Raw genomic sequence first — 57,671 nt, forward strand, 5'->3', positions numbered from 1 at the left:
GCTGCCATGAAGATTTACCTCCTTTCTTTAGGACTGTATTAGTCGATAATCTCTCCGGATCTCTTAGCTACCCGAACCTTTTTACCGTTATCGAGCACTTTGTAACCGATACGAGTAACTTTACCGCTCTTCGGATCAATGTGCATTACATTGGACACATGGATCGAAGCTTCCTGCTCGATGATTCCGCCTTGCGGATTCAACTGGTTCGGCTTCTGGTGTTTCTTCACCATGTTCACGCCTTCTACCAGGACGCGGTTTTCACGAGGATAAGCAGCGATGACACGGCCTTTTTTACCTTTGTCTTTCCCGCTGATCACAAGTACCACATCATCTTTTTTAACGTGCAGTTTATTGTTATGGGATTCCAGAACTTTTTTCACTCTAGGCATTTATTACACCTCCTATGACTAGCCTTCTCAGAACTTCACGTTACTTCATAAGTAACTTATTAGATTACTTCCGGTGCCAAGGAAACGATCTTCATGTAGTCTTTATCGCGAAGTTCGCGAGCAACTGGTCCGAAGATACGTGTTCCGCGTGGGCTTCTGTCGTCTTTAACAACAACAGCTGCGTTTTCGTCGAAAGAGATGTAAGAACCGTCTTTACGGCGAACAGAACGTTTAGTACGAACAACCACCGCTTTAACAACATCACCCTTTTTGACAACGCCGCCTGGTGTTGCTTGTTTAACGGAACAAACGATCAGATCACCGATTGCTGCTGTACGGCGTCCAGTACCACCCAGTACGCGGATACACATCAGTTCCTTCGCACCAGAGTTGTCAGCCACATGCAAACGTGTAAATGGTTGAATCATTATTAATTTCCTCCTTCCGGAAAAACTTCCTGATTATCTTAGATGATAACCGCTGCTTCTACCACTTCAACAAGTCTCCAGCGTTTGTCCTTGGACAACGGACGAGTTTCCATGATTTTAACAACATCACCGATTTTCGCAACGTTTTCCTCATCATGTGCCTTGAATTTCTTCGTGGACTTGATGCGTTTGTGATACAAGTTGTGCTTTTTATAGGTTTCAACAGCAATTACGATGGTTTTATCCATTTTATCGCTGACTACTTTACCGATCAGCACTTTACGTGCATTACGTTCTTCGCTCATAGTTAGCCTCCTTCCTGATTACGGATCTGTTGATCCGCCCTCACTTAACTAATCCCAAGTACTCTTTGATGGATAACGGTTTTAGCACGAGCTATTTCCTTACGCACATCACGAATCCGAGTCGGGTTATCCAGTTGGCCAGTAGCCAATTGGAAACGGAGATTGAAGAGTTCTTCTTTGAATCCAGCGATCTTCTGTTCAATCTCGGCAGTGGTTAAGTTGCGAAGTTCATTAGCTTTCATTTGCTTCACCACCCAATTCTTCACGTTTCACAAACTTAGTCTTTACAGGCAGCTTGTGAGCGGCAAGACGCATCGCTTCACGAGCGATTTCTTCCGACACGCCTCCGAGTTCGAACATAATCTTGCCCGGTTTAACTACGGCTACCCATTTCTCAACGTTACCTTTACCACTACCCATACGAACCTCAAGAGGCTTTTGAGTAATAGGCTTATCTGGGAAAATCTTGATCCAAACCTGACCACCACGTTTGATGTAACGTGTCATTGCAATACGGGCAGCTTCGATCTGACGGTTAGTGATCCAAGATGGTTCCAATGCCTGCAGGCCGAATTCGCCGAAGTTCAGCTCAGTACCGCCTTTTGCCATACCCTTCATGTGACCGCGTTGTTGCTTGCGGTGTTTAACGCGTTTTGGTACCAACATGATTAGTTGCCTCCTTCCTGAGCAGCTTGTTTCTTAGCTGGGGGAAGAACTTCTCCACGGTAGATCCATACTTTTACGCCGATACGGCCATAAGTAGTATGTGCTTCAGCCGTTCCGTAATCGATATCGGCACGAAGCGTATGAAGTGGAACTGTTCCTTCGCTATAACCTTCTGAACGGGCAATCTCAGCGCCGCCAAGACGTCCGCCAACTTGAGTTTTGATTCCCTTTGCGCCGGAACGCATAGTTCTTTGAATCGCTTGTTTCAGAGCACGACGGAACGATACACGACGTTCCAATTGTTGTGCAATGCTTTCAGCAACAAGAATTGCATCCAATTCAGGGTGCTTAATTTCGTTGATGTTGATGTGGACTTTTTTGCCACCGGCAATTGCTGTAACTGCGCTGCGAAGTACTTCTACTTCTGCTCCGCCTTTACCAATTACCATACCTGGTTTAGCAGTGTGAATAGTAACATTCACTCGGCTTGCCGCTCTTTCAATCTCGATGCGGGAAACAGAGGAATCTTTCAACTTGCCTTTAAGGTATTCACGGATTTTGACGTCTTCCATTAAAAGAGTACCGAAATCTTTACCTGCATACCATTTCGATTCCCAATCGCGAATAATACCGATTCGGAGTCCGATTGGATTTACCTTTTGACCCACGTGTTATCCCTCCCTTATTTCTCAGATACCACCAAAGTAATGTGGCTGGTACGTTTATTGATCCGGCTTGCACGACCCATGGCGCGCGGACGGAAACGTTTCATAGTAGGACCCTGGTTAACGAAAACTTCGCTAACGAACAAACTGTTCACGTCCATGGAGTAGTTGTGCTCAGCATTGGCAATCGCCGAGTTAAGCAGTTTTTCAACTACCGGAGAAGCGGATTTTGGAGTGTGGCGAAGAATTGCAATAGCTTCCCCCACTTGCTTGCCGCGAATCAAGTCAACAACCAGTTTCGCTTTACGAGCAGAAATCCGCACCGATCTAGCATGTGCTTTTGCTTCCATTTATTTTCCCTCCTCTCGAACGAAGACCTTTTTAATTATCTTCTTGTTTTCTTATCGTCACCCGCGTGGCCTTTGTAAGTACGTGTTGGCGCGAACTCGCCCAACTTGTGACCTACCATATCTTCCGTTACGTATACTGGCACGTGTTTGCGGCCGTCATATACACCAAACGTATGTCCGATAAACTGAGGGAAAATTGTTGAGCGACGGGACCAGGTTTTAACTACGACTTTCTTTTCTGCCGCGTTCAATTCCTCAACTTTTTTCAGCAGGTAGCCATCGATGAACGGCCCCTTCTTTAAACTGCGACCCATGTGTGAATCCTCCCTTCATCCGGTTCTTCAAACCGCGAATCGACGCTTCGCGCTTGTTAACATGCCTGAAGCGTCTTATTTTGTGCGGCGGCGAACGATATATTTATCAGATGCCTTGTTTTTCTTACGCGTTTTGTAGCCGAGGGTTGGTTTACCCCAAGGAGACATAGGCGATTTCCGTCCGATTGGAGCGCGGCCTTCACCACCACCGTGTGGGTGGTCGTTAGGGTTCATTACTACCCCGCGAACTTCAGGACGTTGGCCAAGCCAGCGACTGCGTCCGGCTTTACCGATTTTGATCAATTCGTGATCTTCATTACCTACGGAACCGATTGTTGCACGGCAAACGCTCAAGATTCTGCGAACTTCACCGGAGTTCAAACGAACGGATACGTATTTTTCTTCTTTACCAAGCAATTGAGCTTCTGTACCAGCAGCACGAACCAACTGTCCGCCTTTACCTGGTTTCAACTCGATGTTGTGGATAACTGTACCTACCGGGATGTTCTCCAGTGGAAGGCTGTTACCAACTTTGATGTCGGCTGCAGGGCCGGACTCTACTTTATCCCCAACTTTAAGTCCTTTAGGAGCGATGATGTAACGTTTCTCTCCATCGGCATAGTGGATCAAAGCAATATTGGATGTGCGGTTCGGGTCATACTCGATTGTAGCAACGCTACCTGGTATGCCGTCTTTAGTCCGCTTGAAGTCAATAATACGGTATTTACGTTTGTGTCCGCCGCCGTGGTGACGAACCGTAATTTTACCTTGGTTGTTACGGCCCGCTTTTTTGCTCAGCGGCGCAAGCAACGATTTCTCAGGCTGGTTTGTTGTAATTTCTTCAAACGTAGACACGGACATACCGCGTCTTGCCGGAGAGGTCGGTTTGTACTTTTTGATTGGCACTATAGTTCCCTCCTTACTTTAAGAGTATTATTCTACCGCTTCAAAGAACTCGAGCGGTTTGCTGTCCGGGCTAAGTTTCACGATGGCTTTTTTCCACTCTGGAGTGTATCCGGAGTATTTGCCATAACGTTTCAGTTTACCAGGTACGCGCATTGTGTTCACACTAACTACTTTAACTTTAAAAATAGCCTCGACAGCTTTTTTGATTTCGGTCTTGTTAGCACGGATATCCACTTCAAAAGCGTATTTCAATTCGCTCATGTATTCGGATGTGCGTTCCGTAATCACCGGACGTTTGATAATATCACGAGGATCTTTCATTACGCGAACACCTCCTCTACCTTCAGAACTGCTTCTTTAGTGATGATCAGTTTGTCGTACGTCAGTACGTCAAGAACATTGATGCCGTCAGCCGCTACGAATTTCACCCCAGGGATGTTACGAGCGGAAAGTGCTACATTGTCGTCATAGCTAGGAGCTACGATCAAAGCTTTAGTACCAACCTTCAGGTTGTTCAGAATAGCTGCGAATTCTTTCGTTTTCGGAGCATTCATTGTCAGGCTATCCAATACGATGATGTCGTTCTCGAGTACTTTCGAGGACAGCGCGGATTTGATGGCCAAACGACGAACCTTCTTAGGCAGTTTCCAGGAATAGCTGCGTGGTGTTGGTCCGAAGACTACGCCGCCGCCTTTCCATTGTGGAGAACGAATGGAGCCTTGACGAGCACGACCTGTACCTTTTTGTTTCCAAGGCTTACGTCCGCCGCCACGTACTTCAGAACGTCCTTTTACTTTGTGTGTACCACGACGAAGGGAAGCTCTTTGCATAAGTGCAGCTTCGTGCAGGACATGCACGTTCGGTTCAATACCGAATACTGAATCACTCAGTTCAACTTCGCCAACTTCGTTACCACTGATATTAAAAAGTGTTACTTTTGGCATTTCATGTTCCTCCTTTCTTGGGTAATTATTTTTTAACGGTTTCTTTAACTTTCACGAAGCTGTTCTTAGGACCTGGGATAGCGCCTTTAACCAGCAATACGTTACGTTCAACATCAACTTTGATGATTTCAAGCTTCTGAACCGTTACGGTCGTGTGACCCATGTGTCCTGGAAGGCGTTTGCCCTTAGGAACGCGGTTAGCTTGAATGGAACCCATGGAACCCGGTCTTCTGTGATAACGCGATCCGTGAGCCATTGGTCCGCGGCTTTGTCCCCAACGTTTGATGTTACCTTGGAAACCTTTACCTTTGCTTGTGCCAGTTACGTCAACAAATTCGCCTTCAGCGAAGATATCAGCCTTCAGCTCTTGTCCAACCTCGAGTGCCCCGAGGTCAACACCGCGAATTTCACGAACGTAGCGCTTAGGTGTTGCATTTGCCTTTTTGGCGTGACCTTGTTCAGGCTTGTTGGAGCGACTTTCTTTCTTATCAGAAAAGCCCAACTGCACTGCTTCATATCCGTCGATATTCAGGTCTTTCTTTTGCAGTACTACACAAGGGCCTGCTTCGATAACCGATACTGCGATCACGTTACCTTCTGGAGTAAACACTTGAGTCATACCGAGTTTTTTTCCTAAGATACCTTTCAATGTTGACACCTCTTTTCTTTTCCTAGTTGCTTAATGGTAGAATTACAATTTGATTTCGATATCTACACCGGACGGTAGATCCAAGCGCATCAAGGCATCCACAGTTTGTGGTGTAGGATTCACAATATCGATCAAACGTTTGTGAGTCCGTTGTTCAAACTGTTCACGGGAATCCTTGTACTTGTGTACCGCACGGAGAATAGTAATGATTTGCTTCTCAGTTGGCAGCGGGATCGGCCCGGATACACCAGCACCCGAACGTTTTGCTGTTTCAACGATTTTCTCTGCGGATTGATCAAGAATTCTGTGGTCGTATGCTTTCAAGCGAATACGAATTTTTTGCTTTGCCATTTTAGTCCCTCCTTCTATCGCCCAATTTATTATCGGACATACTCCGTGAAAATTTTCTGACGTCGACCTCATGGCAAAGGGGCCGGGTGTGTCAGTAACCTCTCACATCATCGCAACGTCTCAGAACAACATTTATTATTATATATAATAGGCGGATACTTTGCAAGCGAAAATGAAAAACAACGCATATTTTTTTTATACGTTGTTCTCATCTATTACAATTATCCATTTTTAGCTTAAAGATTATCCGTTGCAGACTTGAAAAACTCAGCCGAAGCCGCAGTTTGTGCCGTTGTAGCACCAATTCCTTCAATAGTATGAATTAATACTCTGATCTCTTCCTCAACAGTTACTATTTCCTGTGTACTAGTCTGCATCGAGTCCACGATATCGCTGAAGATTCTGCTCGTCTCTACGGACTGCTCTTTTCCGCTTTTCGTCAGTTCCTGCACCTTACGGATTTCCTTGACTACCTGGCTAGTCAGCGCTGCCGATTTTTGGGTTAAGTCTCCGATACGTACTACAGTGCTCTTGGTGTCTTCTGCAAGCCGGCTGACCTCACTGGCAACGACACTGAAGCCTCTGCCATATTCACCTGCACGGGCGGCCTCTATTGTAGCATTTAATGAAAGAATTTTGGTCTGATCGGCTATATCCTGTACAGCAGCCACAATCTTCTGGATTTGCAAAGAAGAACTGCTTAACTCTTTTACCGACCGTTCCATTTCATTCGTACTCTCATATATAAGATTAATCTGACCGCTAAGGCTGCCAAGTTGTCCCTGTCCATCCTTAGCCATCTCCTGCGACCCAAGAGCGGTGGAGGCAGTGCGGCGGAATGAATTGTTCACTTCATTACTACTCGCCACCAGCTGCTCTACAGCCGCGTTAGTGTCCATGCTCAGATCTATCAGCTCTCCGCTAAACTCAGCGATTTTCTGTTTCAGTTCATTTTTAACAACCAGGTATTGTTCTTCCTTCTCCCGGATGTTCTCTTTCTCATAGGCTTCGAGCACCAGTTGCTGTTCAAGATTCAGAAGTTTGGTTACGGTTTGTACTACCTTTAACCGCTCATTGTCTTTATACGTTTCATTGTATATTACCGTAATAAATACATTCTGCAGATTCTGAAATGCCGATAAGTACCATTTGGGTTCGAGGCCGACTTTTTTGTGAATTTTAGCTATTGTCAAACGTTTGGCTATGTATTGCTCATCCACTTTGCCGTCAAAGATTTCAATAATATGTTGTTTCAAGGTTCCTTTGAGGCGTTCAATGCTGCTGTGCTCTAGAATGATGCTCTCCAGTTTATTTACACCAAGGACCGTATTGTAGAATTGATCAGTGATGTAGTTAATCTCACGTTCGACAATAGGTTTCATCATCCGTAAAAGATCCAGATCCTCTTCAGTCAAGTCGATCATCCGCATTTGTTCGTTCAACTCTTCATGCCCGTGGAGCGAATGAAGGGTTGCCGTGGTGGCAGGTGTATGATTCTCGCTGTCCTTGGAGCGCTTGTCGGGAGTTGCCCCATTATTGTTACGTGACTGAATACCATGCATAAAAGAAAAAGGACATTTCCCCACACTTCCACTCTCCCTAAACTCCTAAATATTAACAATGATAATATAGAATCATTCTAACCTAGGAAAGTGTAAATTGTAAAGAATTTTAAGTAGTTTTTTGTTGGATTTTGTAGAATTGAAAGGTTTATATGAAGTTTAATGTCGTAAATTGTCGAAATCACAGAGGGCATATATGATTTTCCATTCTATATTTCTGCAATCTGATAGAGTGCCTTGATATTTAATATAACAACGGTCCTGTTCTTAACTTCTATAATCTTCATGGCTTCAAGCTTATTCAGCTTTCGGCTGAGTGTTTCAGGTGTTGTTCCTATCATGGCTGCGAAGTCCTTTTTGGCTGCTGGCAGATGAATCTTAGACCATGCCGGTTCGATTCCATAATCCTGCTGGTTTTTGGAGGATATATGAAGCAGGAGTCTTGCTAATCTCTTCTCCGCTTCTAAAATGTGCAGTGACCCTGCAAGTTCATCGGCCTGTTGTAACTGTTCGCTCATTGACATCAGAAAGCTGAAGGCAAGGGCCGTATTCTTTTCTATTAAGGGTAGAAAATCTTTACGATGCATCCGGCACACGAGTCCGCTCTCCACCACCTCTGCAGTTGCATAATGCCTCTTATTATGTAGCAAGGCAAATTGCCCAAAGTAATCCCCCGGGAAAAGAAAGCGAAGAACATGCTGCTTCCCTTCCTTATTGTTCTGCGTCAGTTTAATCAGGCCGTTATTTACTATAAACAGTGATTCGGACTGCTCTCCCTCTCTAAATACCAGATTCCCCTTTGTATAATAATTCGACTCTATAATAGACTCAACTATATGCAGATCATGATCAGACAAGCCTTGAAATACAGGTACCTGCCGTACACACGGATTGTTATGGCATGTGTTACAATTCATATTCATAATGACACTTTCCTTCCTATTGACCTGATGACAACATATCAAGGATCTGGAAGCAGCCTAGTGATAACACTCACAATAATTTTAATAAACTTGATCTGTATCAAGGATTCTAGGTTCATTTTCCTTCAAAATACTCTTAAAGAGAATTTACAGGAGAGGATGTGTCTATACTGCAATATACATTTGAAGACATGCAAAAGATGGACAGAGCAATACTAGGTAATATGGTTCCACTAGAGTTATTCCGAACCATACGGCTCATTGGATTAAACCAGGGTCTACCGATGGGCGGTAAAGGAACTACATTGACTGTAGGCCGAAAAATAGGTGAAAGCCTGCCGGTAAACAGTGTGGATGAGTTACTGCAGCTATTTGAAGAACTGAAGATTGGAATTCCGCGTATTATTTTTTCAGATGAGTCCAGGATCAATATTGCTGTGGATGACTGTTTTTGCAAAGGCTTGCCTACACTAGAGGAAGAGAAAATGATCTGCGATTTAGAAGGAGCAATTCTGGAGGGAGCACTAACTAAAATCATGGGTCACAGAGTTAGTGTTAAAGAAGTAAAATGTAATGCTACCGGCCATGAACATTGCGAATATGAAGTAAAACTCTAATCCCGTATGAGGATATTTAATGAAAGAAGGTATATAGTTATGGAAAAGAAAATGATAACAGAGGCCATACATTATCAAGAAGATCGGTTCACCAAAAAAATACTGTTTCAAAAAGGGGATAGCGTTGTCTTTGTCCTCAATTTTATGCCTGGCCAGCAGTTGCCCGTGCATAAGCACCCCGGTGCAGACGTATATATCTATGCTCTAAAAGGGAGCGGCACCATTACAGTAAATGATGTAACGCAGGAATTCAGCGAAGAGGAAGTTATCCATATTGCTGAGGATGATTCCTTCGCCTACCATAACAGCAGCAATTCCCCTGCAAGTCTTCATGTCGTAATCTCCAAGCTGCCCAGCCCAGCCTATGCCAAAGAAATCTAATAAGGTCTATCTATTAAAACTCTATCCACAGAGGATATCCTCTGCGGATAGAGTTTTTGTATACAAAAAAACAGGAGCTCCTCCGAAGAAGAACCCCTGTTTATGATCCGATACTATCCTAACGGATAGAACCGAATTATTTTTGGATAGAAGCTACGGAACCTGCACCAACTGTACGTCCGCCTTCACGAATGGAGAATTTAGTACCTTCTTCAATCGCGATTGGGGAGATCAGTTGTACGGTTACAGTGATGTTATCACCAGGCATAACCATTTCAGTACCTTCTGGCAGGTTGATGATACCTGTAACGTCAGTTGTACGGAAGTAGAACTGTGGACGGTAACCAGTGAAGAATGGTTTGTGACGTCCGCCTTCTTCTTTAGTCAGAACGTAGATCTGAGCAGTGAACTCAGTGTGTGGGTTAACGGAGTTCGGCTTAGCCAATACTTGGCCACGCTCGATCATGTTACGGTCTACACCACGCAGCAATGCGCCGATGTTGTCGCCCGCTTGTGCGGAATCGAGCAATTTACGGAACATTTCAACGCCTGTAACAACGGATTTTTTCTTTTCTTCGTGAATACCAACGATTTCGATTTCTTCTCCGACTTTAACTGTTCCGCGTTCTACGCGACCAGTTGCCACAGTACCGCGGCCAGTGATGGAGAATACGTCTTCGACAGGCATCAAGAATGGTTTGTCAGTTTGACGTTCTGGAAGCGGGATGTACGTGTCAATCGTTTCAAACATTTCAACGATTTTTTGTGCATAGTCGCCTTCAGGGTTTTGCAGAGCTTCACGAGCAGATCCACGGATGATTGGAGTATCATCGCCTGGGAAGTCGTATTCGCTCAGCAAGTCGCGAACTTCCATTTCAACCAGTTCAAGCAACTCTTCGTCTTCAACCATATCGCATTTGTTCAGGAATACGACGATGTAAGGAACACCTACTTGACGGGACAGCAGGATGTGTTCGCGAGTCTGTGGCATAGGGCCGTCAGCTGCGGATACAACCAGGATAGCTCCGTCCATTTGCGCTGCGCCAGTGATCATGTTTTTAACATAGTCGGCGTGTCCAGGGCAGTCTACGTGAGCGTAGTGACGGTTAGGAGTTTCATATTCAACGTGAGCTGTGGAAATAGTGATACCACGTTCGCGTTCTTCAGGAGCTTTGTCGATTTGGTCGAAAGCTACAGCGGCACCACCGTATTTTTTGGACAATACAGTTGTGATTGCAGCAGTCAGAGTCGTTTTACCATGGTCGACGTGACCGATAGTACCGATGTTAACGTGTGGTTTGTTACGTTCAAACTTTGCCTTTGCCATTTGAACAGTTCCTCCTTATTGTGGGGTTCCTTATATTTGAGCCGCCCGTCTACATGCAATTCTTAGATGACTGAGTGATTAATATCCGAACGGCGAGTTAAAAACGGTGACTATTCTCCACCTTTGTTCTTAGAAACGATTTCTTCTGCAATGGATTTAGGTACTTCTTCATAGTGAGAAAGCTCCATTGAGAATACACCGCGTCCTTGAGTACCGGAACGGAGAGTTGTGGAGTATCCGAACATTTCGGAAAGAGGCACCTTAGCACGGATAATCTGCGCACCACCACGGGAATCCATACCTTCGATTCTACCGCGACGGGAGTTCAGCATACCCATAACATCGCCCATATATTCCTCAGGAACAGTTACTTCCACTTTCATGATTGGCTCAAGCAGGACAGGCTTACACTTGTCTTTAGCTGCTTTGAGTGCCATCGAGCCGGCAATTTTGAACGCCATTTCGTTGGAGTCAACATCATGATAAGAACCATCAACGATGGTTGCCTTAACGTCTACAAGCGGGAAGCCTGCAATTACGCCGTTTTTCATTTGCTCTTCAATACCGGCAAGTGCAGGAGCGATGTATTCTCTAGGTACAGAACCACCGACAACTTTACTTTCGAATTGGCTGCCAGTACCTGGCTCGAGAGGTTCGAATTCAACCCATACGTGACCGTACTGACCGCGACCGCCGGATTGGCGAACGAATTTACCTTCAACACGTGCTGGTGCTTTGAATGTTTCGCGGTAAGCAACCTGTGGTTTACCCACATTGGTTTCTACTTTGAATTCGCGGCGCATACGGTCGATGATAATATCAAGGTGAAGCTCACCCATACCTGCCAGGATGGTTTGGCCAGTTTCTTCATCAGTATGCGCACGAAGAGTTGGATCTTCTTCAGTCAGCTTACCGAGAGCAACGCCCAATTTATCTTGGTCGGCTTTGGTTTTTGGTTCAACTGCGATTTCGATAACCGGATCAGGGAAGTTCATCGACTCCAGGATTACCGGATGTTTCTCATCGCAAAGTGTATCGCCTGTACTTGTATCTTTCAAACCAACAGCTGCTGCGATATCACCAGCGTAAACGATGGAGATTTCTTGACGGCTGTTAGCGTGCATCTGCAGAATACGGCCGATACGCTCACGTTTGTTCTTAGTAGCATTAACTACATAAGAACCGGATTCCAGAACACCGGAATACACGCGGAAGAACGTAAGTTTACCAACATAAGGGTCAGTCATGATTTTAAATGCCAATGCTGAGAATGGTTCTTCGTCCGAAGAGTGACGAACCGCTTCAGTACCGTCATCCAGATGACCTTGAATAGCCGGTACATCCAGTGGGGATGGCAAGTAATCAACGACAGCGTCCATCATAAGCTGAACACCTTTGTTGCGGTAGGAGGATCCAACGATTACAGGGAAGATCTTAACTTCTACTACGCCTTTGCGCAGAGCAGCTTTGATCTCATCAACTGTAATTTCTTCACCTTCCAGGTACTTCATAGTCAGGTCTTCGTCAAGTTCTGCAACTTTCTCGATCAGTTCAAGACGCAGAGTCTCAACTTGTTCCAGATATTCAGCCGGAATGTCCGTTACTTCAATGTTTTGACCCAGATCATCTTTAAAGATGTGAGCTTTTTGCTCAACCAGGTCAATAATACCCACGAAGTCGTTTTCGGCGCCAATTGGCAGTTGAATTGCAACTGCATTGGCTTGCAGGCGATCACGCATGCTTTCTACAACGTTAAGGAAGTCCGCGCCGATGATATCCATTTTGTTTACATATGCGATGCGGGGAACGCCATACCGGTCAGCCTGTCTCCATACAGTTTCAGACTGAGGCTCAACGCCTTCTTTCGCACTGAAAACACCAACTGCTCCATCCAATACACGCAGGGAACGTTCAACTTCAACAGTGAAGTCAACGTGTCCAGGGGTATCAATGATATTGATGCGGTGACCCTTCCAAGCAGCGGTTGTAGCGGCGGAAGTAATGGTAATTCCGCGCTCTTGCTCTTGTTCCATCCAGTCCATTGTAGCTGCACCCTCGTGAACTTCACCGATTTTGTGCGTACGGCCTGTGTAGAATAGAATCCGCTCAGTGGTAGTAGTCTTACCAGCATCAATATGTGCCATGATCCCGATATTGCGTGTATTTTTTAAGGAGAACTCTCTTGCCATGAAATGGGTCTCCCTTCAAAATATAAGTTATTTGAACGGCTTAAAATCCTACCAGCGGTAGTGAGCAAACGCTTTGTTCGCTTCAGCCATTTTGTGCGTGTCTTCACGTTTCTTAACAGAAGCGCCTGTGTTGTTGGAAGCGTCGATGATTTCAGCCGCCAAACGTTCTTCCATAGTCTTCTCGCCGCGGTTACGTGAGTAGTTCACGAGCCAACGTAATCCCAGAGCAGTACGTCTCTCAGGTTTAACCTCGATAGGCACTTGGTAGTTAGCACCGCCGACACGGCGAGCCTTAACTTCCAATACCGGCATGATATTCTTGATGGCAGCTTCGAAAACTTCCATCGGATCTTTGCCCGTACGTTCTTGGATCAATTTAAACGAATTGTACAGAATGCTTTGAGCGACACCTCTTTTACCACCCAGCATAATACGGTTGATCAAACGGGTAACCAACTTGCTATTATACAATGGATCTGGCAATACATCTCTCTTAGTAACTGGACCTTTGCGTGGCATGGATATCCCCCTTTCTTAAATGTTTATTATTCAGGTATTGTAATCTTATTTCTTAGCCTTAGGACGTTTCGCACCATACTTGGAACGAGCTTGCATCCGGTTAGCTACGCCTGCAGTATCCAGAGCGCCACGCACGATGTGGTAACGAACTCCTGCAAGGTCCTTAACTTTACCTCCGCGCAGCAATACTACACTGTGCTCTTGAAGGTTGTGTCCGATACCCGGAATGTAAGCAGTCACCTCAAGACGGTTCGTCAAACGAACACGGGCATACTTACGAAGCGCTGAGTTTGGTTTACGTGGAGTCATTGTGCCTACACGAGTGCACACACCGCGTTTTTGCGGGGCGCTCAAATTTGTTGCCTCACGCTTCAGGGCGTTGAACCCTTTTTGAAGAGCAGGAGACTTGGATTTCTCGATTTTGGCTTGACGGCCTTTACGAACCAGTTGATTAATAGTTGGCATTGTTGTGCCACCCCCTTCCTGAAATGATAATCAATTTACGAACATTAAGTCCACAGACCCAGGTGGTTCATAAAAAGACAAATGAAAAGTCTTTGCTGCCGAAGTGTACCCCCGGTACAAAAACGTTTCTCACGCTATTGTTTTAAGACGGCTGCCATAGCAGCACCAACTTCTATACCGCAAGCTTTGCCCAAATTCAGCATCGTGTCCACATAAGTGACCTTCACGCCTTGTTTGTCACAAAGCAAAACAATTCTGGAAGTAAGCCGTTGATCTCCGTCCTCTGCCACATAGACTTCTGCGGCTTGGCCCAACTCTACCGCCTTAACGGTTTGTTTGGTACCGATCTTGACCTGAGCATCCTGCAGTCCTCTATCATCAGTCATAATAAATCATTACCTCCAATGAACAAGAATGACAAGGCTACTCACGCACCTTAGACATATTAGCATTATCAGCAATTGATGTCAAGATAATCTGTAAAAGAAATTATTAATATTCACAGCAGTCAGCCGCATCACGGACTATTAAGAGCCGTGATGCGGAATCTGCCTGCTATGATTATTTAATTATTCAGCAGGAACCGTCTCTAGAGCTTCTTGCTCGCTCTGTGCATTCGGATCGCTCAGCTTTACATTACGGTAGCGGTTCATCCCCGTACCTGCAGGGATCAGCTTACCAATGATAACATTTTCTTTCAGTCCCAGGAGCTTATCGACTTTACCTTTGATTGCTGCATCGGTCAAGACACGTGTAGTTTCTTGGAATGATGCCGCAGACAGGAAGGAGTCTGTCTCCAGGGATGCCTTGGTAATACCGAGCAGTACCGGTTTGGCCACCGCAGGTTCATTACCAGAAAGAATAGCTTCTTTGTTGGCTGCTTCATATTCATGAATGTCCGCAAAAGCTCCTGGCAGGAGATTGGTATCCCCTGCGTCGATAATACGGATCTTGCGCAGCATCTGCTTGATCATAACTTCAATGTGCTTATCATTGATTTCTACGCCCTGGTTACGGTATACACGCTGTACTTCTTGCAGAATGTAGTTCTGTACCCCACGGATCCCTTTGATACGCAGCATTTCTTTAGGGTCGATCGAACCGTCTGTCAGTTCATCCCCAGCTTCAATCTCCTGGCCTTCACTGACACGCAGACGCGAACCATAAGTGATGGAGTAGGTCTTGGATTCAGCTTCACCTTGAACCTCGATTTCGCGGCGGTCTTTGGTTTCGCGGATTTCCTTGATTACCCCGTCAATTTCACTGATTGTCGCCTGACCTTTAGGGTTACGGGCTTCAAACAACTCTTGGATACGCGGCAAACCTTGCGTGATGTCATCACCGGCAACACCACCGGTATGGAACGTACGCATGGTAAGCTGGGTTCCCGGCTCACCGATGGATTGTGCGGCGATAATGCCGACAGCTTCACCGATTTCCACGAATTTACCTGTTGCCAGGTTACGTCCGTAGCATTTTTTGCAGACCCCGTGACGGGCACGGCAGCTCAGTACAGAGCGAATTTGCAGCTTAGTTACACCTGCGTTAACAATCTCTTCAGCCTTGTCGGAGTCAATCAGATCGTTGCGGTGAACGATGATTTCCTTCGTTTCCGGATGACGGACAGTTTCAAAGGAGTAACGGCCTTCAATACGGTCATACAGATCTTCGATAACTTCTTTACCATCTTGAATTCGGCTGACAGTGAAGCCTTTATCGGTACCGCAATCTTCCTCGCGGACGATCACGTCTTGCGCCACGTCTACGAGACGACGTGTCAGGTAACCGGAATCCGCAGTACGCAGCGCTGTATCGGCCAGACCTTTACGCGCTCCGTGGGTGGAGATAAAGTACTCGAGGACCGTCAGACCTTCACGGAAGTTCGCTTTGATCGGCAATTCGAAAATCCGGCCTGAAGGTGTTGCCATCAGTCCACGCATACCGCCCAGCTGGGTGATCTGCGATTTATTACCACGCGCCTTGGAATCAACCATGAGCATGATAGAGTTGAAGCGGTCCATCGATTTCAGCAGGACATTGGTAAGATCATCCTTCGTCTTCGACCAGATTTCAATAACGCGGTCATAGCGCTCGTCATTGGTAATCAGACCACGGCGATATTGGTTAGCAACCACATCAACCTTAGCTTCAGACTCTTTCAGAATAGTAGCCTTCTCTTCTGGCACGATAACGTCGGATACGGCAACAGTAACACCGGACCGTGTGGAATACGTGAAGCCGAGCTGCTTGATTCTATCCAGGATCATGGATGTCTTGGTTGTATGGTAAGTCTCGAAGCAGCGTGCAATGATCAGACCCAGATATTCCTTACCTACGGCGCTTGCTTCCGGAGCATTCATGATAGCCTCACGGATATCCGCACCCTTTTCGTAGATAAAGTATTTCTCAGGTGTACCTTGCAGCAGATTCGTTTTGGTAGCTTCGTTGATATAAGGGAAACTGCTCGGATAAATTTCGTTAAAGATAATTTTACCGACAGTTGTGATTAGCATTGCACCTTGCTGCGCTTCCGTAAAGCTGGTCTTACCCAATGCTTTAACCGGAATAGCTACACGTGCGTGCAATCCTGCAGTTCCGCGCTGGTAAGCTGAAACAGCTTCGTTTACGGTACGCAGAATCATACCTGTGCCCTTTTCTTCCTTGTTGTCCATGGTCAGATAGAAAGTACCAAGGACCATATCCTGGGAAGGAGTAACAACCGGCTTGCCGTCCTTAGGGTTAAGGATGTTACCGGATGCCAGCATCAGGAGACGTGCTTCAGCTTGAGCTTCAGCCGACAGAGGAACGTGTACCGCCATTTGGTCACCGTCAAAGTCGGCGTTGTAAGCCGTACATACGAGCGGGTGAAGACGGATAGCGTGACCTTCTACCAGGATCGGTTCAAAGGCTTGAATACCGAGTCTGTGCAGCGTAGGGGCACGGTTCAGCAGAACCGGATGCTCTCTGATTACTTCTTCAAGTACATCCCATACTTCAGGACTTACACGCTCAACTTTACGTTTTGCGCTCTTGATGTTATGGGCAAGGCCTTTGTTAACCAGTTCTTTCATTACGAACGGCTTGAAGAGCTCCAAAGCCATTTTCTTCGGAAGTCCGCATTGGTACATCTTCAGATATGGTCCCACAACGATAACGGAACGTCCGGAGTAGTCAACACGTTTACCGAGCAAGTTCTGACGGAAGCGCCCTTGTTTACCCTTCAGCATATGGCTGAGCGATTTGAGCGGACGGTTACCAGGACCTGTTACAGGACGGCCACGGCGGCCGTTGTCGATCAGTGCATCGACAGCTTCCTGAAGCATCCGTTTTTCATTCTGCACGATAATATCAGGAGCACCCAGATCAAGCAGTCTCTTCAGACGGTTGTTCCGGTTAATTACACGACGGTACAAGTCATTAAGGTCAGACGTAGCAAAACGGCCGCCATCCAGTTGAACCATTGGGCGAAGTTCCGGAGGAATTACCGGAAGCACATCCATGATCATCCAGTCAGGCTTGTTGCCGGAGTTGCGGAAGGCTTCAATGACTTCCAGACGTTTGATTGCCCGGTTGCGGCGTTGGCCTTGAGCCGTACGCAGCTCTTCCTTGAGGAATTCCAATTCCTTTTCGATGTCGATATCCTGGAGCAGCTTTTTAACTGCCTCAGCACCCATACCCGCCTGGAACCCATAGCCGTATTTCTCGCGGTAGCTGCGGTATTCTTTCTCGGACAGCAGCTGTTTCTTCTCCAGCGGCGTTTCACCCGGATCAGTTACAACATAAGATGCGAAGTAGATGATCTCTTCAAGCGATCTTGGGGACATGTCCAGAGCCAGACCCATACGGCTAGGAATACCCTTGAAGTACCAGATATGAGATACCGGAGCTGCCAGCTCGATATGGCCCATACGTTCGCGGCGGACTTTAGCGCGGGTAACTTCCACGCCGCAGCGGTCGCAGACAACGCCCTTATAACGGACGCGTTTGTATTTACCACAGTGACATTCCCAGTCTTTTTGCGGTCCAAAAATGCGCTCGCAGAAAAGGCCTTCTTTTTCCGGTTTCAACGTACGATAGTTAATGGTTTCCGGTTTTTTTACTTCTCCGCGGGACCAAGAACGAATTTTTTCCGGAGAAGCAAGCCCGATTTTCATAAATTCAAAATTGTTAACGTCCAACAAGGAGCAACCCTCCTTAACCTATATCCTGATTTAGTACCGGAGGCCCTCCCTTGATCGTCAGATCAAAAGAGGGCGCGGTCCTTTTTAGATGAATTTAGTGTGTTTGCCTACCAACTACTCGATTCCGACTTCCGCGCCTTCCAAATTGAGGCTCAGCTTGTCGCCTGACGTCTCGTCTTCATCATCCAATTCCTTCATCTCGATCTCCTGCTCGTCGCCGCTGAGGATTTTGACATCCATACCAAGCGACTGCAGTTCCTTGATGAGTACCTTGAACGATTCCGGAACACCCGGTTCTGGAACATTTTCGCCTTTGACAATGGATTCGTATGTTTTCACACGGCCGACCACATCATCGGACTTCACAGTCAAAATCTCTTGCAGTGTATATGCAGCACCGTAAGCTTCAAGCGCCCATACTTCCATCTCCCCGAAGCGCTGTCCGCCGAACTGGGCTTTACCGCCGAGTGGCTGTTGCGTAACGAGTGAGTAAGGTCCTGTGGAGCGGGCATGAATCTTATCGTCAACCATGTGCGCCAGTTTGATCATGTGCATGACACCGACAGTAACTTCACGCTCGAAGCGTTCGCCTGTACGGCCATCATAGAGCACGGTCTTACCATTACGCTGCATGCCGGCTTCTTCCATTGTGTCAAACACGTCGTTCTCACGGGCTCCATCGAATACCGGAGTAGCTACGTGAATACCGAGCTGCAGTGCCGCCATACCAATATGAACCTCCAGCACCTGGCCGATGTTCATACGCGATGGTACGCCCAGCGGGTTCAGGACAACCTGTACCGGAGTACCGTCCGGAAGGAACGGCATATCTTCTTCTGGCAGGATACGGGCAACGACACCCTTGTTACCGTGACGTCCGGCCATCTTATCCCCCTCAGAGATCTTACGTTTCTGAGCGATATAGACACGAACCAGCTGATTCACGCCAGGAGGCAGCTCATCGCCGTTCTCACGGGTGAATACCTTAACGTCAACGATAATACCATCACTACCATGTGGAACGCGCAGTGAGGTGTCGCGTACTTCACGGGCCTTCTCGCCAAAGATTGCATGCAGCAGGCGCTCTTCAGCAGTCAGTTCCGTTACGCCCTTCGGAGTAACTTTACCAACCAGAATGTCGCCGGCGTTGATTTCCGCACCAATGCGGATGATGCCGCGCTCATCAAGATTGCGCAGAGCTTCTTCGCCCACATTCGGAATATCACGCGTGATCTCTTCAGGTCCCAGCTTCGTGTCGCGGGCTTCGGATTCGTATTCCTCGATGTGAATCGAAGTGTATACATCTTCCTTAACCAGCTTCTCACTCAGCAGGATGGCATCCTCGTAGTTGTAACCTTCCCACGTCATGAACGCAACGACTACGTTGCGGCCTAGAGCCAATTCGCCCATTTCTGTGGAAGGACCGTCTGCCAGGATGTCACCTTTCTTAACAATGTCCCCTCTTTTTGCCAGCGGACGTTGGTTAATACAGGTACCTTGGTTCGAACGCATAAATTTGTGTAATTTATATTTAACGATATCGCCTTTAACTTCCTTGCCTTCGACAGCTTCAACACGGCGCAGCCAAATTTCATTGGCCGACGAACGTTCGATAATGCCGTCATACTTGGAAACAATACATACGCCGGAATCCTTAGCGGATTTATGTTCCATGCCTGTGCCGACAAGCGGAGCCTTCGGAATCAGGAGCGGAACGGCCTGACGCTGCATGTTCGATCCCATCAGTGCGCGGTTGGAGTCATCGTTCTCAAGGAACGGAATAAGCGCCGTAGCGACCGATACAACCTGTTTTGGCGAAACGTCCATGTAGTCAACACGATTACTAGGCATTGTAGTAATGTTGTCCGAGTCCTTATTGTAACGAACGATAACCTGTTCTTCCTTGAAAGAACCATCTTCATCGATCAGTACATTCGCCTGGGCAACTACATAGTTATCTTCTTCATCCGCGGTCAGATAATCAATCTGTTCAGTAACCTTACCGGTCTTTGGATCCACCCAACGGTATGGAGCTTCGATAAAGCCATACTCATTGATGCGGGCAAAGGTGGACAAGGAGTTGATCAAACCGATGTTCGGACCTTCCGGTGTTTCGATTGGACACATACGGCCATAGTGACTGTGATGTACGTCGCGGACTTCAAAGCCTGCGCGTTCACGGGTCAGACCGCCGGGTCCGAGTGCCGATAGACGGCGTTTGTGCGTAAGTTCAGCAAGCGGGTTCGTCTGGTCCATAAACTGGGACAGCTGCGAACTGCCGAAGAACTCTTTGATGGAGGCGATAACGGGACGTATGTTAATCAGTGCCTGCGGCGTAATCGCGTTGGCATCCTGAATCGACATTCTCTCGCGCACTACGCGCTCCATACGGGACAAACCAATACGGAATTGGTTCTGCAGCAGCTCACCTACCGAACGCAGGCGGCGGTTACCCAAGTGGTCGATATCATCGGTGTTGCCGATACCGTGCAGCAAATTAATAAAGTAGCTGATTGAGGAGATAATATCAGCCTGAGTAATATGCTTGACCGACTTGTCGATGTTGCCGTTGGCAATCAGCTTGATAACCCGTCCTTCTTCAATCGGCGAGAAGACGTCGATAGTCTGCAGCGGGATGTCTTCGCTGTCCATAACTCCGCCTGTTACGCGGTAGTTCTTAGCAGCAACATTCTTTTCGAAGTAAGGGATCAGCTCATCAAGCAGACGGCGGTCAACCATTTGACCGGATTCCGCCAGGATTTCTCCTGTGGATTCATCAACCAATGGCTGAGCCAGTCGCTGATTGAACAGACGATTCTTGATGTGCAGTTTTTTGTTGATTTTGTAACGGCCAACGTTGGCCAAGTCATAGCGCTTCGGATCAAAGAAGCGTGCAACCAAAAGGCTCTTGGCATTGTCAAGGGTAGGAGGTTCACCCGGACGCAAACGCTCGTAAATTTCGATAAGCGCTTTTTCCGTAGAGTCCGTGTTGTCTTTATCCAGCGTATTGCGAATATATTCATCATTACCAAGCAGTTCCAGAATTTCGGCATCACTACCGAAACCAAGAGCACGCAAAAGCACGGTAACCGGAATTTTACGTGTACGGTCGATACGGACATACATGATATCCTTAGCATCCGTCTCAAGCTCCAGCCAGGCTCCGCGGTTCGGAATTACTGTGGCGGTGTAGGTTTTTTTGCCGTTCTTATCCACTTTCGTGCTGAAATAGACGCTTGGAGAGCGAACCAACTGGCTGACAATAACCCGTTCCGCACCATTGATAATAAAAGTGCCGGTCTCCGTCATCAGCGGGAAATCTCCCATGAACACTTCCTGCTCTTTGACCTCACCGGTCTCCTTATTAATGAGCCGTACCTTCACCCGCAGAGGAGCCGCATAAGTTACGTCCCGCTCTTTAGCGTCGTCAACCGTATATTTCGGTTCACCCAGGCTGTAATCAATGAACTCAAGCACCAAATTACCTGTGAAATCCTGGATCGGCGAGATGTCCTGGAACATTTCCCGCAATCCTTCCTCCAAAAACCAATCGTAAGATTTTTGTTGGATCTCGATCAGGTTCGGGACCTCGAGTACCTCGTTAATTCTCGCATAGCTCCGCCGAGTGCGTCGACCATACTGAACAAGATGTCCTGCCAACTTTACTCACCCCTCATGTCTACTCACTTAAAAATTGATTGCGAACCCTTGTTTGGACCCGTATAATGGAACCATAACACAAGGATTCGACCATAAATAAAGAAAAGCCCTTATCGAAATCTTCGAAAAAAGAGCGCATCTATCCATGGCCAAAATACTCCTTATCCAGTAGATTTGCCCAAAACGTACGTATTATACGTCACCAAGCAACAGTTTATGCGCTATTACCTATTATCCCGGCGACCTTCGCCGTGACAGTAACATAGACAACGGAATTCGCACAAACTTGCCGAACGGCTTGCGCTTGCCGGCGACAATATATCACTTGACATTTCAGCAAACTAAAGACATGGAGCCTATCTTAATACTGACATTTTATAATAATAACACTATCCGGAGCACATGTCAACGACTATTCAATTGTTTTGTGTGCCCGAATAATGCGATATCCTTTGTCTTTCCCCACTTCTTCCACAACCGGAAACAAGCTTTCCAGTTTAGCCACCGCTGAAGGTGCGCCCTGCTTCTTCTGAATAACAATCCACAGCGTCCCGCCCTCATTCAAATGCTCATACGCCTGTTCAAAAATTTGATGCACTACGGTTTTACCGGCACGAATCGGAGGATTGGTGAGAATCACATCGAACTTCCGCCCCTGTACCGCGGCCAGTACATCACTTTCCATAACAGTAACATTACGAATTCCGTTATTCTGGGCGTTCTCCCGGGCAAGCTGGACCGCACGAGCATTGATATCAATCATTGTGACATGTCCTTTAGGAGCAAGAACCGCCGCGCTGATCCCAATGGGGCCATATCCGCAGCCTACATCCAGAACTGCCGAACCGTCCGGAACTTCCATCGCTTCAATCAGAACACGGCTTCCGTGATCGATATCCCCTTTTGAAAAAACACCGGCGTCGCTGGTAAAACGGAGGCTTTTCCCTCTCAGCACCGTATCGATCGTCCGTCTGTCATGACGCGCTTCGGGCTGCTGCGAGTAATAATGCTGCGACATAGTATCCTCCCTTTCGCTTCAAGTGAAGGTGTGTTTATAGAGCAACCCCCTTGAACAAGTTCAAGGGGGTTGCTAGAACCGAAAAGAACTTCTTCCTTCCGGGGCATTACTTTATGGAAGCGAATTACTTCACTTCTACAGCTGCGCCTGCTTCTTCCAATTTTGCTTTGGTAGCTTCGGCTTCTTCTTTGCTTACTTTTTCTTTGATTGCTTTTGGAGCGTTGTCTACGAGGTCTTTAGCTTCTTTCAAGCCCAGGCCTGTGATTTCGCGAACGATCTTGATAACGTTGATCTTGGAAGCGCCAGCGCTTGTCAAGATTACGTCGAATTCGGATTGTTCTTCTTCTACTGCTGCTACTGCGCCGCCAGCTGCTACTGGAGCTGCTGCAGTTACGCCGAATTCTTCTTCGATTGCTTTAACCAGGTCGTTCAGTTCCAATACGCTCATGCCTTTAATTTCTTCCAAAATTGTTTCTTTGCTCATGATTGAACCTCCATTTTATATTTAAATTGTTTTGTGGTATTGATTATGATACTAGAATCAAAGGCTTACGCGCTTTGTTCTTCCTTCTCAGCAACAGCCTTAACTGCAAGCGCGAAGTTGCGGATTGGAGCTTGAAGCACGCTAAGCAGCATGGAGAGCAAACCATCGCGGGATGGCAGTTCAGCCAGTGCTTTCAGTTGGTCCGCATCGATAACTTTGCCTTCTACAACGCCGCCTTTCAGTTTCAGAGCGTCGTTCTTCTTAGCGAAGTCGTTCAAAATTTTGGCTGCTACTACCGCATCAGTTTCACTGAACGCGATTGCTGTAGGACCAGTCAGGACAGCGTCCAGATCAGTCAATTCAGCCGCAGCAGTTGCGCGGCGAACCAATGTGTTCTTCAGGACTTGAAAATCAACGCCAGCTTCACGAAGCTGCTTGCGCAGTTCAGTCACTTGGGCAACGTTCAATCCGCGGTAGTCCGCAACAACAGTAGAAATACTGTTCTGCAGTTTGCCGGTAACAACATCCACCGCATCCTGTTTAGCTTGGATTACTTTTGCATTTGCCAATTGTATACACCTCCTGGAAATTTATGTGACGGCGTCTCTTCCGAAAAATCCCCGCCGTTCCTACGCAGGCATTAGAAAAGCCTCCGCAGATTCACGAAGGCTTGATAAAAGGAAAGTTACTCAGGCAAGCGCCTAGCACTTCTTATTTCTATCACAACACCTCGGTAGGAAATTAAGCCTTGCGGCACCTACTGTCTACGGTAAGCATATTCAAGTTCAAGAATGATCACCTTAATGTTCACAACTGTTACAGAATATCAAAGATGACTCTCAGAGTCAACCTTTATTTATCTGAACGCAGCTGCGTTCACACGAGCGCTAGGTCCCATAGTAGACGAAATTGCGATGCCTTTAAGGTATACACCTTTAGCAGCAGCTGGTTTCGCACGGTTCAAAGCGTCGATGAGGGCTTTAAGGTTTTCGTTCAATTGTTCAGGAGCAAAGGACACTTTGCCGATAGGCGCGTGAATTTGACCTGCTTTATCGAGACGGTATTCGATTTTACCAGCTTTAATTTCTTGCACAGCCTTGGTAACGTCGAAAGTAACTGTACCGGCTTTAGGGTTAGGCATAAGGCCTTTACCACCGAGCAGACGGCCGAGTTTACCGACTTCACTCATCATATCAGGTGTAGCTACGCAGACGTCGAATTCAAACCAGCCCTGTTGGATCTTGTTGATCATATCCTGATCGCCTACAAAATCCGCGCCAGCAGCTTCCGCTTCTTTCGCTTTTTCACCTTTTGCAAATACAAGCACGCGTTGTGTTTTGCCTGTGCCGTGAGGCAGGACAACAACACCACGAACAGCTTGGTCTTGTTTACGCGGGTCTACACCCAGACGAACTGCTGCTTCAACGGTTTCGTCGAATTTGGCAGTTGCTGCCTTTTTCACAAGCTCTACAGCTTCTGAAGGCTCGTAAGTTGCTTCACTGTTAATCAGCTTAGCAGATTCTTGGTATTTCTTACCATGTTTTGCCATGAAAATGTTCCTCCTTTGTGGTGTTAGCGGAAATTCCTCCCACATATTGCGGTCATGAATGACCGTTTCATCGAATACTTATTAGTCTTCGATAGTGATACCCATACTGCGGGCAGTACCTTCAACCATACGCATTGCAGCTTCGATAGATGCAGCGTTCAGATCGGGCATTTTTGTTTCGGCGATTTCACGAACCGCTGCGCGGCCGAGTTTCGCTACTTTTTTCTTGTTTGGTTCACCGGATCCTTTTTCTACTTTAGCAGCAATGCGAAGCAGAACGGCAGCCGGAGGAGTTTTAGTGATGAAAGTAAAGGAACGGTCTTCAAACACTGTAATTTCAACCGGGATGATCAGGCCAGCCTGGTCAGCTGTACGAGCGTTGAATTCCTTACAGAATGCCATGATGTTGACACCTGCTTGACCTAACGCCGGACCTACTGGAGGCGCTGGATTCGCTTTCCCTGCAGGAATCTGCAGTTTCACCATTTTAATAACTTTTTTAGCCATGAGTGACACCTCCTTGCAAAAATAGTGGTATTCGAATGCTTATAGCATTCTCCCACAAGAAACCCTTGCGACTGTTATATTTTCTCCACTTGAGTGAAATCCAACTCCAGCGGGGTTTCCCGTCCAAACATGTTGACATGCACTTTGATCTTGCTCTTATCAGCCAAAATTTCTTCCACGGAGCCCACAAAATTCGCAAAGGGACCAACCATAATACGTACGGATTCCTTAATTTCGAAATCAATCTTCGCTTTAGGTTCAACCATGCCCATATGCTTCAGAATTTGTTCAACCTCTTCCGGAAGCAAAGCGGTAGGCTTGGACCCGGAACCTGTCGAACCGACAAATCCGGTAACGCCCGGCGTATTGCGGACAACATACCATGAATCATCAGTCTGAACCATTTCCACCAAAACGTAACCAGGGTAAACTTTACGCATGACGGTTTTTTTCTTACCGTCCTTGTTTACCAGTTCTTCTTCCATAGGAACAAGAACACGGAATATTTTGTCTTCCATGCCCATGGACTCAACGCGTTTTTCCAAATTGGCCTTAACCTTATTCTCATACCCGGAATAGGTATGAACAACATACCATCTTTTTTCCATACCAAGCCACCTGGGACCTCTCTAAATAATCCTTTCGATCACAGCGGAAATACCGATGTCCAGAACCCAGAAGTAAACAGCAACAACAACAATTGTGCCAAGAACGATCAACGTATAGTTTTTCAGTTCTTTACGACTAGGCCAGCGAACTTTTTTGAGTTCACTCCAGCTCTCAGTGAAAAAGGAAAACAAAGACTTGAAACTACGTTTCACGCCGACTACACCTCCAAAGACTATCTGGTTTCGCGATGAGGAGTTTGCTCGTTACAGAACTTGCAAAATTTCTTCATCTCCAAGCGGTCGGGGTGATTTCGCTTGTTTTTGGTTGTCGCATAGTTTCTTTGTTTGCAACTTGTACAAGCCAAAGTGATAATTACCCGCATGATGTGCACCTCCCGAAGACGTCCTTCTAATTATCAAATTAGAAGACGCAAATATTGATCCTAAAAAAAACCCGCGAATTTAGGCCTACCTAAAACACTTTAGCATAATGTCAACGTCTGTGTCAACGAAAGATTTGCCCATCCACATCGGGTAATTTCGGGTTCCGTAGTCGTGTGCTGCACGTTGTCTTTGGTTCTGCCTTTTGCCCGTTGCACGCTGTCTTTCCCTATCATTATGGAGCATTCCGACTGTGTATAAACCTGTCCTTACCAACTAGCGACTGAAATCCCGGATCATTATGATACAGAAATTTCCAAAACACTAAAAAAAGACTCGATGTCCGAGCCTTTCAAGTAGTAGTATATCATTAATTGTCACGCACTTCCAGATATCTTTCCAATTTGCGTTTAACACGCTGCAATGCATTGTCAATCGACTTCACATGCCGCTTCAAGTCTTCTGCAATCTCCTGATAGGATCTTCCATCCAGGTAGAGCATCAGAACCTTGCGTTCGAGGTCGCTCAGAATCTCCGCCATCTTATCTTCCAGTCCGATAAATTCTTCCTGGTTGATAATCAGTTCTTCGGGATCCAGCACCTGTGTACCGCAGATCACATCCATCAGTGTCCGGTCCGAGTCCTCATCATAGATAGGCTTGTCCAAAGATACATAAGAATTAAGCGGAATATGCTTCTGACGGGTAGCCGTCTTAATAGCAGTTATAATCTGACGGGTAATGCAGAGCTCTGCAAACGCTTTGAAGGAAGACAGCTTGTCACCTTTAAAGTCACGAATCGCCTTGTACAGGCCAATCATGCCTTCCTGTACGATATCTTCCCGGTCCGCTCCAATCAGGAAATAAGAACGGGCCTTAGCGCGTACAAAATTACGGTACTTGTTAATTAAATGTTCCAATGCGCCACTGTCGCCACCACGGAAGATCTCGACAATTTCTTCATCACTTATGAAATCATACTCGGACAGCATTATTTCCTTGAGGTCGACACTCACCAAGAATCCCCCCGGCTGCAACGCAAGACACATCGTTACTTCGCTAAAATATAGGATCAGTATATATTATGTTACCTTATACCGTCAACCGATTATTGACCAAAATCAATCTTCAATAGCATTTTATGGCATTTCGCCAATGCCTCTTGAATATTTATAGGTTTTTCATTGCCGGCGCCAGTCTTCAAGACGTCTGCGCATTTCCGGAGGAAGCTTTTCTTCCAGAGAATGGCGCTTTGAGCTGATGATCTCGGGTTCGATCGCTTTTTTAACCTGTTTTTGATTTTCTTCAATTTCAAGCTTCAACTCTCTCGCGGAAATCCTCAGCGCCCCTTGGGCAAATATTACATGCTGTTCCACAAAATCGCTTGTTGCCACATATATCTGCCTGCGGCGGTGGCTGAACTCTCCCACTAGCCGCTCGATGCATTCGTCTGCAGTTTCTTTTTCCTTGGTGAAAACCACCTGGACCTTCCCCTGCACAAACGAACGGCCAAGCCCCGGAACACGGTAAGCATCGAATACGGCGATAACGCGCCGCCCCGTGAATGCCTGATAATCGGCCAGCATATCCAGCAGCCGGTCGCGAGCGCCCTGCATGCCGGTCAGCGAAAGCGCAGCGAGTTCCGGCCAGCCGCCGATCATATTGTATCCATCCACAAGCAGCACATCGCGCCAGTCAGCCATAACTATCCCTGCTGATGCCGGCGGCGCAGCACCTCATACATAATTACCCCGGCGGCGACGGATGCATTCAAGGAATTAATCTTGCCGGCCATTGGCAGCTTCAGCAAGATGTCGCATTTTTCGCGGATTAACCGGCCGATCCCTTTATTCTCATTGCCGATCACAACCGCTACCGGTCCTGTGAAAATATCCGATTCGTACAAATTCTGATCGGTGGCAACATCAGTTCCTACTACCCAAACACCAAGTTCCTTAAGCCGGTCTATCGTTTGACCCAGGTTGGTGACCCGTGCTACCGGAACATATTCGACTGCACCTGCTGATGTTTTGGAGACAGTAGCCGTAATCTGCGCCGACCGCCGCTTCGGTACAATTACACCATGCACTCCTGTGCAGTCTGCGGTACGCAGAATAGAACCCAGATTATGCGGGTCTTCAATTTCATCCAACAGGATAAGAAACGGAGGTTCCCCTTTAGCCTCTGCAGCAGCCAGAATATCTGCAACCTCGGCATACGCGAACGGTGCCGCTTGTGCAACTACCCCCTGATGCTGCACTCCCGGTGCAAGCTGATCGAGCTTCCGTTTGTCAACGTGCTGGATAACGATCCCCGCTTTGCGCGCTTCGGCAATAATCGGCGCGGTTAAATGCTTCTGAGCAGTTTCAGCGATCCAAATCTTGTTCAGCGTGCGGCCGGCACGAAGTGCTTCAAGCACCGAATGCTTACCGGCCAGTATTTCCTCTTCTGTCTTTAATTCTTCCATGTTCATGCCTCCTGTTCTATCAGCTCGCGGCCTCACTTAGGCCGGTTCATCATATACTCAATACTGCTGTGGACGAGTTCTTGGATTCTTGCCTGCTGCCCCGTGTAATAGAGGTGACCGATCAGACATTCAAACGCAGTGGCATGGCGGTATTCCAGCACATCCGCATTTTTGGGAACCGTACCCGATTTGGCATTGCGCCCCTGACGGGCAATATCCTTCTCCTCGTCAGTAAGCATAGGCTCAAGGTAGGCCAGAATCGTACTCTGTGCTTTGGCGGAGACCAGCCCCGTAGCTGTACGGTGCAAATGATTCGGCCGGAGATTGGGCAGTGAGATCAGATACTGGCGCACAGCCACCTCATAAATAGCATCCCCTGCATATGCCAGCACAATCGGTGAGAGCAGGCGGGCCGGCTTGGATGGCTCATATGGAAACCAGGCTTCGTTTACTTTGAAGTCACCGCTCATTTCCGCCGCCACCGCATTCCCTGCGGAGTATCTTCCAGAAGGATACCCAGGCTGTTCAACTCGTCGCGGATCTCATCGGAGCGGCTCCAATTTTTATTCTTGCGAGCCTCAGCCCGCTCCGCGATAAGGCGCTCGACTTCCTCACTCGCAACCTCAGCCTCAAGCTCAGGGGTCAGGCGCAGTACAGCATTCATCTCCGCAAAGGCATTCAGCAACGCCGCAAAATCTGCGGACGAAGCGTCAGTCTTAGCAAGGGTCTGATTGGCAAGGCTGACCCAGTCAAATACTGCCGTAATCGCATCAGGTGTATTGAAATCATCCTGCATTCTGGCATGGAAATTGTCTAAGATCGCCGTCAGACGTTCTGCAACAGCGCTACTCGCCGCTTCACCCGCACCTTCTGGGTTAAGCTCAAGCCGATGTTTAACATTGCTCTCTGCAAGCGCGATCCGCTCGGCACTCTTCTCTGCGGACAACAGCGCCTCCTCCGTGAAGTTCAGCTGATTACGGTAATGGCTGGAGAGCATGAAATACCGGATAGTCCCCGCTTTAAAGCGTGCACGGATATCTTTTACAAGCAGGCCGTTCCCCAGAGATTTCGACATTTTCTCGTCACCGATATTCAGAAACGCGTTATGCATCCAATAATTCGACAGCGGCGCGCCTGTCAGTGCTTCTGTCTGAGCACATTCGCATTCATGGTGCGGGAACTTCAGATCCTCTCCGCCGCCATGGATGTCGATAGTCTTACCCAAATATTCGCGGACCATCGCCGAGCACTCAATATGCCAGCCAGGACGTCCCTCTCCCCATGGGCTGGCCCAATGTACCTCACCAGGTTTGGCTGCCTTCCAAAGCACAAAATCCTCCTGGTTTTCCTTGCGGGGATCCACCTCGACACGGATGCCGAAGCGCAGCTCCTCCAGATTCTGGCGGGACAGTTTGCCGTAATCGGCAAACTTGCCGGTACGGTAAAACACATCCCCGCCGTTCTCATAGGCATATCCCTTCTCTTCAAGTTCCTTGATGAACTCGATAATCTTATCCATACTCTCCGTAACCCGCGGATTCATCGTGGCCGGCTTTACGCCAAGCCCGACCAGATCCTCCTGATAGGCGGCAATGAACATTTCCGCAACCTCAGCTACAGTGATGTTCATTTCTTCCGCTTTACGGATCATTTTGTCATCCACATCTGTGAAGTTTGTCAGATAGCTGACCTCATTGCCGAGTGCTTCCAGGTAGTTGCGGACCATATCAAATACGATAACCGGTCTCGCATTGCCGATATGCATATAGCCGTAAACGGTTGGTCCGCATACGTACATTTTCACCTTGCCTGGCTCCTGAGGCACGAATACTTCCTTAGCGCGTGCCATAGTGTTGTAAATTTGCAAAGACATGCTGTTCCCAATCCTTTCTGTTGTCCCCGGATTCTTTCGAGTACCGGTAAGCTTAAATTTCATAGTCGCCGATGTACTGCTGGCTTTCCAGCCGCCGCTGCTCTGCCTTTTGCTTGTCTTCATTGCCTAGCTGCTCGCGGATTTCCTCAATCTCTTTCTGCAGAAAGCGCAGGGAATCTACCAGCGGATCCGGCATTTTGGTATGATCCAGCCGGTCCGATACCCGTTCCCCGTTGCGTTTGACTACACGGCCGGGATTGCCGACCACTGTACTGTTATTCGGAACTTCACGCAGTACGACCGCATTGGAGCCGATATTGGAATTATCGCCGATCCGGAACGATCCCAGTACTTTGGCACCCGAACCTATTACCACATTATTGCCTACAGTCGGATGGCGTTTGCCTTTTTCCTTCCCGGTTCCGCCAAGGGTCACCCCCTGATAGATGATGACATCATCGCCGATTTCACAGGTTTCGCCGATGACAATCCCCATCCCGTGGTCGATAAACAATCTGTTGCCGATCCGGGCGCCGGGATGAATCTCCACACCGGTCATGAATCTGCTGATCTGGGAGACGATCCGGGCCAGTGTAAACCATCGGCGTGTGTAAAGGGAGTGGGCTATTCTGTGAGCCCATATCGCGTGAAGTCCGGCATAGGTAAAAACAACCTCGAATCTGCTGCGGGCTGCGGGATCGTTGTCGAATACAGCCCGGATGTCCGACTTGATATGCTTAAACATCACGTTTCCCCTCTTCTTCACTTCCCCGCCTCCTGTTAACAGGTGCGCCAAGGGAAGGTATTGTCCAGCCCACTTTCTAATTCCTTCAGTTACATATGCCGTGTATAAAGTATAATTCCAACAAAAAACGCCTCGGCAGCATAAAGCTGCAGAGGCGTTTAACCGCGGTTCCACTCTGCTTGGATGATCGTCATCGCCGTAATCCTATTCCGGCCTGCGATTGCGCTCATCCCTCTTGGCGTTAATAACGGTAACGTCCCGGCACGGCCTAACGCTCCCGGACGGGTGCGCTCAGCCGCACAGCTCACAGGCGCATGTTCCGCGCCGGACAAATGAATAACTCCCAGCCTGGAAGAAAGATTTCCTCCGCGGTTATTCTCTCTGGCAATTGTCCTTTAATACGCGTACTTTTCCTGATCACAGCTATTATAATATTCTTCTATCTTAGCGAAAAGATAATGGACTGACAAGGGTTAGACAGCAGCCTTTGGTGTCTTAAGCCCCTTTAATTTGAGATTTCAGACGTTCGATAACCAGGCCCCGCCCCAAGAGGGCAATGGTCACGTTAAGATCACGGCCGTGTGTCTGGCCGGTCAGGGCGACACGAATCGGCATAAACAGCCCCTTACCCTTATGGCCTGTTTCCTTCTGTACTTCTTTGATCAGCACAGCCATATTGCTTGCCGTGAAGTCTTCTGTGCTCTCCACCTTAGCCAAAAATGCAGACAGCACCTCCGGAACCTGGGGTTCTGCAAGCACCTGCGCCGCTTCTGTCTCCAGCTCCAAATGGCTCCGGAAGAACAGCTCAGACAGTGCTACGATATCCGAAGCCGCAGTTAACTGCTCCTGGTACAGCGCAACAAGGCTTTCCGCCCAGATCTGCTGCTCAGCGCTCAGTTCAGCCGGCAGTCTGCCTGCCTGCTGAAGATGAGGAATGGCCAGACGCGCAATCCGCTGCGGATCCGCATGCTTGATATAGTGATTGTTTAAATGTGCCAGCTTGTTCTTATCAAACACCGCGGGGCTCTTGGAGAGACGGTCAGCCGTAAAGATAGAAATCAGCTCTTCCTTGCTGAATATTTCCTCTTCACCTTCCGGAGACCAGCCCAGCAGTGAAATATAGTTGAACAGCGCTTCCGGCAGATAGCCCAATTGGTCATACTGCTCGATGAATTGAATAATGGATTCGTTACGCTTGCTCAGCTTCTTATGGTCATCGCCGACAATCAGCGTCATATGGCCAAACAGCGGAGCTTCCCAGTTCAGCGCTTCATAAATCATCAGCTGGCGCGGTGTATTGGAAATATGATCCTCCCCGCGCAAAACATGGGAGATTTCCATCAAATGATCATCAACGGCAACTGCAAAGTTATAGGTCGGGATTCCGTCCTTCTTCACGATGACAAAATCACCCATCTCTTTGCTGTTGAAAGAGATACTGCCTTTAACAATATCATCAAAGGTATACGTCCGGTCTTCCGGTACCCGGAAGCGGATGCTGGCAATGCGTCCTTCTGCTTCAAAAGCAAGACGCTGCTCTTCCGTCAGATTCCGGTGTTTGCCGGAATAACGGGGAGTTTCACCGCGAGCAGTCTGTTCTTCACGTTCCGCTTCCAGCTCCTCTTCAGTACAGTAGCAGCGATAGGCGAGACCGCGGTCGAGCAGCTCCTGCCAGTATACACGGTACAAATCCAGACGTTCGGTCTGGCGGTAAGGGCCGTATTCTCCGCCGACATCAATGCTCTCATCCCAGTCCATTCCCAGCCATTTCAAATACTTCAGCTGGCTTTCTTCACCGCCGGCAACATTGCGCTTAACGTCGGTGTCTTCAATCCGGATAATAAATTTCCCGCCCAGATTACGGGCAAACAAATAGTTAAACAGTGCTGTTCTGGCATTTCCGATATGTAAATGTCCCGTAGGGCTCGGTGCGTAACGCACCCGGACTTGATCCGCCATAGTATTCCCTCCGCTTCATAATGGATAAAATTAGGCCACATACAGCCATCTCAAGATGATATCACATCTTGGAGCAGGCAGACAATAGATTGAGCTGCAATTCCTTCACCGCGTCCGGCAAAGCCGAGCCACTCGGTTGTCGTTGCTTTTACATTAACCTTCGTGACCTCCGCGCCCAAAGCCCGGGCAATAATCTCAGTCATCTCCGGGATATAGGGAGCCATCTTTGGCTTCTGTGCAATAATCGTGGAATCAATATTCCCAAGCTTGTAGCCCCGTTCGCGGGCAAGACCCCATACATGCTCCAGCAGCTTCAGGCTGTCTGCATCCTTGAACGCCGGATCGGTATCGGGAAAATGCCTGCCGATATCCCCAAGCCCCAAGGCTCCCAGTATCGCGTCACTGACTGCATGGAGCAGCACATCAGCATCAGAGTGGCCCAGCAACCCTTTTTCGTAAGGAATCGTCACGCCGCCAATAATGCACGGTCTGCCCTCCACCAGCTGGTGTACATCAAAACCCTGTCCTACAGCTATCATGTGTTAATCCTCTCCCCTGTTTCTTTCTGTAAACTCAGCAAAATCGAGGTCCTCCGGAGTTGTAAGCTTAATATTGCGGTAGCTTCCTTCCACGACAGAGACCGGAATGCCGCTGCGCTCCGCCAAGCTGGAGTCATCTGTACCCAGGAACCCGTCCCGCTCCGCCGCGTCATAGGCTGCCAGCAACTCAGACAGACGAAAAGTCTGCGGGGTCTGAATCGCCCACAGACTTCGCCGATCCGGCGTGGAAAGCACTTTGCCCGTGCCGTCCACCTGCTTGATCGTATCCTTCACCGGCACAGCGAGTACGGAGGCTCCGGTCTCTCTGGCCTTCTCATAACAGGCATTGATTTCACTGGCCTGTACAAACGGGCGGACTCCATCATGCACCATAACCCATTCGGTTCCCAGCGATTTCAGTCCCTTATACACGGAATGCTGACGTTCAGAGCCTCCGGGAACTACGGCCTTCACTTTATCCAGCTTGTAGGCTTGTACCCATTCCCGGCAGCGGTTAATATCCTCTTCACCGGTAACCAGTACAACCTCGGAGATAAGCTCATGCCGCTGGAATACCTCCAGCGTATGCACGATAATCGGCTTGTCCTGCAGCAGCAAATACTGCTTGCTCTCTGCGGTTCCCATTCTTGTCCCTCTGCCTGCCGCTACAATCACGGCGCCTACACTGTTTGACATTCTTCTAGGCTCCTGTCTTTCACGTATACCCCCATCATAACGTGTTTGGCGGGCATTTCCAACCCATAAGACATTTTGGAGACCGGCTCTAGGGTCTTATTGCGCTTTTTCCAGAAGTTTCGGTTTAGCAAAAATCATTCTGCCTGCTGAAGTCTGCAGCACACTCGTCACAAGCACTTCCATCGTTGTCCCGATGTACTCGCGTCCGCCCTCAACAACAATCATCGTTCCGTCATCAAGATATGCCACCCCTTGGCCATGCTCCTTGCCGTCTTTGATCACCTGCACGATAATTTCTTCCCCTGGAAGCACGACCGGCTTAACCGCATTAGCCAAATCGTTAATATTGAGTACGGAGACGCCCTGAAGCTCACAAACCTTGTTAAGGTTGAAGTCATTGGTGACAACTTTGCCGCGGAGCACCTTAGCCAGCTTGACCAGCTTGCTGTCCACCTCGGAAATTTCCTCGAAATCACCTTCGTAGATAAGTACCTTCACATCCAGCTCTTTCTGAATCTTGTTAAGGATGTCCAGCCCGCGCCGTCCACGGTTGCGCTTCAGCAGATCGGAAGAATCGGCAATATGCTGCAGCTCTTCAAGCACGAATTCCGGAATGACAATCGTCCCTTCAATAAACCCTGTTTTGCAGATGTCGGCGATCCGCCCGTCTATGATGACGCTGGTATCCAGTATCTTATGCTCCTCCAGCCCGCGGCCTTCCGGCTCGTCCGGCTGCCCCCAGCGTCCTGTGGCCCAGAGTGAAGCCAGCTCATCTTTCTTCTCCAGCCCGATCCGCAGCCCCATATATCCCAGTGCCAGTGTAGCTGCCACTTGCAGCAGGTCTCCGGCTTTACCAAGCCAATCCATAGCGGGATGAAGCAGCAGGGACAGCAGCAGTCCCCCTGTCAGACCAGCGGCACCTGCGGCCATTTCATTCATCGGTATACGCGAACAGTACAAGACCGCCTCCCGCAGCTTTGAACCTCCCCAATCCGCGCATAAAGTCCCCGCAAACAAAAAAATAATGGCACCCAGCACCGTAAACAAAATGCTTCCTTCCACAGGCAGGCTTTCTCCCAGTTTTCCCATCCCCTCAGGGAATCCTCTTTCTGCCGTATGGTATAGCGAAAAGCCGGACCAGGCACCGAGTAACCCGGCAAGCGTCAAAACCACCTTTTTCCACATAACCTTACGCACCTCCTTTTATTCATCCTAAAATGATCTATACCTCACCAGTATGTTCCAATTATTAGGACGGTAATCGCAGAGTGCGTTATTTTTTCTGATAACGATAGTTACCGGTAATGTAAGGGTTACCAAGAACTCCTATTCCCGTTGAAAACAGGGGGGTACTGGCATATAATGAACTCAATTAAGAACCCAGGGGTGAATGGAAAATGAGTGCACCAAGTTTACAGGCTTTTCAGGATCAAGTCTCCGAGCTGCTGCTCCGTCACCGTAGTCTTCTGGATGTCATGTCCAAAAACGGCCAGAGCAGCGCTTCTGTCAACCGGGCTGTCGTTAAGGCCATCACGGAATGCGGATGCATCCAGCTGCACGCCACCAAGCAGGTATTCGAGCCGGCCCTTGGTCTTGAGGAAGCTAAGGAGTTGGCAGGCACTCATCTGGAAGGTGAGCTATGCGAGAACTGCCGTGAGGTCATTGCTTCTGAATTGGGACGCGAACTGTTCTATATGTCTGCACTATGCAATCTGCTTGACATTAATATGGACGAGGTTGTGGCAAAGGAGTCGCAGAAATGCGCAACACTCGGATTATTTAACCTGTCCTGATGGTAACCGTCCATTCTTTCATCCGTTCAAAGCAAAAGGCTTTGCCGTTCACTGGTCTCAGTGAGGGCAAAGCCTTTTTGGTGATAACAGCTAAGTTTAGCCGTTCTTAGAATGATAAACCTTGTCTTCCGAACGTCTTCTGCGGCGGTGACGGCGGCGTGCATTCAACCGGTCAATATTCTGCTTAAAGCCGTACAGCGCATATAGCCCAAGCAGCACAAAGATCATCTTGGCGATCTGTTCTGGAAAAATAACCGCTACTGCAACCGCGACAACAATGACTACCGGTGCGCCGATTACAGCTTTTTTAGGCAGACCGATCTTTTTGAAGTTAGGATATTTCATCGTGCTGACCATCAGATAAGATAAGAGCAGTGTTGCGATAATCATAAACGGAGCGGAAACATCTTTATGAAAAAGAGCCAGCGTGGCCAGAACGCCACCAGCTGCAGGAATCGGCAATCCGACAAAATATCCGGGAATTCCCGGACGGACATTAAAACGAGCCAAACGTAGCGCCCCGAATACCGGGAAAATAGCCGTAACCGTCCAGCCAAGCGCAGAATTCAGATCCTGCAGGCTAGTCAAATACATAATCAATGCCGGTGCTACCCCAAAGGATACCACATCGGATAAAGAATCCAGTTCCTTACCAAATTCACTTTCACATTTAAGCGCACGCGCAACCCGGCCATCCAGTCCGTCTAAAAGCATAGCAATAATCACCATGATAGCGGCCATGCTAAGCTTGCCGTCAAACGCCATCATGATACCAAACATTCCAAGCATCAGGTTACCAATGGTAAAAAGACTCGGAATTGATTTTTGTATCATTTCTTCACCTCTATTTGCTTACTTTTGAAACTTAAGGCCATCAATATTACGTGATTGTATGATATTTACATTTGTCTGTCAATAAGAACTTGTTTCTGCAGCCGTTTAAGTCCGTCCTGAATATTGCGTGCCCGAACCTCGCCGATTCCATCCACTTCATCCAGTTCCGCTATGCTAGCGGTCATCAGATTAGGCAGCATTTCGAAGCGTTCAACCAGATTATGGATGATCACATTAGGCAGCCGCGGAATCTTGTTCAGCAGGCGGTAGCCGCGCGGAGTAACTACTTCTTCTGAGGCAATTGCTGTCGAAGAATATCCCAAAAGACGCGCGATATGATTATCGTCCATCAGCTCGTCGTCACTGGTGCGCTTGAGTCCGGCGATGATCTCGCGGATTTTGTCCTCCTGCTCCTCTCTTGCATAGTCTCTGTAGAGAAGCCAAGCTTCTTCCTCTGTATTTCCGACCAGTTCTTCCATTTGCATGCTGATTAAGCGGCCTTCATTGCCCAGCTCATTGATGTACCGTTTGATTTCCATCTTAATCCGCAGCACCATCTCAACACGCTGAATGACACCTACAACCTCTGCTACGGTTACAATTCCCTCGTATTCGGATGCGGAGAGGTTGGTCAGTCCTTGGGTGAGCACCGCTTTGTATTTCTCCAGGGTTTGGATCGCCTGGTTGGCCTTGGCCAGAATGGCTCCAATCTCTTTGAGTGCATAGCGGATTGAGCCTTGGTATAAGGTAATGATGTTCCGCCGCTGGGAAATCGAAACGACCAATTTTCCAGTTTGCTTGGCAACCCGTTCTGCTGTCCGGTGGCGGATTCCTGTCTCGATCGATGAGATCGATGAGTCAGGGATCAGTTGGGTATTCGCATACAGAATCCGCTTAAGATCCTCACTCAAAATAATGGCCCCGTCCATCTTCGCCAGCTCATACAAATAATTGGGCGAAAAATCGCAGTTAATGGAAAAGCCGCCGTCGACAACTTCCATTACCTCAGGACTGTAACCTACTACGATCAGTGCACCTGTCTTCGCGCGGAGCACATTCTCCAGACCTTCCCGAAACGGTGTGCCCGGCGCCGCCATCCTCAGCAGATCGTTCATATTATCTAATTGATTATATTCTTTCATGTTCCTATGCCCCCTAATCTAACGCGACCTTTAATGCATCTGCTACGGTGCTGACGCCAATAATCTGGATATCCTGCGGATGCTTCCAGCCTTTCATGCTCTTCTCGGGCATAATTACCCTTCTGAAGCCAAGCTTTGCCGCCTCCTTGACCCGCGTTTCAGCGCGGGAGACGCCCCTGACCTCACCGGTAAGTCCAACCTCGCCAAAGAAGACATCATAGGGTTTTGTGGATATATCACGAAAGCTTGAGGCGATGCTGACCGCAACCGCCAGGTCGATGGCCGGTTCATCCAGCTTCACACCACCGGCAACATTGAGGTAGGCATCCTGATTCTGCAGGAACATGCCCATCCGTTTCTCAAGTACAGCAATAATAAGCGCCATGCGCTGATGATCCATCCCAGTGCACATCCGCCGCGGTGAAGGGAAATGAGTGGCTGCAACGAGCGCCTGAAGCTCGACAAGCACCGGTCTTGTTCCCTCCATGCTTGCTACAACAGCAGAGCCGGCTACACCCAGCGGGCGCTCTGACAGGAATAGCTCTGAAGGATTCTCCACTTCCGTAAGACCGATCTCGCCCATCTCGAAGATCCCGATCTCATTGGTAGAACCAAAGCGGTTCTTCACCGCACGCAGCAGCCGGTAAGTATGATGACGTTCCCCTTCGAAATACAGCACACAGTCCACCATATGTTCCAGCATCCGCGGCCCGGCTATGGCTCCCTCTTTGGTAACATGGCCTACAAGCACTGTAGCAATACCGCGGATTTTGGCGATGCGCATAAATCTTGTCGTACATTCCCGAACCTGCGTCACGCTCCCCGGAGCGCTCGTCACTTCCGGCATGAATACCGTCTGAATGGAGTCAATCACGAGGAACTGTGGCTGAATATGCTCAATGGCCTCTTCAATGCTCTCCATGTTCGTCTCACACAGCACATACAGTTCTGCAGACAACGCCCCGAGGCGGTCGGCACGTAGCTTGGTCTGGCGCACCGATTCTTCTCCCGAGATATACAGCACACGCAATCCTTGGGTCGTTAATGCATGCGAGGTCTGCAGAAGGAGGGTTGATTTGCCGATTCCGGGATCGCCACCGACCAGCACCAGAGATCCTGGTACGATGCCTCCGCCGAGCACACGGTTAAGTTCTCCAATGCCTGTCAAGATGCGGGGCTCTTTGTCACTTTCTATATTTATGATCGATTGCGCCTTTTCTTTACTCTGAAAAATAGGTGCATTCATTCCTTGTGTTTTGACTACGCTTTCCGTTTCTTCCACCATGGTGTTCCATGCCTGGCAGCCCGGGCATTTGCCAAACCATTTAGGCGATTCGTAGCCGCAGTCGGTACAAAAAAATTTAGTTTTTGGTTTAGCCATGTGGTCTCCTTACAGTCCGTACTTGCTAAAATTGCGGATAATTTTCTCTTATTCAAAGTTTACCATTTCTGCACCTTGAACGAAAGGTCACTTAAGATCTAGTTTTTGGCGTGATATCTATAACCTGCCTGATTCAGAGCGAAATTAACCATCAGGTAAGCAGCTTCGCCAATAAAAAAGCTTCCGCTCCTCTATACGGAGGAGCGGAAGCTTTGTTTCACCTGTAAACTATTATTGTTCAGCCTCTACTTCTTTTTCCAGCGAAGGTGCAGCCGGAACATCTACTGTCGTAACTACAAGTTCACCATTCACCTCGTCAATTTTGAGGGAATCGCCTTTCTTGATGTTGCCTTTCAGCAGTTCTTCGGAGAGACGGTCTTCAATATGCTTCTGAATCGCACGGCGGAGCGGACGTGCACCAAATGCCGGATCATAGCCCTCTTTGGCCAGGAAGGCTTTACCGCCATCCGTAAGCTCAAAGTCCACGTCGTACTCACGCAGCCGCTTGCGCAGCTCGTCGGACATGAGTGTAACGATCTCGGCAATATGTTTTTCCTCCAAGGAGTGGAAGACGATGATCTCGTCAATCCGGTTCAGGAACTCAGGACGGAAGCTCTTCTTCAGCTCTTCCATAACCTTGCCCTTCATGTTGCTGTAATCTGCTCCGGCATCCTGTACAGCGGTAAACCCGAGCGTTGAATTCTTCTTGATCGCCTGTGCCCCTACGTTCGAAGTCAGGATAATCAAAGTGTTGCGGAAATCGACTACGCGTCCTTTGGAATCGGTCAGACGGCCGTCTTCCAGCACCTGCAGCAGAATGTTGAATACTTCAGGGTGAGCCTTCTCGATTTCATCCAGCAATACTACGGAATAAGGCTTACGGCGTACCTTCTCAGTCAGCTGTCCGCCTTCTTCATAACCTACATATCCCGGAGGCGCCCCTACGAGACGGGATGTGGAGTGTTTCTCCATGTACTCCGACATATCGATACGGATTACCGCGTTCTCATCGCCGAACATCGCCTCAGCAAGTGCACGGGCAAGCTCGGTTTTACCTACGCCGGTTGGTCCAAGGAAGATAAAGGAGCCCATCGGACGCTTAGGGTCTTTAAGACCTGCACGTGCCCGGCGCAGCGCCCGGCTGACAGCCTTCACAGCCTCATCCTGGCCGATTACGCGTTCGTGCAGCAGAGCCTCCATGTTGAGCAGACGGTCTGTCTCCTCTTCCTTCAGCTTGCTGACCGGAATACCGGTCCAGCTGGCAACCACCTGGGCGATATCCTCCGGTGTAACCTGGGAATCGGTGCGACCTTGCTTTTCTTTCCATTGGTTCTTGGTTGTATCGAGCTCCTCACGGATTTTCTGCTCGGTATCCCGCAGTGCAGCTGCCTTCTCGAACTCCTGGCTCTGTACAGCAGAATCCTTCTCCTTGCGGATATCATCGAGGCGCATTTCCAGTTCCTTCAGATTCGGCGGAATCGTGTAAGAGTTGAGCCTTACCTTAGAGCCTGCCTCATCAATCAGGTCAATCGCTTTGTCCGGCAGGAACCGGTCTGGAATGTAGCGGTCGGACAGCTTCACAGCTTCCACGATTGCTTCATCCGTAATCTTCACCCGGTGATGGGCTTCATAACGGTCACGCAGTCCGTAAAGGATCTGCACTGCTTCCTCCGGAGAAGGCTGATCCACCGTAATCGGCTGGAAGCGGCGCTCCAAGGCTGCATCTTTTTCAATATATTTGCGGTATTCATCCAGGGTAGTGGCACCAATGCATTGCAGCTCACCACGGGCAAGAGCCGGCTTCAGGATGTTGGAGGCGTCAATCGCACCTTCCGCACCGCCTGCACCGATCAGGGTGTGCAGCTCATCGATGAAGAGCACGATGTTGCCGGCCTGACGAATTTCATCCATGATTTTTTTGAGACGGTCTTCAAACTCACCGCGGTATTTGGTTCCGGCTACGACAGATCCCATATCGAGGGTCATAACGCGTTTATCACGCAGCGTCTCCGGAATTTCATTGTTGATAATTTTTTGGGCCAGTCCTTCAGCTATCGCTGTTTTACCAACCCCAGGTTCACCGATCAGCACCGGATTGTTTTTGGTCCGGCGGCTCAGTACCTGGATTACACGTTCGATTTCTTTGCTGCGGCCGATAACCGGATCAAGGTTGCCGTCTTTAGCATAAGCGGTCAAATCGCGGGCCAGACCATCCAGCGTTGGCGTGCTGACATTAGCAGGCGTACCGCTGTGGCTTGAGGTTGCCTCACTGCTGCCCAGAAGCTGCAGTACTTGCTGGCGGGCTTTGTTGAGGCTGATACCGAGGTTGTTAAGCACGCGGGCTGCAACACCTTCGCCTTCACGGATCAGTCCGAGCAGGATATGCTCTGTTCCGACGTAAGTATGACCCAGCTTACGGGCTTCATCCATCGACAGCTCGATTACCTTCTTAGCACGTGGAGTATACGCGATGTTGGTAGGCTGCTCTTGTCCTCTGCCGATCAGCGTCTCCACTTCGTCCTGAATTTTCTCCAGACCCAGTCCCAAGCCGATTAGCGCTTTGGCGGCAATGCCGTCTCCCTCACGAATCAGTCCGAGCAAAATATGTTCTGTACCGATGTTGTTATGTCCCAAACGGACAGCTTCTTCCTGCGCCAGCGCCAGCACTTTTTGTGCGCGTTCCGTAAATCTTCCAAACATCATATCTCATGCACCTCCACGGATAATAAATATCTATAATTAATGTTGTGATCCCAGTGTCTCCCGGAGCAGCTTCGCCCGGTACATATCGCGTTCGGTGGCCGAAAGCTCGTCTCCGAACATTTTTTGCAGAAAACCAGGCTGTGTCTTGACGTTCAGCTCATTCAGCACTGAAATCGACGGCCCTTCCAGAATGCCAAGATCCACTCCAAGACGTAAATCTGAGAGCCGCTGCGCCGACTCCTTAAGCTCCATCACAGCGGCATAAGCCATGATCCCATACGAGCGTTTAATCCGGTCGGTAATCCGCAGTGCCGAATCTGTTAGCAGGCGTTCCCGGGCGTTTCGTTCATGCTCAATAATCTGGGTAACCACACTGTGAAGATTCTCAATGATTTCATTTTCCGTCTGACCCAGTGTAATCTGATTGGAAATCTGAAAGATGTTCCCTACTGCTTCGCTGCCCTCACCATAAATTCCTCTTACGGTCAGCCCCACCTGGTTCACTGCGGATAAAATCCGGTTAATCTGATGGGTCATCACGAGGGCCGGTAAATGAAGCATAACTGAAGCCCTGAGGCCGGTGCCTACATTGGTTGGACAACTGGTTAAATACCCTCTTCTATCATCAAAAGCGTAATTAACGGAAGCCTCAAAAATATCATCAATCGCCGTTGCCCTGTTCCAAGCCTCTTTCACCTGCAGGCCCGGGAATAAACACTGGATGCGGAGATGATCTTCCTCATTGATCATAATGCTGACCGACTCATCCTCGTTCAGGATAACTGCTCCGCCCCGGGAATCATTGGCCAGGTTAGGACTGATCAGATGCTTCTCCACCAGTACTTTTTTGTCCAGCTCAGTAAGCTCATCCAGCCTTAGCAGTTCAAAGGTGCCAAAACTTTCTGTTGCCTCCCCCTGAAATACAGGGGCGAGCTGTTCCAATGCTTCCTCCGCCTGTTCGGCTGAAGCCAGCAGTGGAAAAGGCAGGTGCTCCAGATTGCGGGCGATACGCATACGGCTGCTGATTACAATCTCAGAATGGCTGCCGCCGCAGCGCATCCAGTCACTAAGTGCTTGTTCGGTAAACCGGAGACTTGACATGTCGTATCCCCCCTATATATGAAAGACTTTACTCTTGTGCCATTTCTTTTTCAAGTTTGCGTATTCTGTCCCTCAGCTCGGCTGCGGTTTCGAACTCTTCATGCATGATGCTTTCCTGCAGCTCGTGCTTCAACTCATCGATTTGCCGTTTACACATAATCTGTGCACCGGCCCGCTTCGGCAGCTTACCTACATGCGCGGTACTGCCATGAACCCTCCTAAAGAGCGGGTCCAGCGTGCTGTCAAAATATTTATAACATGAGCTGCAGCCGAAACGTCCAAGCTTGCTGAACTGGGAATACGTCATACCGCAATTCTCGCAATGCAAACCTTGGACATTCTTAGTCGCTGCTGACTTCTCCTTGCCGGCCCCTTCAAGATCAAGCAGGCCGGACAACAGGCTGTGTATCGAGAAACCTCCCGCCGTTCCGGGAATCAGTTCCCCCTTCTCACGTGCACAGCTTTCACAAATATGAAATTCCGTCTTCTCTCCACTCACAATTTTAGTGAAATGTAGGGTTGCCGGTTTGACGCCGCATTCCTGGCAAAGCATAAGCGGAGTCCCTCCCTTATGATGACAATTATTTGCCCAACAAAGAGATTAGCATGGCCTTCATAATCTTGGCACGAATCTCATCCCGGTACGGCAGATGAACCGTCAGGCATTCCCGGGAAACAGCGGCGCGCATGAGGCACGCTTCACGCTTGCTTAGAAAGCGGGCTTCCTCAAGCTGATAAATCAGCCCTTCGGCGGAATTCTGATCAATATCATTTCCTATTGTAGATTTGAGATGAGCATACAGCGCCACATTCTGGGGCAGCTCAAAACGCTGAATCCGGATATAACCTCCGCCGCCGCGCTTACTCTCCACCACATAGCCCTTTTCCAAAGTAAAGCGTGTACTGATGACATAATTGATCTGTGACGGCACGCATGAGAATTGGTCCGCCAGATCATTGCGCTGGATTTCCACCGTACCTTCGGGACTTTCATGCAAAATATTCTTCAGATATTGTTCGATAATATCAGAGATATTACGCATCACTCATCCTCCAGTGTTTAATGCTGTATTGTACGTCCTGCTGTGAATCCGTCCGGAGTGATCTCTAATGAACTTAACCCAAGAGCGAAAGCACGAATCCATGCTGACCGGCTGCAAAAGAATACCAACTGCGTGCAATCATGCACCCGACAATTAAGCAGTTCAACCATCGACTCCGGTAACTTCAACTAATAAAGCTTAAAATAAAGCTTCCGCGGGTTCGTTGACTTTGACTTTCTTTGACTTTTTTCATATTATAACATATTTTCACTGAATTCCAAGTGGTTACTCTTATTTTTTACTTTTTACCGCCATTGTATTCGGACATCCCCTGGTACATCCAGTATTTTTATATGTAAAATAAAGCTCTACCCGCTTAGAAGCATAAGGTAGAGCTTGGCAGCAATCAGAAAAAGTCGAACAAAGCTGTCTTCGCCTGCGGTGTTATCTCCTCCAGCCACTTCACGGCTTCCGCACTTCCGGATATCCTTCCGTACCGGGCCAGCTCTTGGGGACGCTTATATCCCATTAACAGCACCGTCAGTGTGCCAATACTGCAGCTCAGGTCAGCTTGCATGTCTGTTGAGTCTGAACGAGTAAGCGAACCAGCCCCCTGATGGTTCACTGTCCACTCCCATACCCCCTCGTTCCATGGGGCCTGCTCATCTTGAATATATACGGTGTGCTTCACCGTTTCTGTTAACTTATTGAAAGAAAATGCTTCCACAAAAGCCTGGGCATTTACGATCCGCGCCATGAAATAAGGATAATTCTCCTGCGGAATTCGAGGATCCGGCAGCAAAAACGGCAGGATATCATCGGATGGCACCAGCTTCAGCTCCGCACCGGTGACCATTGAATCGTGGTTAGCAAGAAAAGTCCATAATCCCCGGCGCGCCTTCTCATTCAAAAAGACAAACTCATCGATAACCAATTGATTATTCTCCAGCTTATACAGCACATACCCTTCCGCTTCACCCTGCTCTGAAAAAAACACACCGTGATGCGTATCCTTATCCAGCACATTATTCTGCCACCATTCCTTGGTTCGCAGCAACGTGCCGCTGTATTGGGCAGCGAACTGATTATACAACTGGTCCAATACTTCCAGATTTGCGCTATCCCGCCGGACGCTGCCCTCGATGTCCGTTTTTAACGGGAATTTAGCCACGGGAATCGTGTATTTCTTATACTCACAGTAAATCTCCCAACCGAACTTACGGTAAAAGGGAATCAGAAACGGATGCAACATCGATAACGTCTGCCCGTTCTCATTCATTACTTGCAGAATATGCTTCAAAAGCTTAGCAACATAGCCTTGTCTGCGATTCTCCGGCCAAGTTGCTACTCCGGCAATGCCTCCCATGGAGATTGCTTGTCCCTGAATATAAGCCTGTAGAGGAAGCAAAGTCAGCTTGGCGCTCAGTTTCCCATCCTCAAAAATCCCCCACACTCTCTCCGGCTTAAACTTCTGTTCTTGCTTTAACCGGTCTTCACCGGACACTGTATACTTAAATGCATACTCGGACAGGGTAAGACTTGGCTCGAATTCCTCTACCTGCAACTGTCTTATTTCCACTCGGCTCACCTCATCAACATGAATTTGGTACTTAATTTGAGTATATCAAGTCAAGAATTAGTATGCTAATTTGGAGCAGAAATAAAAGAATTCAAGTGAGTTATCCACAGCTTAAAGCACAGCAACACGAAAAGCCGGAAAGAATTCTTCCCGGCCCAAAAAACTTATCCACTGTTTTGCAAACGCTATCCACAAAATCCACTTTTTATCCACAAAATCCGTGTATTACTTGGAGTTTTGCTTGACGAATCCACAATAATATGTCCATCATCCACATAAACAAGGGATTGCTTTCTGCAAAAATTATATCCACATGTGCGTAATTTTTCAGCAACTCCTGAAAATTATCCACAAGTTTTCCACAGCCCTGCACAAATCAAAAAAGCCATTGTCAATGACTCAACAATGGCTTCATGTGCTTGGCGGCGTCCTACTCTCCCAGGACCCTTCGGTCCAAGTACCATCGGCGCTGGAAGGCTTAACGGTCGTGTTCGGGATGGGTACGCGTGGAACCCTTCCGCTATCGCCACCAAACGGGCATTTACTGCGTAAATGCTTCAGGAACCTTAATTCCTGAAAACTGAATCCGAAACGAATCTGCGTTCTTCGAAATTTTTGGATAAGCCCTCGACCGATTAGTATTGGTCAGCTCCATGCATTACTGCACTTCCACCTCCAACCTATCTACCTCGTCGTCTTCAAGGGGTCTTACTAATTGGGAAATCTCATCTTGAGGGGGGCTTCACGCTTAGATGCTTTCAGCGCTTATCCCGTCCGTACGTAGCTACCCAGCCATGCTTCTGGCGAAACAACTGGTGCACCAGCGGTACGTCCATCCCGGTCCTCTCGTACTAAGGACAGCTCCTCTCAAATTTCCTGCGCCCACGACAGATAGGGACCGAACTGTCTCACGACGTTCTGAACCCAGCTCGCGTACCGCTTTAATGGGCGAACAGCCCAACCCTTGGGACCTACTTCAGCCCCAGGATGCGATGAGCCGACATCGAGGTGCCAAACCTCCCCGTCGATGTGGACTCTTGGGGGAGATAAGCCTGTTATCCCCAGGGTAGCTTTTATCCGTTGAGCGATGGCCCTTCCATGCGGTACCACCGGATCACTAAGTCCGACTTTCGTCCCTGCTCGACTTGTAGGTCTCGCAGTCAAGCTCCCTTATGCCTTTGCACTCTTCGAATGATTTCCAACCATTCTGAGGGAACCTTTGAACGCCTCCGTTACTCTTTAGGAGGCGACCGCCCCAGTCAAACTGCCCGCCTGACACGGTCCCCGTACCCGCTTAGGGTACCAGGTTAGAACCTAGATACGATCAGGGTGGTATCCCAACGGCGCCTCCGCAGAAGCTTGCGCTCCTGCCTCTACGGCTCCCACCTATCCTGTACAGATCGTACCCAAATTCAATATCAAGCTGCAGTAAAGCTCCATGGGGTCTTTCCGTCTTGTCGCGGGTAACCTGCATCTTCACAGGTATTAAAATTTCACCGGATCTCTCGTTGAGACAGCGCCCAAGTCGTTACGCCATTCGTGCGGGTCAGAATTTACCTGACAAGGAATTTCGCTACCTTAGGACCGTTATAGTTACGGCCGCCGTTTACTGGGGCTTCGGTTCATAGCTTCGGGTTACCCCTAACCACTCCCCTTAACCTTCCAGCACCGGGCAGGCGTCAGCCCGTATACTTCGCCTTGCGGCTTCGCACAGACCTGTGTTTTTGCTAAACAGTCGCTTGGGCCTTTTCACTGCGGCCCCCTCGGGCTATTCACCCTACCGAGGCACCCCTTCTCCCGAAGTTACGGGGTCATTTTGCCGAGTTCCTTAACGAGAGTTCTTCCGCGCGCCTTAGAATTCTCTTCTCGCCTACCTGTGTCGGTTTGCGGTACGGGCACCTTCTCCTGGCTAGAGGCTTTTCTTGGCAGTGTGAGATCATGACCTTCGCTACTATAATTTTCGCTCCCCATCACAGCCCAGCCTTACGATGTGCGGATTTGCCTACACACCAGCCTCACTGCTTAGACGGACATCCATCAGTCCGCGTCACTACCCTCCTGCGTCACCCCATCGCTCGTAGCGGATTACGGTGGTACAGTAATTTCAAACTGTTGTCCTTCGACTACGCCTTTCGGCCTCGCCTTAGGTCCCGACTTACCCTGAGCGGACGAGCCTTCCTCAGGAAACCTTGGGCTTTCGGCGGATCAGATTCTCACTGATCTTTTCGTTACTCATACCGGCATTCTCACTTGTATGCTGTCCAGCGCTCCTTACGGTACACCTTCAACCCACATACAACGCTCCCCTACCCCAGATACATACGTATCTAGCCATAGCTTCGGTGGTGTGTTTAGCCCCGTTACATTTTCGGCGCAGAGTCACTCGACCAGTGAGCTATTACGCACTCTTTCAATGGTGGCTGCTTCTAAGCCAACATCCTGGTTGTCTGTGCAACTCCACATCCTTTCCCACTTAACACACACTTGGGGACCTTAGCTGATGGTCTGGGCTGTTTCCCTTTTGACAATGGATCTTAGCACTCACTGTCTGACTCCCGGCAAGAAGTTAATGGCATTCGGAGTTTGACTGAGCTTGGTAACCCTTGCGGGCCCCGCACCCAATCAGTGCTCTACCTCCACCACTCCATTCACCGAGGCTAGCCCTAAAGCTATTTCGGGGAGAACCAGCTATCTCCGAGTTCGATTGGAATTTCTCCGCTACCCCCACCTCATCCCCGTATTTTTCAACATACGTGGGTTCGGGCCTCCAGTGCGTGTTACCGCACCTTCACCCTGGACAGGGGTAGATCACACGGTTTCGGGTCTACGTCCACATACTAAATCGCCCTATTCAGACTCGCTTTCGCTGCGGCTCCGGCTTCTCACCTTAACCTTGCATGTTAAACGTAACTCGCCGGTTCATTCTACAAAAGGCACGCCATCACCCATAGATCGGGCTCTGACTTTTTGTAAGCACACGGTTTCAGGTTCTATTTCACTCCCCTTCCGGGGTGCTTTTCACCTTTCCCTCACGGTACTGTTTCACTATCGGTCGCCAGGTAGTATTTAGCCTTAGCAGATGGTCCTGCTGGATTCATACGGGGTTTCACGTGCCCCGCACTACTCGGGATCCGTCTCGGAGAGAACACAGTTTAGGTTACAGGGCTTTTACCTCTATCGCGGGCCTTTCCAGACCTCTTCACCTACCATATTCCTTTGTAACTCCATGTGAGACGTCCCACAACCCCAAGAGGCAAGCCCCTTGGTTTAGGCTGTTCCGCGTTCGCTCGCCGCTACTGACGGAATCACTATTGTTTTCTCTTCCTCAGGGTACTTAGATGTTTCAGTTCCCCTGGTCTGCCTCTACACACCCTATGTATTCAGATGTGAGTAACTGCGAATTACCACAGCTGGGTTTCCCCATTCGGACACCCCCGGATCAAAGCTTGCTTACAGCTCCCCGAGGCAGTTTCGTTGTTCGCCACGTCCTTCGTCGGCTCCTGGCGCCTAGGCATCCTCCGTGTGCTCTTATTAGCTTAACCAATGCGTTCTCCCGAAGGAAACCGCCAGCATCGCTATAATTGAAACTTGTTTACACAAGTTCAGCTTAAAGGAATATTCTAAAACGCAAATTCGTTTCGGTATCCAGTTTTCAAGGATCAAGGCACTACGATTGATGAAGTTTGTTGGTGGAGCCAAGCGGGATCGAACCGCTGACCTCCTGCTTGCAAGGCAGGCGCTCTCCCAGCTGAGCTATGGCCCCGCAAATTCCATCAAAACCGAACAAATGGATACGCGTTAAGTATCTTGGAAGCTGAGCTTCCGATTTGAATGTTTCCGTTGCAGGAAACGATTCTCCATAGAAAGGAGGTGATCCAGCCGCACCTTCCGATACGGCTACCTTGTTACGACTTCACCCCAATCATCTACCCCACCTTCGGCGGCTGGCTCCCTTGCGGGTTACCCCACCGACTTCGGGTGTTGTAAACTCTCGTGGTGTGACGGGCGGTGTGTACAAGACCCGGGAACGTATTCACCGCGGCATGCTGATCCGCGATTACTAGCAATTCCGACTTCATGCAGGCGAGTTGCAGCCTGCAATCCGAACTGAGACCGGCTTTGCTGGGATTGGCTCCACCTCGCGGTTTCGCTTCCCGTTGTACCGGCCATTGTAGTACGTGTGTAGCCCAGGTCATAAGGGGCATGATGATTTGACGTCATCCCCACCTTCCTCCGGTTTGTCACCGGCAGTCACTCTAGAGTGCCCAGCACTACCTGCTGGCAACTAAAGTCAAGGGTTGCGCTCGTTGCGGGACTTAACCCAACATCTCACGACACGAGCTGACGACAACCATGCACCACCTGTCTCCTCTGTCCCGAAGGCCGCCTCTATCTCTAGAGGATTCAGAGGGATGTCAAGACCTGGTAAGGTTCTTCGCGTTGCTTCGAATTAAACCACATACTCCACTGCTTGTGCGGGTCCCCGTCAATTCCTTTGAGTTTCAGTCTTGCGACCGTACTCCCCAGGCGGAGTGCTTACTGTGTTAACTTCGGCACCAAGGGTATCGAAACCCCTAACACCTAGCACTCATCGTTTACGGCGTGGACTACCAGGGTATCTAATCCTGTTTGCTCCCCACGCTTTCGCGCCTCAGCGTCAGTTACAGCCCAGAAAGTCGCCTTCGCCACTGGTGTTCCTCCACATATCTACGCATTTCACCGCTACACGTGGAATTCCACTTTCCTCTTCTGTACTCAAGCCATCCAGTTTCCAGTGCGACCCCAGGTTGAGCCCAAGGTTTAAACACCAGACTTAAATAGCCGCCTGCGCGCGCTTTACGCCCAATAATTCCGGACAACGCTTGCCCCCTACGTATTACCGCGGCTGCTGGCACGTAGTTAGCCGGGGCTTTCTTCTCAGGTACCGTCACTCCGGTAGCAGTTACTCTACCGGACGTTCTTCCCTGGCAACAGAGCTTTACGATCCGAAAACCTTCATCACTCACGCGGCGTTGCTCCGTCAGGCTTTCGCCCATTGCGGAAGATTCCCTACTGCTGCCTCCCGTAGGAGTCTGGGCCGTGTCTCAGTCCCAGTGTGGCCGTTCACCCTCTCAGGTCGGCTACGCATCGTCGCCTTGGTGAGCCGTTACCTCACCAACTAGCTAATGCGCCGCAGGCCCATCCCTTAGTAGCAGATTGCTCCGCCTTTCATCCTTTTCTCATGAGAGAAAAGGAATTATCCGGTATTAGCTACCGTTTCCGGTAGTTATCCCAGTCTGAGAGGTAGGTTGCCTACGTGTTACTCACCCGTCCGCCGCTAAGCTTATCCCGAAGGATAAGCTCCGCTCGACTTGCATGTATTAGGCACGCCGCCAGCGTTCGTCCTGAGCCAGGATCAAACTCTCCAAATTGGTATTTAGAAAGAGCGATTGCTCATTTTGAAACTGACGATTCATTAAATGAATCTTGTAAAAATTAACGCGTTCCATTTGTTCAGTTTTCAAAGAACTTGCTCCCGGCGTTTCAACATTTTGTCTCTCGCACAGGAATTAGATCATATCATATTTCTTTATTTCTTGTCAACTTATTTTTTTCTCAGCCAATCACTCGGCGTTGATGTCTCATAAGCACAAGAGATAATATATCATGCTGGGCAGATGTTTGCAAGCTTTTTTTACAAAATAATAGTCCGGTGTATATTTGGCCTATCCGGGGCACAAATTGAGTTCCATAACGCTTTGGTTATAGCTAAAATAGGATCTATTGAATCCCCTCCGATTCATTCCTATTATTATCTGCTTGGAAAGGAGTTCAGATGAACAGTAATAGTAACTATCCCGCGGACAATCCTTCATCTGGTATCGAAGTCCGGGAGCAGCGCAATCTGCAGCAGGCCACCATTTACAGGATTCTGCTGGCTGTCAGCTTTGTTCATTTATTCAATGATTCCATTCAGGCGCTTATTCCGGCGATGTTCCCTACGCTAAAGGACAATCTGCTGTTGTCTTTCAGCCAGGTGGGCTGGATTGCTTTTGCCTTGAACATCACCTCTTCAGTAATCCAGCCGGTGATCGGTTATGCGGCCGACCGCAAACCCCGCCCTATCCTCCTGCCACTGGGCATGTGCTGTACGTTCGCCGGAGTGTTTCTTTTAGCTTTTGCGGATAATTATGCTCTGGTAATCTTCTCTGTCATGCTCGTAGGGTTCGGGTCGGCAGCCTTCCACCCGGAAGGGATGCGCGTCGCTCACATGGCGGCAGGTCAGCGCAAAGGACTCTCCCAGTCGATCTTCCAGGTAGGCGGTAACGCCGGACAATCCTTAGGACCTTTGCTCATGAAGTGGGTGTTCATTCCGTTCGGACAGATTGGGGCGCTCGGGTTCACAGTGTTCGCCGCTGCCGGAATTGCTGTTCAGACCTATGTAGCCAGGTGGTACCGTGAAATGCTGGATGCCGGGTACACGTTCCGTAAGAAGTACTCAGGAGGCACAATTGATCCTGCCCGCCGTAAAAGCATCCTGATTGCCACTGTTATTCTCGTCTTTATCGTTTTTGTCCGTTCCTGGTATGGCGCCTCCATCGGCGGTTATTATGCTTTCTACTTAATGGATAATTACGGAATGAAGCTTGATGATGCTCAAGTCTACATCTTTATGTATCTGGCAGCCGGAGCCGTAGGTACTTTTTTTGGTGGCCCGCTTGCTGACCGTTTCGGGCGGCGCAATCTTATCCTGATCTCCATGGTAGGTACGGTGCCGTTTGCGCTTGCGCTTCCTTTTGTGGATCATTTCTGGGCTGCAGTTCTTCTCGTAATCTCCGGCTTCGTACTGCTGTCCAGCTTTTCAGTAACAGTAATCTATGCGCAGATGCTGTACCCTGGCAATATCGGCACAGTCTCAGGGCTTATCACCGGTCTGGCTTTTGGACTCGGCGGTATCGGCTCCGTAGTAATCGGTGAGCTCATTGACCGGATTGGCATCACAACCGTATTCGTAGCCTGCGGCTTCCTTCCGCTGCTCGGTCTGCTTGCGCTCCTGCTGCCTGGTGATAAGAAGCTGGAGCAATGGGCAGCTGAGTAGCTGGGAGTCCTCTTTCCTAACAAAGTAGCTGGGAGTCCTCTTTCCTAACAAGTTACTTCATAAGGTCCATCCTTCCCGGTACCGGGAATGGTGGGCTTTTTGGCACATTCTCCAGCGACTGCAGTCCTTATAAATAGCAGAATTATTCAACCGCTGGTTTTTGCGGTACAATTAATTCAAACTTGAAATAACCAGTAGAGCTCCGGAGGCTTGAGGAGGGATAACGCTTGAAAAAGATGTTGGGAAATATCCGCAAAGGGTATGGAAAAAAGCTGGTCTCGATTCATATGTGGAATGCATGGCTGGTGCTTTTTCTGGCTCTGAGCGGACTGCTGCTGGTGGGGGGCTTCTGGCGTGAACTGCTGGGCGAAGGCAGAGTGTGGCTAAAATGGGCTCATATCGCTTTTGGGCTGGTTCTGCTTATTCCGGTCATCTATTATTTGCTGCTTGCCGCCAAGCACTGGAAGAGGCTGCAGGGAAAAACCGCCCAAAAGACAAACGTAATCTTCGTGCTCATTCTCCTTGTCGGCTGGATCGTATCCGGTATTGTTCTATGGCAATTCAGACTTGCCGGACCGAGGGCAGCCAATATGGCGCTTTTGGTCCATGATCTCCTCACCTGGATCGGGCTTCCTGTCATTATCTATCACTCCATTACCCGGGTTAAATGGCTGAAGGAACCTAAGAAGCGTTCTGTCATCCCTGAACTGGACGCTGGCGAGGGTGGGGGTGCTTCGGGTGGGCAACAACGTCCTGCGGCTACCGGTGGACCCCAGCCTGTGTATACGCGGCGCGGATTCATTAAGCTTGCAGTGGGAGCCGGTCTCGCGATAACGGTCGGCCCCACCTTTGTGAGGTGGATTGGTAAGTCGTTTCAGCTACCCGGGTCTGCAGAGTATGCGGCCAATAATGCCAATACCCTGCTCCCGGATCCCGTGCCGCTGGCTGACTCCTCCCCGCCGATCGGCGGCGGTGCCGAAGGGAACTTCCGGGTGTATACCGTAACGGACATTCCCGCCTTCGATAACTCCAACTGGTCATTCACAATCAACGGTCTGGTGGATAAAACCTTCACCTGGAATTGGGAAGAGTTCGTCAGGCTGCAGCGTGAGGTGCAGGTGAGTGATTTTCACTGCGTCACCGGCTGGTCCGTCTACAAAAACACATGGGAGGGCCTCCCTCTCTACAAGCTGCTCGATATGGCCGGTGTACACAACAAAGCCTCCACAGTCAAATTTTACTCCGGCGACGGTGTTTATACGGACTCTCTTACGCTTGCTCAAGCCCGGATGGAGGACGTGATGGTCGCGGTTATGCATGACGGGCAGCCCATCCCTAATCAGCTGGGCGGACCGGTACGCCTGATTACTCCACAAATGTATGCTTACAAATCAGTCAAATGGCTGAACCGGATCGAGTTAATTGAAGATGATCATGTCGGATACTGGGAACAGCGGGGTTATGATAAAGACGCCTGGGTGCCCGGTGCCAAGCGGGTATAACCACTGTGAGTGTCATCTTATAGTTTAAATGCAAAAGCCTTCTTTTCCCATAGTGGGTAAGAAGGCTTTTATAGTTTGAGTATTATAGGCTTTTAAAGGACGCATCGTACAGGCGGAACATGGTTTTGTAGCCCGACTCGTCAATCTTGATCCCGACATCCAGGCGTCCCGAAATTTCCAGAGGGCCCGAGGTATAGCGGAGCTTGCTGCCTTCGGGCACAAACACAATCATGATCTTGTTCCAGTAGGTCTCATCGCCGTTATCAAACGGGCATTCTGCGCCCGGCTCCGGAATGAGCAGAAACCAGTTCTTCTCAAAGGAAAGGACTTCACCCATAAAGCCTTTTATCGTAACCTTGCTGCCGGTAAGATCCCAAAAACGCTCTGAGGGGCGGGTCTGGTCAGTGCCGTCAAAAAATCCGTTCCAATCAATGTTCGTGTTCCCTGAGGAAGATGCCACTACCGGATTCGCCACATTTGTAGGCTGAGACGGACTGGCCGCCGGGACGGAGCTGGCTTGTGCGGATTCCGGTCCGGCGCTGTCCTTCCCCGCATCCTTGACCTCTGCCGAATTAGCACCATGTGTAGGAGCAGGAGATGTAGCACCCGGGATGGAGCCTGCAGTCTTCTTGGGAGGCTTCTGTGTAACGGCCGCTGCAGATGCAAAAGGTTTAGGCGAAGGCTTGGACGTAGCCGGTACGTTGTCTTCAGCGGCTGTGGCTGTGGCTTCGGATCGTACTGCAGCTTGCGCCTCAGCTATGGCAGGGCCGGGAGTGACAGCCGCAGTTTCTACTGCCGGAGAGTTCTCCACCGCAGGAGAGGCTTCTGCAGAAGCTTGCGGAGCAGCAGTCACATCAGCAGCGGCCAATATGTCAGAGCTGCCTGAAGCTTCTGCCACGGCAGCAAAGGATTCTCCGCTGCCTTCATCTGCCTTGTCCTGACCGCATGCCTGAAGCAGCAGCATACAGATAACGGCTGCCGACATCAGGATCAGTCTTCCCTGTAATCGTATCAAGTGTGTGTCCCTCCTATGATTTGAACAAAGCGAGCGGATGCATCCGGTACATCCGGAAGGCCGGCCCCAGCGAGGACAGCAAACCTATAGAGAGTGCGCCTGCAACAATGAGCCAATGCTCCGGTGTCCAATGATAAGGCTCTATCTGGATACCTGCCTGTGCGAATAACGCATCCTTCAGCAGATAAGCCCCGAGATGGCCGAGCAGCAGACCGAAGATGAGTCCGGCAGCCGTCACCAGCAGACCTTCACTGGTTAATGTCAGCCATACATAAGCCCTGGATTTTCCGAGAAGACGTAAAAGTCCTACATCCTTGGTGCGCTCCCCGACAGCTGCAATCAGAGACAACAAAATCGCAATGCCGGCCAGCAGCACACAGATAGCCGTCAGCACGCTTAGCAGCCTGGATCCCTGATCTACTGCATTCAACACATCTGAGACCGCCTTGCTTGTATAAGCCGCCTGAACCCCATTGCTTCCATCGAGTGTCTGCTTCAGATCGTGGGCCCCTAACAAACTGGCCGGTTTGACCAGCACCGCTGTAATCTCCCGCTCCTCAGGTGCAAGTTCATGCACGGCCCAGGCGTAGTCCACGGTTGTAAATACGGCACGGTCATCCGGGGTGTGGAGTTCAGGGAGAATGCCTGCTACGGTGTAGTGGAAGCTCTCATGGGCATGTTCTTCGTCATGCTCTCCAGCCACATGATTCTCTCCATGCTCCGCTTCACCTGATTCGTGGCCCTCTTCCTGTACAAGCCCGTGCGCACCCGAAAAGGTATCCCCCACCTTCAGTCCCAGAGACTCGGCGACATACGCGCCAACAATGGTTTCACCGGTACGGGTATACATAATACCTTCCTGCAGCTTGCTGTCCCCGTAGCGGGTAAAGAAGTAGCCGGAATCCATCCCGACGATTGGGAACCCCTTGAAATTGTCACCCGTTGTCATGGCAAAGGCCTGATCGACGGATTTATCCTGCTTCGCCTGATCCAAAACGGCAAGCGGAATATTTCCGGTTGGCGCACCGATATGGTAGAAGGTATTTAGCACAAGCTGAGTCTCACTGCCTGCAGCCCCAATGACAAGGTCAAATGGACCGTACCCTTTTTTGGCACCCTGTTCCACGCTCTCCTTGGACAAAGTCAGCAGAACAATAAAAGCAACCGTAATGGCAACTGCACATACGGTAAGCAAAGATAAGAACCGCCGGTGCAGCACGTTCCGGAGAGTCAATCTGAACAGACTCATATCGTTACCTCTTCCCTTTTCACGCGGAGAACCCTCTGCTCAGGCGATGCCTCCCGGCGCACTTCATTGATATCCTGAATGTTCAGGCAGTGCGGAAAGCGGTCCGCCATGTTAAGGTCGTGAGTTACAACGATTAAGGTATGTCCATGGGCTTCGCTTATATCCAGCAAAAGCGAGGAAATCTCGTCCGCTGTTTCCCAATCCAGACTGCCTGTAGGCTCATCCGCCAGCAGAAGCGGCGGCTGATTTACCAGTGCCCGTACAATCGCGACCCGCTGCTGCTGGCCGCGTGACAGCTGGGAAGGCAGATGCTGGCCTCTATCGGAGAGTCCCACCTGCTCCAGCCAATAGTCAACCACCTGCTTTCTCTCCTTGCGCGAAAGCCGGGAGGTCATCGCAATCTCAACATTCTGCCTGGCTGTCAGTGAAGGAATGAGATGAAAGTCCTGCAGCACATAGCCGATAGAGGAAGCACGAAAGGCATCGCGCTTCGCCTCTGCCAAACTGTGAAGCGGCTGGCCGTTCACCGCTATTTCACCGCTGTCTGTCCGCAGGATTCCGCTAACCAGATGCAGAAGCGTGCTTTTACCGGACCCACTGGGTCCGGTAATGGCTACACGCTCTCCTTTTTC

The 57,671-nt window shown here is 49.2% G+C and carries 58 protein-coding genes, 1 tRNA gene, 3 rRNA genes and 1 other annotated feature (2 of these 63 cut by a window edge); of the genes, 5 read left to right on the top strand and 57 right to left on the bottom strand.

What is annotated here, in order from left to right:
* From rplE to QU597_RS25850, 16 genes are all read right to left on the bottom strand, one after another.
* Positions 1-8: the beginning of a 50S ribosomal protein L5 gene (gene rplE / locus QU597_RS25775; RefSeq protein WP_038597061.1), read on the bottom strand. 535 nt of this gene lie to the left of the window's left edge; 8 of the gene's 543 nt are visible here — the first part of the coding sequence; the start codon lies at positions 6-8; its stop codon lies off the left edge, out of view.
* Positions 9-38: 30 nt separating this feature from the next.
* Positions 39-392 carry a 50S ribosomal protein L24 gene (gene rplX, locus QU597_RS25780; RefSeq protein WP_019908235.1) on the bottom strand — a complete coding sequence of 118 codons (354 nt, stop codon included), beginning with the start codon at positions 390-392 and terminating at the stop codon, positions 39-41.
* 59 nt (positions 393-451) lie between these two features.
* The gene (rplN, locus tag QU597_RS25785; protein ID WP_020427062.1) at positions 452-820 is read right to left on the bottom strand and encodes a 50S ribosomal protein L14; all 369 of its coding nucleotides are present in this window, start codon (positions 818-820) and stop codon (positions 452-454) included.
* Positions 821-858: 38 nt separating this feature from the next.
* A complete protein-coding gene (gene rpsQ, locus QU597_RS25790; RefSeq protein WP_054943977.1) occupies positions 859-1,125 on the bottom strand; it encodes a 30S ribosomal protein S17 in 267 nt (88 codons plus the stop codon).
* A 44-nt stretch (positions 1,126-1,169) separates the two neighbouring features.
* On the bottom strand, positions 1,170-1,367 hold the full coding sequence (rpmC, locus tag QU597_RS25795; RefSeq protein WP_019908232.1) for a 50S ribosomal protein L29: 198 nt from the start codon (positions 1,365-1,367) through the stop codon (positions 1,170-1,172).
* A complete protein-coding gene (rplP, locus tag QU597_RS25800; protein WP_020427064.1) occupies positions 1,357-1,791 on the bottom strand; it encodes a 50S ribosomal protein L16 in 435 nt (144 codons plus the stop codon). Before rplP ends, rpmC begins: the two co-directional genes overlap by 11 nt.
* A gap of 2 nt (positions 1,792-1,793) precedes the next feature.
* Entirely contained in the window at positions 1,794-2,459 is a 666-nt protein-coding gene (gene rpsC, locus QU597_RS25805; protein ID WP_054943976.1) for a 30S ribosomal protein S3, read from the bottom strand.
* A 14-nt stretch (positions 2,460-2,473) separates the two neighbouring features.
* Positions 2,474-2,806: a 50S ribosomal protein L22 gene (gene rplV / locus QU597_RS25810; protein ID WP_019908228.1), complete on the bottom strand. Its 333-nt coding sequence runs from the start codon at positions 2,804-2,806 to the stop codon at positions 2,474-2,476.
* Positions 2,807-2,841: 35 nt separating this feature from the next.
* Positions 2,842-3,120 carry a 30S ribosomal protein S19 gene (rpsS, locus tag QU597_RS25815; protein WP_054943975.1) on the bottom strand — a complete coding sequence of 93 codons (279 nt, stop codon included), beginning with the start codon at positions 3,118-3,120 and terminating at the stop codon, positions 2,842-2,844.
* Between the two features lie 75 nt (positions 3,121-3,195).
* On the bottom strand, positions 3,196-4,026 hold the full coding sequence (gene rplB, locus QU597_RS25820; RefSeq protein ID WP_054943974.1) for a 50S ribosomal protein L2: 831 nt from the start codon (positions 4,024-4,026) through the stop codon (positions 3,196-3,198).
* A 27-nt stretch (positions 4,027-4,053) separates the two neighbouring features.
* The gene (rplW, locus tag QU597_RS25825) at positions 4,054-4,347 is read right to left on the bottom strand and encodes a 50S ribosomal protein L23 (RefSeq protein ID WP_019908225.1); all 294 of its coding nucleotides are present in this window, start codon (positions 4,345-4,347) and stop codon (positions 4,054-4,056) included.
* Positions 4,347-4,970, bottom strand: a complete 624-nt coding sequence (gene rplD / locus QU597_RS25830; protein WP_042217906.1) for a 50S ribosomal protein L4 — start codon at positions 4,968-4,970, stop codon at positions 4,347-4,349. Before rplD ends, rplW begins: the two co-directional genes overlap by 1 nt.
* Before the next feature lie 25 nt (positions 4,971-4,995).
* A complete protein-coding gene (rplC, locus tag QU597_RS25835) occupies positions 4,996-5,619 on the bottom strand; it encodes a 50S ribosomal protein L3 (protein ID WP_074113289.1) in 624 nt (207 codons plus the stop codon).
* Between the two features lie 42 nt (positions 5,620-5,661).
* Positions 5,662-5,970, bottom strand: a complete 309-nt coding sequence (gene rpsJ, locus QU597_RS25840; RefSeq protein WP_017692074.1) for a 30S ribosomal protein S10 — start codon at positions 5,968-5,970, stop codon at positions 5,662-5,664.
* Between the two features lie 236 nt (positions 5,971-6,206).
* Positions 6,207-7,556 (bottom strand): protoglobin domain-containing protein, encoded by a 1,350-nt coding sequence (locus tag QU597_RS25845; protein WP_310830390.1) that lies wholly within the window; start codon positions 7,554-7,556, stop codon positions 6,207-6,209.
* A gap of 185 nt (positions 7,557-7,741) precedes the next feature.
* Positions 7,742-8,455, bottom strand: coding sequence for a Crp/Fnr family transcriptional regulator (locus QU597_RS25850; protein WP_310830391.1), 714 nt, complete (start codon positions 8,453-8,455; stop codon positions 7,742-7,744).
* 161 nt (positions 8,456-8,616) lie between these two features.
* On the opposite strand from QU597_RS25850, the gene QU597_RS25855 reads away from it, so the two are divergent.
* Both QU597_RS25855 and QU597_RS25860 read left to right on the top strand, forming a co-directional pair.
* Positions 8,617-9,072, top strand: a complete 456-nt coding sequence (locus QU597_RS25855; RefSeq protein ID WP_310830392.1) for a V4R domain-containing protein — start codon at positions 8,617-8,619, stop codon at positions 9,070-9,072.
* A gap of 39 nt (positions 9,073-9,111) precedes the next feature.
* Entirely contained in the window at positions 9,112-9,453 is a 342-nt protein-coding gene (locus tag QU597_RS25860) for a cupin domain-containing protein (RefSeq protein WP_310830393.1), read from the top strand.
* A 136-nt stretch (positions 9,454-9,589) separates the two neighbouring features.
* On the opposite strand, the gene tuf is transcribed toward QU597_RS25860, so the two are convergent.
* From tuf to QU597_RS25990, 26 genes are all read right to left on the bottom strand, one after another.
* On the bottom strand, positions 9,590-10,780 hold the full coding sequence (gene tuf, locus QU597_RS25865) for an elongation factor Tu (protein ID WP_236337404.1): 1,191 nt from the start codon (positions 10,778-10,780) through the stop codon (positions 9,590-9,592).
* A gap of 110 nt (positions 10,781-10,890) precedes the next feature.
* Positions 10,891-12,969, bottom strand: a complete 2,079-nt coding sequence (gene fusA / locus QU597_RS25870; RefSeq protein WP_236337405.1) for an elongation factor G — start codon at positions 12,967-12,969, stop codon at positions 10,891-10,893.
* A 48-nt stretch (positions 12,970-13,017) separates the two neighbouring features.
* A complete protein-coding gene (gene rpsG / locus QU597_RS25875) occupies positions 13,018-13,488 on the bottom strand; it encodes a 30S ribosomal protein S7 (protein WP_036652908.1) in 471 nt (156 codons plus the stop codon).
* A 45-nt stretch (positions 13,489-13,533) separates the two neighbouring features.
* Positions 13,534-13,953, bottom strand: a complete 420-nt coding sequence (gene rpsL / locus QU597_RS25880; protein ID WP_020427075.1) for a 30S ribosomal protein S12 — start codon at positions 13,951-13,953, stop codon at positions 13,534-13,536.
* A gap of 134 nt (positions 13,954-14,087) precedes the next feature.
* Positions 14,088-14,339, bottom strand: a complete 252-nt coding sequence (locus QU597_RS25885; protein WP_206102164.1) for a ribosomal L7Ae/L30e/S12e/Gadd45 family protein — start codon at positions 14,337-14,339, stop codon at positions 14,088-14,090.
* Positions 14,340-14,522: 183 nt separating this feature from the next.
* On the bottom strand, positions 14,523-18,134 hold the full coding sequence (gene rpoC, locus QU597_RS25890; protein WP_236337406.1) for a DNA-directed RNA polymerase subunit beta': 3,612 nt from the start codon (positions 18,132-18,134) through the stop codon (positions 14,523-14,525).
* Between the two features lie 114 nt (positions 18,135-18,248).
* Positions 18,249-21,794: a DNA-directed RNA polymerase subunit beta gene (gene rpoB / locus QU597_RS25895; protein WP_054943964.1), complete on the bottom strand. Its 3,546-nt coding sequence runs from the start codon at positions 21,792-21,794 to the stop codon at positions 18,249-18,251.
* 412 nt (positions 21,795-22,206) lie between these two features.
* Complete coding sequence (locus QU597_RS25900) at positions 22,207-22,812, bottom strand: class I SAM-dependent methyltransferase (RefSeq protein WP_310830394.1); 606 nt, start codon at positions 22,810-22,812, stop codon at positions 22,207-22,209.
* A 124-nt stretch (positions 22,813-22,936) separates the two neighbouring features.
* Positions 22,937-23,296: a 50S ribosomal protein L7/L12 gene (rplL, locus tag QU597_RS25905; RefSeq protein WP_054943962.1), complete on the bottom strand. Its 360-nt coding sequence runs from the start codon at positions 23,294-23,296 to the stop codon at positions 22,937-22,939.
* 65 nt (positions 23,297-23,361) lie between these two features.
* Entirely contained in the window at positions 23,362-23,865 is a 504-nt protein-coding gene (gene rplJ / locus QU597_RS25910) for a 50S ribosomal protein L10 (RefSeq protein WP_310830395.1), read from the bottom strand.
* A 64-nt stretch (positions 23,866-23,929) separates the two neighbouring features.
* Positions 23,930-24,084: a sequence feature (ribosomal protein L10 leader region), on the bottom strand.
* Positions 24,085-24,152: 68 nt separating this feature from the next.
* Positions 24,153-24,845, bottom strand: a complete 693-nt coding sequence (rplA, locus tag QU597_RS25915; RefSeq protein ID WP_054943960.1) for a 50S ribosomal protein L1 — start codon at positions 24,843-24,845, stop codon at positions 24,153-24,155.
* 81 nt (positions 24,846-24,926) lie between these two features.
* Positions 24,927-25,352 carry a 50S ribosomal protein L11 gene (gene rplK / locus QU597_RS25920; protein ID WP_020427083.1) on the bottom strand — a complete coding sequence of 142 codons (426 nt, stop codon included), beginning with the start codon at positions 25,350-25,352 and terminating at the stop codon, positions 24,927-24,929.
* A 74-nt stretch (positions 25,353-25,426) separates the two neighbouring features.
* A complete protein-coding gene (gene nusG / locus QU597_RS25925) occupies positions 25,427-25,960 on the bottom strand; it encodes a transcription termination/antitermination protein NusG (RefSeq protein ID WP_020427084.1) in 534 nt (177 codons plus the stop codon).
* A gap of 21 nt (positions 25,961-25,981) precedes the next feature.
* Positions 25,982-26,173, bottom strand: coding sequence for a preprotein translocase subunit SecE (gene secE, locus QU597_RS25930; RefSeq protein WP_236337409.1), 192 nt, complete (start codon positions 26,171-26,173; stop codon positions 25,982-25,984).
* A gap of 20 nt (positions 26,174-26,193) precedes the next feature.
* The gene (rpmG, locus tag QU597_RS25935) at positions 26,194-26,343 is read right to left on the bottom strand and encodes a 50S ribosomal protein L33 (RefSeq protein WP_074086515.1); all 150 of its coding nucleotides are present in this window, start codon (positions 26,341-26,343) and stop codon (positions 26,194-26,196) included.
* A 368-nt stretch (positions 26,344-26,711) separates the two neighbouring features.
* Positions 26,712-27,356: an RNA polymerase sporulation sigma factor SigH gene (sigH, locus tag QU597_RS25940; RefSeq protein WP_019908203.1), complete on the bottom strand. Its 645-nt coding sequence runs from the start codon at positions 27,354-27,356 to the stop codon at positions 26,712-26,714.
* A gap of 165 nt (positions 27,357-27,521) precedes the next feature.
* Entirely contained in the window at positions 27,522-28,043 is a 522-nt protein-coding gene (locus QU597_RS25945; protein ID WP_206102170.1) for an NYN domain-containing protein, read from the bottom strand.
* 2 nt (positions 28,044-28,045) lie between these two features.
* Positions 28,046-28,807 (bottom strand): 23S rRNA (guanosine(2251)-2'-O)-methyltransferase RlmB, encoded by a 762-nt coding sequence (gene rlmB, locus QU597_RS25950; RefSeq protein ID WP_054943957.1) that lies wholly within the window; start codon positions 28,805-28,807, stop codon positions 28,046-28,048.
* 32 nt (positions 28,808-28,839) lie between these two features.
* The gene (locus QU597_RS25955) at positions 28,840-29,277 is read right to left on the bottom strand and encodes a Mini-ribonuclease 3 (protein ID WP_310830396.1); all 438 of its coding nucleotides are present in this window, start codon (positions 29,275-29,277) and stop codon (positions 28,840-28,842) included.
* Complete coding sequence (gene cysS, locus QU597_RS25960; protein ID WP_310830397.1) at positions 29,274-30,680, bottom strand: cysteine--tRNA ligase; 1,407 nt, start codon at positions 30,678-30,680, stop codon at positions 29,274-29,276. The genes QU597_RS25955 and cysS overlap by 4 nt, the downstream gene beginning before the upstream one ends.
* A 52-nt stretch (positions 30,681-30,732) precedes the next feature.
* On the bottom strand, positions 30,733-31,425 hold the full coding sequence (gene cysE / locus QU597_RS25965) for a serine O-acetyltransferase (protein ID WP_054943998.1): 693 nt from the start codon (positions 31,423-31,425) through the stop codon (positions 30,733-30,735).
* Positions 31,426-31,583: 158 nt separating this feature from the next.
* Complete coding sequence (locus tag QU597_RS25970) at positions 31,584-31,757, bottom strand: hypothetical protein (protein WP_310830398.1); 174 nt, start codon at positions 31,755-31,757, stop codon at positions 31,584-31,586.
* A gap of 163 nt (positions 31,758-31,920) precedes the next feature.
* The gene (gene gltX / locus QU597_RS25975) at positions 31,921-33,384 is read right to left on the bottom strand and encodes a glutamate--tRNA ligase (RefSeq protein WP_310830399.1); all 1,464 of its coding nucleotides are present in this window, start codon (positions 33,382-33,384) and stop codon (positions 31,921-31,923) included.
* Positions 33,385-33,434: 50 nt separating this feature from the next.
* Positions 33,435-33,923: a 2-C-methyl-D-erythritol 2,4-cyclodiphosphate synthase gene (ispF, locus tag QU597_RS25980; RefSeq protein WP_310830400.1), complete on the bottom strand. Its 489-nt coding sequence runs from the start codon at positions 33,921-33,923 to the stop codon at positions 33,435-33,437.
* 3 nt (positions 33,924-33,926) lie between these two features.
* Positions 33,927-34,619, bottom strand: a complete 693-nt coding sequence (gene ispD, locus QU597_RS25985) for a 2-C-methyl-D-erythritol 4-phosphate cytidylyltransferase (RefSeq protein WP_310830401.1) — start codon at positions 34,617-34,619, stop codon at positions 33,927-33,929.
* 96 nt (positions 34,620-34,715) lie between these two features.
* Positions 34,716-35,804 (bottom strand): PIN/TRAM domain-containing protein, encoded by a 1,089-nt coding sequence (locus QU597_RS25990; RefSeq protein ID WP_310830402.1) that lies wholly within the window; start codon positions 35,802-35,804, stop codon positions 34,716-34,718.
* 212 nt (positions 35,805-36,016) lie between these two features.
* Here QU597_RS25990 and QU597_RS25995 point away from each other — a divergent pair, with 212 nt between their 5' ends.
* Positions 36,017-36,412: a nucleoside triphosphate pyrophosphohydrolase family protein gene (locus QU597_RS25995; protein WP_054943951.1), complete on the top strand. Its 396-nt coding sequence runs from the start codon at positions 36,017-36,019 to the stop codon at positions 36,410-36,412.
* Positions 36,413-36,508: 96 nt separating this feature from the next.
* On the opposite strand, the gene pssA is transcribed toward QU597_RS25995, so the two are convergent.
* The 12 genes from pssA to QU597_RS26055 all read right to left on the bottom strand — a co-directional run bounded on the left by pssA (position 36,509) and on the right by QU597_RS26055 (position 51,606).
* Positions 36,509-37,246, bottom strand: coding sequence for a CDP-diacylglycerol--serine O-phosphatidyltransferase (gene pssA / locus QU597_RS26000; RefSeq protein ID WP_054943950.1), 738 nt, complete (start codon positions 37,244-37,246; stop codon positions 36,509-36,511).
* Between the two features lie 65 nt (positions 37,247-37,311).
* On the bottom strand, positions 37,312-38,388 hold the full coding sequence (gene disA / locus QU597_RS26005) for a DNA integrity scanning diadenylate cyclase DisA (RefSeq protein WP_236337416.1): 1,077 nt from the start codon (positions 38,386-38,388) through the stop codon (positions 37,312-37,314).
* Between the two features lie 13 nt (positions 38,389-38,401).
* Positions 38,402-39,769 carry a DNA repair protein RadA gene (gene radA / locus QU597_RS26010; protein ID WP_054943948.1) on the bottom strand — a complete coding sequence of 456 codons (1,368 nt, stop codon included), beginning with the start codon at positions 39,767-39,769 and terminating at the stop codon, positions 38,402-38,404.
* 231 nt (positions 39,770-40,000) lie between these two features.
* Positions 40,001-42,472 (bottom strand): ATP-dependent protease ATP-binding subunit ClpC, encoded by a 2,472-nt coding sequence (clpC, locus tag QU597_RS26015; RefSeq protein ID WP_310830403.1) that lies wholly within the window; start codon positions 42,470-42,472, stop codon positions 40,001-40,003.
* Positions 42,473-42,508: 36 nt separating this feature from the next.
* Entirely contained in the window at positions 42,509-43,573 is a 1,065-nt protein-coding gene (gene mcsB, locus QU597_RS26020; protein ID WP_310830404.1) for a protein-arginine kinase McsB, read from the bottom strand.
* Positions 43,574-43,601: 28 nt separating this feature from the next.
* Positions 43,602-44,126, bottom strand: coding sequence for a protein-arginine kinase activator protein McsA (mcsA, locus tag QU597_RS26025; protein ID WP_206102180.1), 525 nt, complete (start codon positions 44,124-44,126; stop codon positions 43,602-43,604).
* A 28-nt stretch (positions 44,127-44,154) separates the two neighbouring features.
* Entirely contained in the window at positions 44,155-44,616 is a 462-nt protein-coding gene (locus QU597_RS26030) for a CtsR family transcriptional regulator (protein ID WP_054943944.1), read from the bottom strand.
* Between the two features lie 406 nt (positions 44,617-45,022).
* Positions 45,023-46,195 (bottom strand): GNAT family N-acetyltransferase, encoded by a 1,173-nt coding sequence (locus QU597_RS26035; RefSeq protein ID WP_310830405.1) that lies wholly within the window; start codon positions 46,193-46,195, stop codon positions 45,023-45,025.
* A gap of 417 nt (positions 46,196-46,612) precedes the next feature.
* Positions 46,613-46,729 (bottom strand): 5S ribosomal RNA (gene rrf / locus QU597_RS26040).
* Positions 46,730-46,810: 81 nt separating this feature from the next.
* Positions 46,811-49,737: ribosomal RNA gene (locus tag QU597_RS26045) — 23S ribosomal RNA — on the bottom strand.
* 145 nt (positions 49,738-49,882) lie between these two features.
* Positions 49,883-49,958, bottom strand: a tRNA-Ala gene (locus QU597_RS26050).
* Between the two features lie 100 nt (positions 49,959-50,058).
* Positions 50,059-51,606: ribosomal RNA gene (locus QU597_RS26055) — 16S ribosomal RNA — on the bottom strand.
* The 16S, 23S and 5S rRNA genes sit together here with 1 tRNA gene alongside, the layout of an rRNA operon.
* 404 nt (positions 51,607-52,010) lie before the next feature.
* Here QU597_RS26055 and QU597_RS26060 point away from each other — a divergent pair.
* Together QU597_RS26060 and QU597_RS26065 are read left to right on the top strand one after the other, a co-directional pair.
* Positions 52,011-53,273, top strand: a complete 1,263-nt coding sequence (locus tag QU597_RS26060; protein WP_310830406.1) for an MFS transporter — start codon at positions 52,011-52,013, stop codon at positions 53,271-53,273.
* A 227-nt stretch (positions 53,274-53,500) separates the two neighbouring features.
* Positions 53,501-54,775 carry a molybdopterin-dependent oxidoreductase gene (locus QU597_RS26065; protein WP_310830407.1) on the top strand — a complete coding sequence of 425 codons (1,275 nt, stop codon included), beginning with the start codon at positions 53,501-53,503 and terminating at the stop codon, positions 54,773-54,775.
* A gap of 82 nt (positions 54,776-54,857) precedes the next feature.
* Here the strand turns inward: QU597_RS26065 and QU597_RS26070 are convergent, their stop codons facing one another.
* The 3 genes in view from QU597_RS26070 to QU597_RS26080 are tightly spaced (at most 13 nt apart) and all read right to left on the bottom strand, a layout consistent with a single transcriptional unit that may run on beyond the window.
* Positions 54,858-55,790: a hypothetical protein gene (locus tag QU597_RS26070; protein ID WP_310830408.1), complete on the bottom strand. Its 933-nt coding sequence runs from the start codon at positions 55,788-55,790 to the stop codon at positions 54,858-54,860.
* 13 nt (positions 55,791-55,803) lie between these two features.
* Positions 55,804-57,039 (bottom strand): ABC transporter permease, encoded by a 1,236-nt coding sequence (locus QU597_RS26075; RefSeq protein WP_310830409.1) that lies wholly within the window; start codon positions 57,037-57,039, stop codon positions 55,804-55,806.
* Positions 57,036-57,671, bottom strand: partial view of an ABC transporter ATP-binding protein gene (locus tag QU597_RS26080; protein WP_310830410.1) — the 3' portion only. 84 nt of this gene lie beyond the right edge of the window; only the last 636 of its 720 coding nucleotides appear in the window; the start codon falls outside the window, past its right edge; the stop codon is at positions 57,036-57,038. Before QU597_RS26080 ends, QU597_RS26075 begins: the two co-directional genes overlap by 4 nt.

This window comes from Paenibacillus pedocola (assembly GCF_031599675.1).
In the GTDB taxonomy this organism is placed as follows: Bacteria; Bacillota; Bacilli; order Paenibacillales; family Paenibacillaceae; genus Paenibacillus_AQ; species Paenibacillus_AQ pedocola.

Excerpts from the sequence above, each read along its gene's own strand:
- rlmB (WP_054943957.1), bottom strand. The coding sequence starts at position 28,807 with ATGGAAGAATTAAAGACAGAAGAGGAAATACTGGCCGGTAAGCATTCG.
- QU597_RS25860 (WP_310830393.1), top strand. The coding sequence starts at position 9,112 with ATGGAAAAGAAAATGATAACAGAGGCCATACATTATCAAGAAGATCGG.
- radA (WP_054943948.1), bottom strand. The coding sequence starts at position 39,769 with ATGGCTAAACCAAAAACTAAATTTTTTTGTACCGACTGCGGCTACGAA.
- ispF (WP_310830400.1), bottom strand. The coding sequence starts at position 33,923 with ATGATAGCTGTAGGACAGGGTTTTGATGTACACCAGCTGGTGGAGGGC.
- rpsJ (WP_017692074.1), bottom strand. The coding sequence starts at position 5,970 with ATGGCAAAGCAAAAAATTCGTATTCGCTTGAAAGCATACGACCACAGA.
- QU597_RS26030 (WP_054943944.1), bottom strand. The coding sequence starts at position 44,616 with ATGCGTAATATCTCTGATATTATCGAACAATATCTGAAGAATATTTTG.
- fusA (WP_236337405.1), bottom strand. The coding sequence starts at position 12,969 with ATGGCAAGAGAGTTCTCCTTAAAAAATACACGCAATATCGGGATCATG.
- mcsA (WP_206102180.1), bottom strand. The coding sequence starts at position 44,126 with ATGCTTTGCCAGGAATGCGGCGTCAAACCGGCAACCCTACATTTCACT.
- QU597_RS25850 (WP_310830391.1), bottom strand. The coding sequence starts at position 8,455 with ATGAATATGAATTGTAACACATGCCATAACAATCCGTGTGTACGGCAG.
- QU597_RS25990 (WP_310830402.1), bottom strand. The coding sequence starts at position 35,804 with ATGTGGAAAAAGGTGGTTTTGACGCTTGCCGGGTTACTCGGTGCCTGG.
- rplA (WP_054943960.1), bottom strand. The coding sequence starts at position 24,845 with ATGGCAAAACATGGTAAGAAATACCAAGAATCTGCTAAGCTGATTAAC.
- rplL (WP_054943962.1), bottom strand. The coding sequence starts at position 23,296 with ATGAGCAAAGAAACAATTTTGGAAGAAATTAAAGGCATGAGCGTATTG.
- rpsS (WP_054943975.1), bottom strand. The coding sequence starts at position 3,120 with ATGGGTCGCAGTTTAAAGAAGGGGCCGTTCATCGATGGCTACCTGCTG.
- nusG (WP_020427084.1), bottom strand. The coding sequence starts at position 25,960 with ATGGAAAAAAGATGGTATGTTGTTCATACCTATTCCGGGTATGAGAAT.
- mcsB (WP_310830404.1), bottom strand. The coding sequence starts at position 43,573 with ATGTCAAGTCTCCGGTTTACCGAACAAGCACTTAGTGACTGGATGCGC.
- pssA (WP_054943950.1), bottom strand. The coding sequence starts at position 37,246 with ATGATACAAAAATCAATTCCGAGTCTTTTTACCATTGGTAACCTGATG.
- QU597_RS26060 (WP_310830406.1), top strand. The coding sequence starts at position 52,011 with ATGAACAGTAATAGTAACTATCCCGCGGACAATCCTTCATCTGGTATC.
- rplV (WP_019908228.1), bottom strand. The coding sequence starts at position 2,806 with ATGGAAGCAAAAGCACATGCTAGATCGGTGCGGATTTCTGCTCGTAAA.
- rplX (WP_019908235.1), bottom strand. The coding sequence starts at position 392 with ATGCCTAGAGTGAAAAAAGTTCTGGAATCCCATAACAATAAACTGCAC.
- QU597_RS25900 (WP_310830394.1), bottom strand. The coding sequence starts at position 22,812 with ATGTCGCAGCATTATTACTCGCAGCAGCCCGAAGCGCGTCATGACAGA.
- disA (WP_236337416.1), bottom strand. The coding sequence starts at position 38,388 with ATGAAAGAATATAATCAATTAGATAATATGAACGATCTGCTGAGGATG.
- rplW (WP_019908225.1), bottom strand. The coding sequence starts at position 4,347 with ATGAAAGATCCTCGTGATATTATCAAACGTCCGGTGATTACGGAACGC.
- rplK (WP_020427083.1), bottom strand. The coding sequence starts at position 25,352 with ATGGCTAAAAAAGTTATTAAAATGGTGAAACTGCAGATTCCTGCAGGG.
- clpC (WP_310830403.1), bottom strand. The coding sequence starts at position 42,472 with ATGATGTTTGGAAGATTTACGGAACGCGCACAAAAAGTGCTGGCGCTG.
- cysE (WP_054943998.1), bottom strand. The coding sequence starts at position 31,425 with ATGTTTAAGCATATCAAGTCGGACATCCGGGCTGTATTCGACAACGAT.
- QU597_RS25945 (WP_206102170.1), bottom strand. The coding sequence starts at position 28,043 with ATGGCTGACTGGCGCGATGTGCTGCTTGTGGATGGATACAATATGATC.
- rpsG (WP_036652908.1), bottom strand. The coding sequence starts at position 13,488 with ATGCCACGCAAAGGTCCAGTTACTAAGAGAGATGTATTGCCAGATCCA.
- rplD (WP_042217906.1), bottom strand. The coding sequence starts at position 4,970 with ATGCCAAAAGTAACACTTTTTAATATCAGTGGTAACGAAGTTGGCGAA.
- rplP (WP_020427064.1), bottom strand. The coding sequence starts at position 1,791 with ATGTTGGTACCAAAACGCGTTAAACACCGCAAGCAACAACGCGGTCAC.
- rpmC (WP_019908232.1), bottom strand. The coding sequence starts at position 1,367 with ATGAAAGCTAATGAACTTCGCAACTTAACCACTGCCGAGATTGAACAG.
- rpsQ (WP_054943977.1), bottom strand. The coding sequence starts at position 1,125 with ATGAGCGAAGAACGTAATGCACGTAAAGTGCTGATCGGTAAAGTAGTC.
- QU597_RS25955 (WP_310830396.1), bottom strand. The coding sequence starts at position 29,277 with ATGAGCGGTGACTTCAAAGTAAACGAAGCCTGGTTTCCATATGAGCCA.
- rplN (WP_020427062.1), bottom strand. The coding sequence starts at position 820 with ATGATTCAACCATTTACACGTTTGCATGTGGCTGACAACTCTGGTGCG.
- QU597_RS25885 (WP_206102164.1), bottom strand. The coding sequence starts at position 14,339 with ATGACTGATGATAGAGGACTGCAGGATGCTCAGGTCAAGATCGGTACC.
- rpmG (WP_074086515.1), bottom strand. The coding sequence starts at position 26,343 with ATGCGGGTAATTATCACTTTGGCTTGTACAAGTTGCAAACAAAGAAAC.
- gltX (WP_310830399.1), bottom strand. The coding sequence starts at position 33,384 with ATGGCGGATCAAGTCCGGGTGCGTTACGCACCGAGCCCTACGGGACAT.
- tuf (WP_236337404.1), bottom strand. The coding sequence starts at position 10,780 with ATGGCAAAGGCAAAGTTTGAACGTAACAAACCACACGTTAACATCGGT.
- rpsL (WP_020427075.1), bottom strand. The coding sequence starts at position 13,953 with ATGCCAACTATTAATCAACTGGTTCGTAAAGGCCGTCAAGCCAAAATC.
- QU597_RS25995 (WP_054943951.1), top strand. The coding sequence starts at position 36,017 with ATGAGTGCACCAAGTTTACAGGCTTTTCAGGATCAAGTCTCCGAGCTG.
- cysS (WP_310830397.1), bottom strand. The coding sequence starts at position 30,680 with ATGTCTTTGCAAATTTACAACACTATGGCACGCGCTAAGGAAGTATTC.
- ispD (WP_310830401.1), bottom strand. The coding sequence starts at position 34,619 with ATGTCAAACAGTGTAGGCGCCGTGATTGTAGCGGCAGGCAGAGGGACA.
- QU597_RS26075 (WP_310830409.1), bottom strand. The coding sequence starts at position 57,039 with ATGAGTCTGTTCAGATTGACTCTCCGGAACGTGCTGCACCGGCGGTTC.